Annotated in this window: 59 protein-coding genes (2 of these 59 only partly in view); 42 read left to right on the top strand and 17 right to left on the bottom strand. The window is 26.2% G+C overall.

Annotation, left to right across the window (positions count from 1 at the left end):
- Nucleotides 1-854, bottom strand: the 5' portion of a protein-coding gene (locus tag IGS63_RS01095) for a hypothetical protein (protein ID WP_190615212.1). It extends 724 nt beyond the left edge of the window; the window shows 854 of its 1,578 coding nt (coding positions 1-854); the start codon lies at nucleotides 852-854; its stop codon lies beyond the left edge, outside the window.
- Between the two features lie 176 nt (nucleotides 855-1,030).
- Here IGS63_RS01095 and IGS63_RS11750 point away from each other — a divergent pair, with 176 nt between their 5' ends.
- The 8 genes from IGS63_RS11750 (at nucleotide 1,031) to IGS63_RS01060 (ending at nucleotide 6,880) form a co-directional block, all read left to right on the top strand.
- Nucleotides 1,031-1,153 (top strand): hypothetical protein, encoded by a 123-nt coding sequence (locus IGS63_RS11750; RefSeq protein WP_269777941.1) that lies wholly within the window; start codon nucleotides 1,031-1,033, stop codon nucleotides 1,151-1,153.
- A 31-nt stretch (nucleotides 1,154-1,184) separates the two neighbouring features.
- A complete protein-coding gene (locus tag IGS63_RS01090; RefSeq protein ID WP_190615211.1) occupies nucleotides 1,185-1,451 on the top strand; it encodes a PqqD family protein in 267 nt (88 codons plus the stop codon).
- On the top strand, nucleotides 1,452-2,399 hold the full coding sequence (locus tag IGS63_RS01085; RefSeq protein ID WP_190615210.1) for a radical SAM/SPASM domain-containing protein: 948 nt from the start codon (nucleotides 1,452-1,454) through the stop codon (nucleotides 2,397-2,399).
- On the top strand, nucleotides 2,396-3,415 hold the full coding sequence (locus IGS63_RS01080) for a radical SAM/SPASM domain-containing protein (protein WP_190615209.1): 1,020 nt from the start codon (nucleotides 2,396-2,398) through the stop codon (nucleotides 3,413-3,415). The genes IGS63_RS01085 and IGS63_RS01080 overlap by 4 nt, the downstream gene beginning before the upstream one ends.
- Nucleotides 3,416-3,587: 172 nt before the next feature.
- Nucleotides 3,588-4,127, top strand: a complete 540-nt coding sequence (locus IGS63_RS01075) for a CPBP family intramembrane glutamic endopeptidase (RefSeq protein WP_190615208.1) — start codon at nucleotides 3,588-3,590, stop codon at nucleotides 4,125-4,127.
- Complete coding sequence (locus tag IGS63_RS01070; protein ID WP_190615207.1) at nucleotides 4,120-5,076, top strand: ABC transporter ATP-binding protein; 957 nt, start codon at nucleotides 4,120-4,122, stop codon at nucleotides 5,074-5,076. Before IGS63_RS01075 ends, IGS63_RS01070 begins: the two co-directional genes overlap by 8 nt.
- On the top strand, nucleotides 5,073-5,837 hold the full coding sequence (locus IGS63_RS01065; RefSeq protein WP_190615206.1) for an ABC transporter permease: 765 nt from the start codon (nucleotides 5,073-5,075) through the stop codon (nucleotides 5,835-5,837). Before IGS63_RS01070 ends, IGS63_RS01065 begins: the two co-directional genes overlap by 4 nt.
- A gap of 20 nt (nucleotides 5,838-5,857) precedes the next feature.
- Complete coding sequence (locus IGS63_RS01060; RefSeq protein ID WP_190615205.1) at nucleotides 5,858-6,880, top strand: hypothetical protein; 1,023 nt, start codon at nucleotides 5,858-5,860, stop codon at nucleotides 6,878-6,880.
- A gap of 299 nt (nucleotides 6,881-7,179) precedes the next feature.
- Here the strand turns inward: IGS63_RS01060 and IGS63_RS01055 are convergent, their stop codons facing one another.
- Nucleotides 7,180-7,320: a hypothetical protein gene (locus IGS63_RS01055; protein WP_190615204.1), complete on the bottom strand. Its 141-nt coding sequence runs from the start codon at nucleotides 7,318-7,320 to the stop codon at nucleotides 7,180-7,182.
- A 191-nt stretch (nucleotides 7,321-7,511) separates the two neighbouring features.
- On the opposite strand from IGS63_RS01055, the gene IGS63_RS01050 reads away from it, so the two are divergent.
- Nucleotides 7,512-9,215 carry an ABC transporter ATP-binding protein gene (locus IGS63_RS01050; protein ID WP_190615203.1) on the top strand — a complete coding sequence of 568 codons (1,704 nt, stop codon included), beginning with the start codon at nucleotides 7,512-7,514 and terminating at the stop codon, nucleotides 9,213-9,215.
- An 87-nt stretch (nucleotides 9,216-9,302) separates the two neighbouring features.
- Here the strand turns inward: IGS63_RS01050 and IGS63_RS01045 are convergent, their stop codons facing one another.
- Complete coding sequence (locus IGS63_RS01045; protein ID WP_190615202.1) at nucleotides 9,303-10,835, bottom strand: ATP-binding protein; 1,533 nt, start codon at nucleotides 10,833-10,835, stop codon at nucleotides 9,303-9,305.
- Between the two features lie 224 nt (nucleotides 10,836-11,059).
- On the opposite strand from IGS63_RS01045, the gene IGS63_RS01040 reads away from it, so the two are divergent.
- Nucleotides 11,060-12,400, top strand: coding sequence for an FAD-dependent oxidoreductase (locus IGS63_RS01040; protein ID WP_190615201.1), 1,341 nt, complete (start codon nucleotides 11,060-11,062; stop codon nucleotides 12,398-12,400).
- 126 nt (nucleotides 12,401-12,526) lie between these two features.
- Here the strand turns inward: IGS63_RS01040 and IGS63_RS01035 are convergent, their stop codons facing one another.
- A complete protein-coding gene (locus tag IGS63_RS01035) occupies nucleotides 12,527-14,323 on the bottom strand; it encodes an AAA family ATPase (RefSeq protein ID WP_232521253.1) in 1,797 nt (598 codons plus the stop codon).
- Between the two features lie 272 nt (nucleotides 14,324-14,595).
- Between IGS63_RS01035 and IGS63_RS01030 the strand changes: the two genes are divergently transcribed.
- Together IGS63_RS01030 and IGS63_RS01025 are read left to right on the top strand one after the other, a co-directional pair.
- On the top strand, nucleotides 14,596-16,062 hold the full coding sequence (locus IGS63_RS01030) for a hypothetical protein (protein WP_190615200.1): 1,467 nt from the start codon (nucleotides 14,596-14,598) through the stop codon (nucleotides 16,060-16,062).
- Between the two features lie 14 nt (nucleotides 16,063-16,076).
- The gene (locus IGS63_RS01025) at nucleotides 16,077-17,147 is read left to right on the top strand and encodes a hypothetical protein (protein ID WP_190615199.1); all 1,071 of its coding nucleotides are present in this window, start codon (nucleotides 16,077-16,079) and stop codon (nucleotides 17,145-17,147) included.
- A gap of 17 nt (nucleotides 17,148-17,164) precedes the next feature.
- Here IGS63_RS01025 and IGS63_RS01020 read toward each other — a convergent pair whose 3' ends face one another.
- Nucleotides 17,165-17,941 (bottom strand): hypothetical protein, encoded by a 777-nt coding sequence (locus IGS63_RS01020; protein WP_190615198.1) that lies wholly within the window; start codon nucleotides 17,939-17,941, stop codon nucleotides 17,165-17,167.
- A gap of 96 nt (nucleotides 17,942-18,037) precedes the next feature.
- A complete protein-coding gene (locus IGS63_RS01015) occupies nucleotides 18,038-18,877 on the bottom strand; it encodes a DMT family transporter (protein ID WP_190615197.1) in 840 nt (279 codons plus the stop codon).
- Between the two features lie 115 nt (nucleotides 18,878-18,992).
- On the opposite strand from IGS63_RS01015, the gene IGS63_RS01010 reads away from it, so the two are divergent.
- Both IGS63_RS01010 and IGS63_RS01005 read left to right on the top strand, forming a co-directional pair.
- A complete protein-coding gene (locus IGS63_RS01010) occupies nucleotides 18,993-19,688 on the top strand; it encodes a lysophospholipid acyltransferase family protein (protein ID WP_190615196.1) in 696 nt (231 codons plus the stop codon).
- A 130-nt stretch (nucleotides 19,689-19,818) separates the two neighbouring features.
- Nucleotides 19,819-20,031, top strand: coding sequence for a hypothetical protein (locus IGS63_RS01005; protein ID WP_190615195.1), 213 nt, complete (start codon nucleotides 19,819-19,821; stop codon nucleotides 20,029-20,031).
- A gap of 27 nt (nucleotides 20,032-20,058) precedes the next feature.
- On the opposite strand, the gene IGS63_RS01000 is transcribed toward IGS63_RS01005, so the two are convergent.
- Nucleotides 20,059-20,256 carry a YjfB family protein gene (locus tag IGS63_RS01000; RefSeq protein WP_190615194.1) on the bottom strand — a complete coding sequence of 66 codons (198 nt, stop codon included), beginning with the start codon at nucleotides 20,254-20,256 and terminating at the stop codon, nucleotides 20,059-20,061.
- A gap of 93 nt (nucleotides 20,257-20,349) precedes the next feature.
- Between IGS63_RS01000 and IGS63_RS00995 the strand changes: the two genes are divergently transcribed.
- The gene (locus IGS63_RS00995) at nucleotides 20,350-20,670 is read left to right on the top strand and encodes a YqfO family protein (protein WP_190615193.1); all 321 of its coding nucleotides are present in this window, start codon (nucleotides 20,350-20,352) and stop codon (nucleotides 20,668-20,670) included.
- Nucleotides 20,671-20,702: 32 nt separating this feature from the next.
- Here the strand turns inward: IGS63_RS00995 and IGS63_RS00990 are convergent, their stop codons facing one another.
- Together IGS63_RS00990 and glyA are read right to left on the bottom strand one after the other, a co-directional pair.
- Nucleotides 20,703-21,920 (bottom strand): acetate kinase, encoded by a 1,218-nt coding sequence (locus IGS63_RS00990; protein WP_190615192.1) that lies wholly within the window; start codon nucleotides 21,918-21,920, stop codon nucleotides 20,703-20,705.
- A 206-nt stretch (nucleotides 21,921-22,126) separates the two neighbouring features.
- Nucleotides 22,127-23,386 (bottom strand): serine hydroxymethyltransferase, encoded by a 1,260-nt coding sequence (glyA, locus tag IGS63_RS00985; protein ID WP_190615191.1) that lies wholly within the window; start codon nucleotides 23,384-23,386, stop codon nucleotides 22,127-22,129.
- A 320-nt stretch (nucleotides 23,387-23,706) separates the two neighbouring features.
- Here glyA and IGS63_RS00980 point away from each other — a divergent pair, with 320 nt between their 5' ends.
- The 14 genes from IGS63_RS00980 to IGS63_RS00915 all read left to right on the top strand — a co-directional run bounded on the left by IGS63_RS00980 (nucleotide 23,707) and on the right by IGS63_RS00915 (nucleotide 38,509).
- The gene (locus IGS63_RS00980; protein ID WP_190615190.1) at nucleotides 23,707-24,939 is read left to right on the top strand and encodes an aminotransferase-like domain-containing protein; all 1,233 of its coding nucleotides are present in this window, start codon (nucleotides 23,707-23,709) and stop codon (nucleotides 24,937-24,939) included.
- An 8-nt stretch (nucleotides 24,940-24,947) separates the two neighbouring features.
- Entirely contained in the window at nucleotides 24,948-26,009 is a 1,062-nt protein-coding gene (gene buk / locus IGS63_RS00975; RefSeq protein WP_190615189.1) for a butyrate kinase, read from the top strand.
- Nucleotides 26,006-26,902: a bifunctional enoyl-CoA hydratase/phosphate acetyltransferase gene (locus tag IGS63_RS00970; RefSeq protein WP_420856915.1), complete on the top strand. Its 897-nt coding sequence runs from the start codon at nucleotides 26,006-26,008 to the stop codon at nucleotides 26,900-26,902. The genes buk (IGS63_RS00975) and IGS63_RS00970 overlap by 4 nt, the downstream gene beginning before the upstream one ends.
- 12 nt (nucleotides 26,903-26,914) lie before the next feature.
- Nucleotides 26,915-27,982, top strand: coding sequence for a butyrate kinase (buk, locus tag IGS63_RS00965; protein WP_190615187.1), 1,068 nt, complete (start codon nucleotides 26,915-26,917; stop codon nucleotides 27,980-27,982).
- A gap of 10 nt (nucleotides 27,983-27,992) precedes the next feature.
- Nucleotides 27,993-28,658, top strand: a complete 666-nt coding sequence (locus IGS63_RS00960; protein ID WP_190615186.1) for a cobalamin biosynthesis protein CobQ — start codon at nucleotides 27,993-27,995, stop codon at nucleotides 28,656-28,658.
- A gap of 20 nt (nucleotides 28,659-28,678) precedes the next feature.
- Complete coding sequence (locus tag IGS63_RS00955) at nucleotides 28,679-28,900, top strand: 4Fe-4S dicluster domain-containing protein (RefSeq protein WP_190615185.1); 222 nt, start codon at nucleotides 28,679-28,681, stop codon at nucleotides 28,898-28,900.
- A gap of 18 nt (nucleotides 28,901-28,918) precedes the next feature.
- The gene (locus IGS63_RS00950) at nucleotides 28,919-29,974 is read left to right on the top strand and encodes a 3-methyl-2-oxobutanoate dehydrogenase subunit VorB (RefSeq protein ID WP_190615184.1); all 1,056 of its coding nucleotides are present in this window, start codon (nucleotides 28,919-28,921) and stop codon (nucleotides 29,972-29,974) included.
- Nucleotides 29,975-29,988: 14 nt separating this feature from the next.
- Entirely contained in the window at nucleotides 29,989-30,744 is a 756-nt protein-coding gene (locus tag IGS63_RS00945; protein ID WP_190615183.1) for a thiamine pyrophosphate-dependent enzyme, read from the top strand.
- On the top strand, nucleotides 30,741-31,283 hold the full coding sequence (locus tag IGS63_RS00940; protein ID WP_190615182.1) for a 2-oxoacid:acceptor oxidoreductase family protein: 543 nt from the start codon (nucleotides 30,741-30,743) through the stop codon (nucleotides 31,281-31,283). The genes IGS63_RS00945 and IGS63_RS00940 overlap by 4 nt, the downstream gene beginning before the upstream one ends.
- A 71-nt stretch (nucleotides 31,284-31,354) precedes the next feature.
- The gene (locus tag IGS63_RS00935) at nucleotides 31,355-32,614 is read left to right on the top strand and encodes an amidohydrolase family protein (RefSeq protein WP_190615181.1); all 1,260 of its coding nucleotides are present in this window, start codon (nucleotides 31,355-31,357) and stop codon (nucleotides 32,612-32,614) included.
- Between the two features lie 61 nt (nucleotides 32,615-32,675).
- The gene (locus tag IGS63_RS00930; RefSeq protein ID WP_190615180.1) at nucleotides 32,676-34,646 is read left to right on the top strand and encodes a methyl-accepting chemotaxis protein; all 1,971 of its coding nucleotides are present in this window, start codon (nucleotides 32,676-32,678) and stop codon (nucleotides 34,644-34,646) included.
- A 157-nt stretch (nucleotides 34,647-34,803) separates the two neighbouring features.
- Nucleotides 34,804-35,148, top strand: a complete 345-nt coding sequence (locus tag IGS63_RS00925; RefSeq protein WP_190615179.1) for an STAS domain-containing protein — start codon at nucleotides 34,804-34,806, stop codon at nucleotides 35,146-35,148.
- A 12-nt stretch (nucleotides 35,149-35,160) separates the two neighbouring features.
- Nucleotides 35,161-37,134 carry a methyl-accepting chemotaxis protein gene (locus IGS63_RS00920; RefSeq protein WP_190615178.1) on the top strand — a complete coding sequence of 658 codons (1,974 nt, stop codon included), beginning with the start codon at nucleotides 35,161-35,163 and terminating at the stop codon, nucleotides 37,132-37,134.
- Nucleotides 37,135-37,228: 94 nt separating this feature from the next.
- Nucleotides 37,229-38,509, top strand: coding sequence for a hypothetical protein (locus IGS63_RS00915; protein ID WP_190615177.1), 1,281 nt, complete (start codon nucleotides 37,229-37,231; stop codon nucleotides 38,507-38,509).
- A 31-nt stretch (nucleotides 38,510-38,540) separates the two neighbouring features.
- On the opposite strand, the gene IGS63_RS00910 is transcribed toward IGS63_RS00915, so the two are convergent.
- The gene (locus IGS63_RS00910) at nucleotides 38,541-40,097 is read right to left on the bottom strand and encodes a 5'-nucleotidase C-terminal domain-containing protein (protein ID WP_190615176.1); all 1,557 of its coding nucleotides are present in this window, start codon (nucleotides 40,095-40,097) and stop codon (nucleotides 38,541-38,543) included.
- 29 nt (nucleotides 40,098-40,126) lie between these two features.
- Complete coding sequence (locus IGS63_RS00905) at nucleotides 40,127-41,011, bottom strand: damage-control phosphatase ARMT1 family protein (protein ID WP_190615175.1); 885 nt, start codon at nucleotides 41,009-41,011, stop codon at nucleotides 40,127-40,129.
- Between the two features lie 267 nt (nucleotides 41,012-41,278).
- Here IGS63_RS00905 and rpmH point away from each other — a divergent pair, with 267 nt between their 5' ends.
- From rpmH to IGS63_RS00840, 13 genes are all read left to right on the top strand, one after another.
- Complete coding sequence (gene rpmH / locus IGS63_RS00900) at nucleotides 41,279-41,413, top strand: 50S ribosomal protein L34 (protein WP_190615174.1); 135 nt, start codon at nucleotides 41,279-41,281, stop codon at nucleotides 41,411-41,413.
- On the top strand, nucleotides 41,413-41,751 hold the full coding sequence (rnpA, locus tag IGS63_RS00895) for a ribonuclease P protein component (RefSeq protein WP_190615173.1): 339 nt from the start codon (nucleotides 41,413-41,415) through the stop codon (nucleotides 41,749-41,751). The genes rpmH and rnpA overlap by 1 nt, the downstream gene beginning before the upstream one ends.
- Nucleotides 41,748-42,017: a membrane protein insertion efficiency factor YidD gene (gene yidD / locus IGS63_RS00890; protein ID WP_190615172.1), complete on the top strand. Its 270-nt coding sequence runs from the start codon at nucleotides 41,748-41,750 to the stop codon at nucleotides 42,015-42,017. The genes rnpA and yidD overlap by 4 nt, the downstream gene beginning before the upstream one ends.
- On the top strand, nucleotides 42,014-43,378 hold the full coding sequence (yidC, locus tag IGS63_RS00885) for a membrane protein insertase YidC (protein WP_190615171.1): 1,365 nt from the start codon (nucleotides 42,014-42,016) through the stop codon (nucleotides 43,376-43,378). Before yidD ends, yidC begins: the two co-directional genes overlap by 4 nt.
- Before the next feature lie 6 nt (nucleotides 43,379-43,384).
- Nucleotides 43,385-44,044 carry an RNA-binding cell elongation regulator Jag/EloR gene (jag, locus tag IGS63_RS00880; protein ID WP_232521249.1) on the top strand — a complete coding sequence of 220 codons (660 nt, stop codon included), beginning with the start codon at nucleotides 43,385-43,387 and terminating at the stop codon, nucleotides 44,042-44,044.
- A 2-nt stretch (nucleotides 44,045-44,046) separates the two neighbouring features.
- Nucleotides 44,047-44,406 carry a cupin domain-containing protein gene (locus IGS63_RS00875; protein WP_190615170.1) on the top strand — a complete coding sequence of 120 codons (360 nt, stop codon included), beginning with the start codon at nucleotides 44,047-44,049 and terminating at the stop codon, nucleotides 44,404-44,406.
- Between the two features lie 446 nt (nucleotides 44,407-44,852).
- Nucleotides 44,853-46,562 carry an AAA family ATPase gene (locus IGS63_RS00870; protein WP_190615169.1) on the top strand — a complete coding sequence of 570 codons (1,710 nt, stop codon included), beginning with the start codon at nucleotides 44,853-44,855 and terminating at the stop codon, nucleotides 46,560-46,562.
- Nucleotides 46,563-46,601: 39 nt separating this feature from the next.
- Nucleotides 46,602-47,576 (top strand): DNA-processing protein DprA, encoded by a 975-nt coding sequence (gene dprA, locus IGS63_RS00865; RefSeq protein ID WP_198423060.1) that lies wholly within the window; start codon nucleotides 46,602-46,604, stop codon nucleotides 47,574-47,576.
- On the top strand, nucleotides 47,573-48,706 hold the full coding sequence (locus tag IGS63_RS00860; protein ID WP_190615168.1) for a hypothetical protein: 1,134 nt from the start codon (nucleotides 47,573-47,575) through the stop codon (nucleotides 48,704-48,706). The genes dprA and IGS63_RS00860 overlap by 4 nt, the downstream gene beginning before the upstream one ends.
- An 85-nt stretch (nucleotides 48,707-48,791) precedes the next feature.
- On the top strand, nucleotides 48,792-50,969 hold the full coding sequence (glgB, locus tag IGS63_RS00855) for a 1,4-alpha-glucan branching protein GlgB (RefSeq protein WP_190615167.1): 2,178 nt from the start codon (nucleotides 48,792-48,794) through the stop codon (nucleotides 50,967-50,969).
- Nucleotides 50,970-50,989: 20 nt separating this feature from the next.
- A complete protein-coding gene (locus tag IGS63_RS00850) occupies nucleotides 50,990-51,661 on the top strand; it encodes a tetratricopeptide repeat protein (RefSeq protein ID WP_190615166.1) in 672 nt (223 codons plus the stop codon).
- Entirely contained in the window at nucleotides 51,658-52,698 is a 1,041-nt protein-coding gene (locus IGS63_RS00845; protein ID WP_190615165.1) for a sensor histidine kinase, read from the top strand. Before IGS63_RS00850 ends, IGS63_RS00845 begins: the two co-directional genes overlap by 4 nt.
- Nucleotide 52,699: 1 nt before the next feature.
- Nucleotides 52,700-53,431, top strand: coding sequence for a LytR/AlgR family response regulator transcription factor (locus tag IGS63_RS00840; RefSeq protein ID WP_190615164.1), 732 nt, complete (start codon nucleotides 52,700-52,702; stop codon nucleotides 53,429-53,431).
- Nucleotides 53,432-53,453: 22 nt separating this feature from the next.
- Here the strand turns inward: IGS63_RS00840 and IGS63_RS00835 are convergent, their stop codons facing one another.
- The 6 genes from IGS63_RS00835 to IGS63_RS00810 form a co-directional block, all read right to left on the bottom strand.
- Nucleotides 53,454-54,341 carry a DUF1385 domain-containing protein gene (locus tag IGS63_RS00835; RefSeq protein WP_232521248.1) on the bottom strand — a complete coding sequence of 296 codons (888 nt, stop codon included), beginning with the start codon at nucleotides 54,339-54,341 and terminating at the stop codon, nucleotides 53,454-53,456.
- The gene (locus IGS63_RS00830) at nucleotides 54,328-54,573 is read right to left on the bottom strand and encodes a hypothetical protein (protein ID WP_190615163.1); all 246 of its coding nucleotides are present in this window, start codon (nucleotides 54,571-54,573) and stop codon (nucleotides 54,328-54,330) included. Before IGS63_RS00830 ends, IGS63_RS00835 begins: the two co-directional genes overlap by 14 nt.
- Nucleotides 54,570-54,848 carry a stage V sporulation protein S gene (locus IGS63_RS00825; RefSeq protein ID WP_190615162.1) on the bottom strand — a complete coding sequence of 93 codons (279 nt, stop codon included), beginning with the start codon at nucleotides 54,846-54,848 and terminating at the stop codon, nucleotides 54,570-54,572. Before IGS63_RS00825 ends, IGS63_RS00830 begins: the two co-directional genes overlap by 4 nt.
- A gap of 66 nt (nucleotides 54,849-54,914) precedes the next feature.
- Entirely contained in the window at nucleotides 54,915-56,381 is a 1,467-nt protein-coding gene (locus tag IGS63_RS00820; protein WP_190615161.1) for a GGDEF domain-containing protein, read from the bottom strand.
- Nucleotides 56,382-56,455: 74 nt separating this feature from the next.
- The gene (locus IGS63_RS00815; RefSeq protein WP_190615160.1) at nucleotides 56,456-57,616 is read right to left on the bottom strand and encodes a 2-oxoacid:acceptor oxidoreductase subunit alpha; all 1,161 of its coding nucleotides are present in this window, start codon (nucleotides 57,614-57,616) and stop codon (nucleotides 56,456-56,458) included.
- Nucleotides 57,616-57,671, bottom strand: partial view of a 4Fe-4S dicluster domain-containing protein gene (locus tag IGS63_RS00810; protein WP_190615159.1) — the 3' end only. The gene runs 160 nt beyond the window's last position; only the last 56 of its 216 coding nucleotides appear in the window; its start codon lies beyond the right edge, outside the window — the gene reads right to left on this strand; the stop codon is at nucleotides 57,616-57,618. Before IGS63_RS00810 ends, IGS63_RS00815 begins: the two co-directional genes overlap by 1 nt.

The raw sequence follows: 57,671 nt of genomic DNA, 5'->3' as shown, positions 1-57,671 counted from the left end.
TTTGTATTATTATATTTAGATAATTTTATTTTAAATTTGCCTTCATACAGTTTAAAGTATTTATATTTTTCTTTATCTTCTTTAGATAATAAATTGAATATAAAGCTTAATTCATTAAAATTCCAAAATAAAAAATAAAAATCATTTTTATGAACTTCAAAAAAAGTGTCGTAAACTCCAAACCATGTAGTTAAATCTTCAAAAAAATATGAATAGTAATACATCAATTCAATTGAAAGTTCTTTTGCTTTTCTTTCATCAAAATCTTTTAAAAACCAACTATAATCATTTAAAACAGTTATTAAACCAACAGGATGTCGTATTTTTTTTGCCAACTCATAAGCAGTTTGAAAATTTTTCCATCCTTCATTAAAATTATTATTTATAATATTTTTTCTAGCATTACCAATAGTTACAAATAATTTTGTAGAAAAATCTTCTTCATATTTTTTGGACCAAAGTCTTGTGTTTTTATTTATATTTAAAATAGATTCACAGTTTAATAATGTAGAAAAAACAATATTCCTAGAAAATTCAGGAATATTTCTTAAGTTCTTTTTTAAAATCATATACAATTTTTTAGATTCATTAAATTTATTTAAACGAATTAAACAGGATATTTTTTTAGACAGCAATAAATAATAAAGAGTGTTAGATTTGCAATTTTTAATACCATTATTAATTTCTAAAAGGGAACTTTCAAAATTATTATCCCAACTAAATAAAAAAGATTTAAATAAACTATCCCAACCGTTATTTATTTTATTATAAAAAATAAACCTATTTAAAAAAGGTCTTCCATAAGAACCATATTGAGAAGCTATATTAAAAATCTTGAGACAAAATTCATTCATAAGTTGTTTCCTCCTACTTCAAATGGGACGTTATAAACAAAAAAATGCAATGTTACAATTTTTAAGAAAAATTGTCGTCTAAAATCATCTTATATAAACCATTATAGCACACGCAATAAAGTGAAATCAAATAAATTGAGGTATAATTTAAATAAGCTAAAGAGGAGGTGTTAAAAATGAAAAAGATTATATTCATAGTTATAGCAATTATTGCATTTGGAGGAATGGCATTTTCAGATCCTTTACCATCAACTAATCAAACAGATAGTATTAATAAAATTGTTGATTTAGGAAAATAAAGTATTTGGTCATGAAGAAAGGGGGAATTTTATGTTAAATCAAAAATTTGTTAGAAATAAAGACATAAAATGGAGAAAAGAAGTTGATAGTATTTTATTTATGAAAGAAAATGAATTATATACTCTTAATAATGTTGGCGCTTTTATCTGGGAACTTTGTAATGGTGATTATACAGTTAACGAAATTATTAATATAATAAATCAAGAATATAAAATTGATAAAAATATTATTAAATCTGATGTAATAGAATTTTTAATGAATTTATTAAATGAAAAAATTATTGAGGAAAAAATTTAAATGATTAATAATTTTGCTCCTACAGAAATTAATTGGGGATTAACTTATAGTTGTAATTTAAAATGTAATCATTGTTATTCTAATAGTTCAAGTCAAAATTTAAAAAATCCATTATCTTTTGATAAATTAAAATTAATAATGAATAAAATAATTGATGCAGGGATTTTTAAAATAATCTTTACTGGTGGCGAGCCTTTTTTAAATACAAATTTATTTTCATTAATAGAAATTGCAAAAAAAAATAATATTTTTGTCCACATAAATACAAATGGACTTTTATTAGATGATAAGATCATAGAAAAATTACAAGAATACAAAGTTGATTCTATAAGGATTAGTCTTGATGGAAAGAATAAATTTGAACATGAAAGTCTTAGAGGAAAAAATTCTAATTTTGAGAAAGTTTGCTCTGTAATAGAAAAAATTTCTAAAACTAATATTACAACTTCTATTGCTACTACAATTAATAAAAATAATTATATGAGCTTAGAAGAAATTATAAAATTATCAATTAATTTGGGTGCGAAAAACTGGACAACTTTTAGATATGTAAAGTATAACAAAAATAGTTATAAGTATGCTCTTGATAAATATGAATATTATGAAATTTTAAAAAAACTTTATGAATATAAAATAAAATATGAAAAAAGTATTGAACTCTATATAGAAGATCCATTATTTTTATTTATTAATGAAGGAAAAAATAGACCTTGTCCAGCATCTAACTCTTTTTTTGCAATAAATCCAAAAGGAGATGTATTACTTTGTCCTTCAATACCTTTAAAAGTGGGTTCTTTAATAGAAAACAATGTATTTGATATTTGGAATAGTAAAGTTTTTTTGAATTTAAGAGGTAAAAGAATGGGATGTTTAAGCGCAGCATTTGAAAAATATAATGTATTGAAAAAAGATCCTTTTTTAAAAAACTTTGAGGTGAAAAAATTTTGAATTATTTAAGATTACCTAATTTTAAAAATGTACCAGATAATGTTTTTATAGAATTAACAAGAAATTGCAATTTAAATTGTTTACATTGTGCTAATTCATCAAATAAATCTTTAAAAAATGAATTAACTGATGATGAAATTTTTAGATTAATAGATCATCTTAGCGAAATAAATGTATTTAGTGTAGTTTTGACAGGCGGTGAACCATTTTTAAGGAAATCTATTTTTGAATTAATAGATTATTTAAATCAAAAAAAAATATTGGTAAAAATTGCAACCAATGGATTATTAATAAATGAAAAAATTGCAAAAAAATTATCAGAGTATAAAATATCTGGAGTACAAATTAGTTTGGATTCTTCAAATAAAGAAAAACATGATAGCTTTAGACGAGTAAATGGTAGTTTTAATAAAGCATTAAATGCTATAAAATTTCTTTCAAATAATGGAATTAAAGTTACTACAGGTATGACAGTTACGAATAATAATTATAATGAAATTGAAGATGTTATTAACTTATCTATAAAAAATGGGGCTAAATCTTTTTTAGCTGTAAAATATATCCCAACTGGTCGTGGCTTAGAAAGTAAGTTAAATATGCTTGATTTAAAAAAATCAAAAGAATTTTCTTATAAAATTTTAAATTTGTCTAAAAAATATGAAAAGAAAATATATATTTCTGAAGATGATGGATTTTGTTTTTTATTAAAAAAAGAAAGAAAAGATCTTTTTTGCCCCGCTGGAATTAGTTCGTGTGTAATTGAAGCTGATGGGAATGTACATCCATGCCAATTTATAGGAGATAGAAGCTTAGTTTCAGGAAATATTAGAGAAAAAAATTTTATAGATATTTGGTTATACTCTAAAAATCTTAGAGAATTTAGAAGTATTCAAAATTTGAATAAAAAATGTAATAATTGTGAACATCTTAATATTTGTATGGGGGGATGTAAAGGAATGACCTATGGTTATTATAATTCATATGATTATCCTGACCCATATTGCTGGAATTTATAAAAAAGGAGGTGAGAAAATGTACGAAAAACCAGAAGTAAAAAAAGTAGAAAAAGTTTATGAAAAACCTGTATTTTTAGCTAAAGCATCTTCTGAATGTGGATGTGGTCAAGGATATTAATTTTTTCATGTTCCTCATTTTAATGAGGAACATTTTATAGGTAAGGTGATTTTAGTGAAACAAGAAATTAGTGTTATTTTTATTTTTATTTATCTTATGGTAACAAGAGTAGATTTATTAAATATAAATAATTTTAATTATTCAAAAAAAGATTTTTTTTTATTTTTTATAAATTCATTGATTTTTTTTATAATTAATTATTTACTTGAATTGAAAAATAATAATTATAAATATTTATTTAAAAATATATCAAAAAAATCTATTTATCTTTATTTATTTAAAGGAATTATTTTTATTCCAATATTAGAAGAAATATTATATCGTGGAATTTTAATATCAATTTTAATAAAAATATTTAATTCATACATAGCTGTAATTATTTCTTCTATAATATTTATGTTTCAACATAAATTTTATAACTTTTATCAATATATTTTTTTATTTTTGATAGCAATGATTTTGGGAATATATTTTTTAATTTTTAATAGTATTATTCCTACTATATTGATACATTCAGTTATAAATATGGCAAATTATATTTATTTTATAAAAAATTATAAGAATAATAAGAAAAAAGAGTGGGAAAATGGATAAAATTATAGAAGCGAAAAACATAACAAAAATTTATAAAAATGGAATAGCAGCAAATAAAAATATTTCTTTAGATATAAAAAAAGGGGAAATTTTAGGTATTTTAGGACCAAATGGAGCTGGAAAAACTACTTTGATTAAACAAATAGTTGGTTTTTTAAAACCAACTTCTGGGAAAATATATTTTAATAAAGAAGATATTTCTTTAAATCCTAACTTAATAAGAAAAAATCTATGTTATCAATCTCAATCAAATTTTGTGTTGAGAGGTTTAAAAACAAGAGAAGCATTATACTATACTGGAAAATTGAATAAAATGACTAAAAATAGAATAAAAGAAAAAATTGAATTATTGAAAAAAGAATTAGATTTGAATACAGTTTTTAACAAAGAAATAGAAAATATGTCTGGTGGACAAAAACAAATAGTAAATTTAGCTGTTTCACTTGTTTCTGATTCTAAAATATTAGTTTTAGATGAACCAACAAATAATTTAGATCCAGAAAAAAAGGCTTTATTAATTGATTTTGTTCATAGATTAAAGTTGAAATATGGATATACCATAATACTTGTTTCACATAATATATTTGAAATAGAAAAAATAGCAGATAGAGTTGCCATAATATATGATGGTAGTTTATTAAAATTAGATACTCCAAAAAATTATATAGCACTTATGGGAGGAGATTATAAAATAAAATTTTTTATACACAAAGATAAAATTCCGAAAATAGAAAATTATTTTAAAAATTTTTCTATAAATGAATTTGGCTACACAAGTATTTATATTGAAGAGAAAAAAATATTTGAGTCAATGGATTATTTGAACAAAGAAATAGGAAAAGAAAAATTAAAAGATATAAAAGTATTGAATACAAATTTAGAAGATTCATATTTATTTTTTTTAAAAAATTATAGGAAAAACTTTATAAAAGAGGATTTAAAAAAATGATAAAAAAGATATTTGAAAATTTAAAAGAGTTTTATTATTTATTTATTATTATTTTTTCAGAAGTTAGAGTAATATGGATTTTTCAAATGATATTTGGAATGGTAGCTCCTATTGGTTTAATTCTTTTTATAAAAGTATTTTGGAATAATTATAATAAAATTCAAGCAATACATTTGATATCTGGAAATGTTGTAATAAGTATGGTAATGCCATTGATGCTCATGTTGTGTTCAAGACTTGCTCAAATGAAATATGACGAAAGTATAAATTATTTTATAGGATTACCAATAAAAAAAATAAATTTTATTTTAGCTTTGATTTTTTCATCAGCAATAAGTTATTTGCCAGCATCAATAGCAACTTTAATTTTTACTAAATTAATACTTGGAATAAATATAGAAATTCAAAAAGTATTATTTACAGTTATAATAGCCTTTATAATCTCTTCGTTGTCTTTTGTTGGTTTGGGTGTGTTTATAGGATTGAAAAGTAAAACTCCAATACATTCAAATATAATTGGAAATGCAGTAGTATTTTTTATGGTATTTTTTACGCCAACAATAATTCCAACAGAAAAATTTCCAAAAATTTTTTTATGGATAAGTTATTTATTTCCAACAACATATGCAGTTAATTTATTTGAAAGTATTTTTAATAACATTTTTAATGGAGCATTTTTCATTAATTTATTTGTTTTAAGTTTATTTGTTTTAATATCTTTTGTTTATTTATATAAATTTATAAACTGGTATATTGAATAATAAAAAAGGAGAAAATTAAAATGGAAATATTAACTTTAGATATTGGTGGAGCAAATTTGAAATATTGTATATTTAGTTTTCAATCTAACAAAATAGAAATTAAAGAATATGACGAATTAAATATTTTAAACAATAATTTAAATGTATTTGAGTTGTTTTTGAAAAAAGAGATATTTAAAATAACTTCAAAAAATTCAATTGATAAAATACTATTTACACAAACAGCTTCTTTAATTTATGAAAATAATAAAGAAGGTGTGAAAAAAATAGCTTCAATTTTAAAAGAAGTATTTAAAGGAGAAATTTTTATGTTTACTCCAGATAGATTAATTAATATAGAAATTTTAGATTTTGAACGATATACTGAATGTTATAATTGGGCTATAACAAGAGAATTATGTAAAGATAGAAAAGGTATAATAATTGATATGGGATCTACTTCCACAGATATAATTCCTATTTTAGAAAAAGAAAATAATAAGAATAATATAATGAGATTAATAGATGGTGAAGTTAATTATTTAGGTATGGTAAGAACGATATTACAAAGTGTAATAAAAACTGTTCCATACAAAAATTTTGATGTTCCAATAATAGCTGAACCTATTCTAAAAACTGGAGATATTTTTTATTATCTTGATATGATACCATACAATAAACATTTAAATTATTCTTCTAATATTAAATTTATTAATAAATTAGAGATTGAAAATAAAATATGTCAATTGATTGCTTCAGATAAAAATTTTTTAAGCAAAGAAGAAATAAATATAATAATTAAATATATATACGAAGAAATAAAAAATACAATAAAATTTAAAATAAATAAAATTATGAAAAAAAATAATCTGGATAATAATATAACTTTATTTGCTACAGGGTATGGTATAAATAATATATTAAAAGAAATATATAAAGAAATGAATTTTTCAGAATATATTACACTTGAAAATCTCTTAAATGTAAAAAAGTATACGCCTGCAATAGGTTTGGGATACGTTTATTTTAAAAAAATAATGAGAAGAGATTTTAGTATGATATAAAAAACTTATAATGCAAGTCAAAGTGTTTATAATTTTTTTAAAATATTTAATAAAATAACCCTTTCAGAAGATTTTGAAAAACACCAAAAAGATAATATCGTTGGTGTTTTTTTTAATTTATACTTATTTGTAAAATCTTTTAATTTATCAAAAATTTTTAATTAAATAGAAAAATCAAAATCATATCTTGAATAATTTCTTATAAAAGTGTCTATTACGTATCTTTCTTTACTTTCTAAATTTAAATAATTTTCAAAAAATATATTTCTTTCTAAAAGTAAACTTTCAAAATTATTATTTTAACTAAATAAAAAAGATTTAAATAAACTATTCCAACCATTGTTTATTTTATTATAAAAAATAACCCTATTTAAAAAAGGTTTTCTATAGGAACCATATTGAGAAGCTATATTAAAAATCTTGAGACAAAATTCATTCATAAGTTGTTTCCTCCTACTTCAAATGGGACGTTATAAACAAAAAAATGCAATGTTACAATTTTTAAGAAAAATTGTCGTTTGAAACCATCTTATATAAGCTATTATAGCATGCATAAAAAAGTAAAGTCAAATGGAATGAGTTATAATATAATTGTGCTAAAAAATATATTAAAGTTATAGGGGGATTAATTTTGAAAAATAAATCATTTGCAAATATTTTTAAATATTCAAAAAAATATATAAAAATACAATTTTTTTTACTTATACCTACTGTAATAGCTGTGTTATTTCCATTAATAAGACCCATTGTAATAAAACAATTTATTGATAATATACTTAATAAAGATATTAAAATAATATTATCATATGTATTTTTATTGTTGGGTATAGTTGTTGTAGAAAGATTAATAAATTTTTTCTCAAATAATCTTTTATACAAAACAATTAATAATATTTCATCAAAAGAAAAGGTTTCATTATTTAAAAAAATATTTAAATTATCTCTAAAAGATTTAAAAAAATATACTAGTGGAGATATTTTATCTCGAGTTTTGCAAGATACTGATGAGTTATCTCAGACAATATCTATTGTTTACTTAGTAATATTTGCAAATATTTTACAACTTATATCAGCAGCATTTTTGTTATTTAGTTTTAGTTACAAACTTGCAATTATTGCTTATTCAACATTACCTCTTTTTTATATTACATCGAAACTTTTTGATAAAAAGATAAAAAATTCTTCAATAAACGAAAGAAAGACAAATTCTGTTTTGATAGAAAGTTTTAGAGAAAAACTTAGTGGTTTTAAAACTATAATAGGTTTTTCTAAAAAAGATCATTTTTTGAATCAATTTGAAGATGATAGTATTAAAGATAAAAATGCAAAAAATAAATTAATTTTTTATACAAGAGCTCAAGATGAATTTATTAGTTTTATATATAATTTAATACCAATTTTAATATTAGGTATTGGTGGACTTTTAGTTCAAAGAAAAGAAATTTCATTAGGTACTCTAATAGCTTTTTATTCGTATATTGGATGGCTTAACCATCCAATACAAATGTTAAGCAATATAGTTATTTCAGTAAAGAAAAGCAAAGAAACTTTAAAAAGAATTGAAGAAATATACAACTTACCAGAAGATGAACATAATGGAAATGACTTATTGGAATCAATAAAAAATATTGAATTAAAAAATATATCCTTTTCTTATGAAGATAAAGAAATAATAAAAAATATTAATTTAAATATTGTTTCTAATAACAAATACAGTATTGTTGGTGAAAGTGGAAGTGGTAAGAGTACCTTGCTGAATCTTCTGCCATTGTTCTATAAAGATTTTTCTGGAAACATCTTCATAAATAATAAAAATATAAAAGAATATGATATTAATTCTTTGCATAAGAAAATATTATACGTTTCTCAAAATGAATTCATTTTAAATGATACATTAAAAGAAAATATTTTTTTTGGAGATACTTTTAGTGAAAAAGATATAAAAAAAGCTATTGAATATTCGTGTATAAATGATTTTTTACCAGAGCTTGAAGATGGAATGAAAACAGTTCTTGGTGAAAATGGATCAAATTTATCTGATGGTCAAAAACAAAGAATAACAATAGCAAGAGCTATAATAAGAAAACCCGATTTACTCATTTTAGATGAATCAACCAATGCTATTGATTCAAAAACAGAGGAAAAAATCTTTGATTCTATTTCAAAAATAATTCCTACAATTATTATTATTTCACATAGACTTTCAACAATTAAAAAAGCAGAAAATATAATAATAATTAATGATGGGAAAGTGCTTTCTAAAGGAAGTCATAAAGATTTATTAGAAAATTGTAAGGAGTACAGTAGAAACATAGAAAGTCAATTACTGCATTAAATTTTAAAATAATTATATATTTAGTAAAAAATAATTTAAAAAATTAAAAAATAGGATAGTTTAAAACTATCCTATTTTTTATAGTAGTTAAATCTTTTCAACTTTAAATGATTCAATATTTTTTTTATCAGAGTTGATGTTTATGCCAATTAAATAAATATCATACTTATCAACGTAAGGTTTGTAATAACCTTTTTCTTTAATTTGTTCAAGGGCAAAATCAGGAGACTTATCTTTTTTTAATTCAATGACATAAAGAAAGTTATCAAACTCAACAATTAAATCACTTCTACCATTAAAAGAAAGCTCTTCGGCTCTAACGTTTAAACCGCTTGCTGCCAATATGGTGTATATCAATGAATGATAATAACTCTCTTCTTTTTTGTGCAAATTATAAGGTACACTTGCTATTATTCTTTTTATTTCATCTATTACGTTATCTATGTTGTTTTCAAAAAAAGCATTTTTAAAAATGGCTTCACTATTGTTTAATATATCTTCTCTTATATCATAATTAGCTTCAAGTAAAAGTTTTGAAAAACTATTTTTTACCTCTAAGTTTGGATAGTCGATTATATATTTATTATATTTATCAATACCTTTAAAGGTTAAATAACCAGATTGAATAAAAAAAATTCTAGGACGAGCATTTTCAATCTCTCTTGTAGAAAAGTCAAGTTCACTTACAGTAACCTTCGTTAATTCATCATAAGTAATATCTTTTCCTTTTATATATTCATATAAAAATGTTGGTGATCCACTTTCAAACCAGTAATTGCTGAACTTTTTTTCAGAAAAAAAGTTTAAAACAGAATAAGGATTGTATACGAACTGTTCACCATCGAAAGAAAAACCATTGTAATATTTTTTTATTTTTTTCAAAAGGTCAACTCTTGAAAGATTTAATACATCTTTTGTCATTTCAATGTAGTTATTAAAATGAATTTCTAATTCTTGTTGAGTATATCCAAACATTTGAGAGTATTGTTTAGAGATACTTATATCTCTTAAATTATTTAAAGAAGAAAATACACCCATCTTTGTAAACTTAGTAATTCCTGTCATGAATACAAACTTTATGAATTGACCTTTAGACTTTACAATTACATAAAAGTCTTGAAGAATATCTCTCATCTTTTCAGCAACTCTTTTATTGTTTATATTGTGAAGAACAGGTCTTTCATATTCATCGATTAAAACAACAACCTTATCTCTTTTTGAAAGTTTTAATACCAATTCACTAAAAGCAAACTTATAGTCATCTTCAACAAGATCAATACCATAATTAATGGCATTTTCTCTTATGATATTAGTTAAACTCTTTTTAAATCTATCAATATCATCATAAACGGCATCTAATAAGTTAATCCTAATAATAGGATACTCTTTAAATTCCCATTTATCATAAATGAAGGTATCTTTGAATAACTCTTTTTCACCTTTAAATAGATAATACAAGGTAGATAAAGTCAAACTCTTACCAAATCTTCTTGGCCTTGATAAAAAGGTAGGAACCCCTAAATCAACGAGATCGTATATGTACTTTGTTTTATCTATGTATAAATAATTTTCAGTAATAATCTTTTTAAAGTCATCGATTCCTATTGGTAGTTTTTTCATAAAAACCATCTCCAATTATTATATTGTTAATACAATTATACCATACAAATGAGAAAGAAGGAGTTTAATAAGGGTATTAATAATTATCTTTATACAGAAATTTTTAGTTTGAAATTCACTTTTCTTGATGTATAATATAATGAATTCGATTTGTGAAAAGGTGAAAAATTATAAATTATAAAAAGAGAGGTGAAAAAGGTTACTCATAAGGGTAGCTAAATCAAATGTCTAATTTAAAATATGATGTCGTAGTAATAGGTGGAGTTGCAGCTGGTACCAGTGCAGCAGCTACAATAAAAAGAATTAAGTCTGATATGTCAGTTTGTATCTTTCAAAAAGAACCTTATATTTCATATGGTGGCTGTGGATTACCGTATTCGGTATCTGGTGAAGTAAAAAGTCCTGAATCAGTTATAGGTTTTACACCAGAAATTTTTAAAGAAAAAAAAGGTGCTGATGTATTTATAAATCATGAAGTTTATAAGGTTAATTTTGATAATAAAAAAGTTTATGTAAAAAATGAAAATGATGAATTTGAAGTTGAATATAAAAATTTAGTAATTTCAACTGGAGCAAGTCCGATAATGCCAAAATTTACTTATACTGGAAATGGTGTTTTTAAATTAAGAAATCCAACTGATGCAAGAACTATGCTTGACTTTATAAATGAGAATAATCCTAAAAAAGGTATAGTAATAGGTGGAGGATACATAGGAATTGAAAGTGCAGAAGCTTTAAAAAAACATGGTATAGATGTGACTGTAATAGAAGGAACTGATAAACTTTTAAGAGGTATGGAAGATGAACTTTTAAATGCATTTAAAGATATGACAACAAAAAGTTTAAAGGTTGAATTCAATACAATGGTAGAAGATATAACTTTTGATAATGGAATAAAAGTAATTACAAAAAATAAAAACTATGATGCAGATATAGTTGTTGTTGCAATAGGAGTTAGACCAAATACGGGATTTTTAAAAGGAACAGATCTTGAAATGCTGAAAAATGGTGCAATTGTAGTGAATGAAAAATCTCAGACAAATATAAAAGATGTTTATTCAGCTGGGGACTGTGCAAGTGTTAAAAATTATATTACTAAAAAAGATGTGTATATTCCACTTGGAACAACAGCAAATAAACAAGGAAGAGTTGCAGGTAAAAATATTTGTGATGTGAAAGAAAGTTTTGAAGGTGTAGTTGGTTCTTTGATAACTAAGTATGAAGATGTTGAATTTGCTAAGACTGGATTTTCACTTTCAGAAGCATTAGAAAGTGGATTTGATGCAATTAAAGTTTATGTAAAATCTGGAAGTAAAGCACATTATTACTCTGGATCTAAAAAAATTCATATGACTATGACAGTAGAAAAAAGTACAGGAAGAATATTGGGTGCACAGTATGTTGGTGGAGAAGTTTTTGCAAGATTGAATGCAATAACACCGCTTTTGTATAAAAATGGAACAGTAGACGATTTAAGAAATATGGATTTAGCCTATGCACCACCATTTTCACCAGTTTGGGATATAAATTTAGTTGCTGCAAATTTAGCAAAAAAGAAAATATAAAATAATTTATAAATAAAAAAGAATAGTTGGTAGCACGTAATTTTTTATGTAAAATCCTCTTCTTGATTTTGTCTATCTATTCCAAGAAGAGGATTTTATTTTTTTATTTATATACTAACTTTTAAATTATAATTTATTATGTATACTTTTAAGGTTTTCTATTGAAATGCCTGTTAATTCTGAAATCATATTTACATCTAATCCTTTTTCCAGCATGCTTTTTGCTATTTTTTCTTCAGGCGTTAATTCAATATCTTTATCCAAATTACTAACAATTTCAACCTCTTTTTTATCAAAAGCTATTGAAACTTTTATTATGTCATTTATTCCATAATTTTTTATCTCTTCTTCATACCTCTTTTCATTTATTTGTTTTAATCCATTTTTAGCACTGTCTTTTAAACTTTTATCTTCGTCTTTATTGTACTTTTTGAACTCTATTATTATTCCTTTATCTGTTTTATCTTTTGGAATTAATATAACATCAGCTCTTCCAAGTCCTGTTTCTCTATTACTCTTTATTATGTATTTTTCTTTTAATCCAACACTCATTCCAAGTATCAATCCATGATAGAACCTTTCTGGTTCCTTTCCGCTAACATCAAAATAACTCAATGTATTCATCGTTAAATCTTTAAATTGGTCTGTAAATGTCTTTATTCTTCCTACTTTTAAATTCAAAAGCATATTATCGATACTTATATTTGATTCTCTCAACATATTTCTAACTGTTTGTACAAAAAAATCTTTTACTTCTTCATTTGGTATCTTTACCTTGTATGTTGTTATATTGTTTTGTCTTTTTTTACTCGTCCACTTTAAGTAACCACTAAATAAAAATAATGTCCAAATTGCACTTTCACTATTTAAGTTTAAATCACCATAAACCATTGTTTCTATTATTTCGCACTCTACTTCTTCTCCGTTTATTAATTTTTCTACACTATCTTTTATATTAACAGTTCCTTCTTTTATTAACTTTCTTATTAAATAATTCCCACTAGTATTCATCCAGTATGGCCTTATTTTCCCTCTATTCTTTGCAAGAGTTACTATAGAAAAAGGATTGTAAATTTCAACACCACCAAAGTTATAACCATTGTACCAATCTATAACTTCTTTTTCTTCATATTCAAGTTCATAATACTTAAGTGTTTCTTCAACTTCTTCTTTAGTTAAACCATACTTATCATTGAATAGTTCATTCAATACAGTAGAAACTTCTAAATTATTCACACCAGTAAAGATGCTTTCTTTTGATACTCTTGTTATACCAGTAAGAACTGCTTTTTCAAGGTATACATTATCTTTTAATGCCATGCCAAATAAGTTACCAATTAAAGATATTATTTCATCATAGTAACCATGTAAGTAAGCTTGTTGAATGGGAGTATCGTATTCATCTATTAATATTATTACCTTTTTACCATAGTATCTTTCCATATACTTTGATAAGTTTCTTATAGAATTTTCATAATCTGCATCTAAAGCTTCTCTATCCATTATTTTATTGTATACATCTTTTTCCCTTTCATTTAATACTTCAAAAACATATTCGTGATCAATGTATAAAGTTGAAAGTTCCATAGTTAATAAAGCATGCATCTTTTTTAAGTTATTAGACTTTAAATCTTTAAAGGTGATGTATATAACAGGATGTTTATTTAAATGTTTTTCTATTATGTTCTTTTCTTTATGTATTTTTAAATCTTTAAAGAGGTGTTCGTTGTTTTGAGTAATATCAAAAAAGTACTTCATCATAGATTGACTGAGAGTTTTCCCAAACCTTCTTGGCCTTGTTATTAATAAAACATCGCCACTTTCAATAACTTCTTTGATTAACAAACTTTTATCTACAAAATACATGTTATCTTCAATTAAAGATTTAAAGTCACTTCTTCCTATTGGAAGTCTTTTTTTCATTTTAATCACCTCATTTTATTATATCATACTGAATAGGTAATTTAAGGTATCAACATTTTTTTAATGCCTTTTTACCATGACAAATTATTATTTCATAAAGTAATAAAATTAGTTAATCAAATTTATTGTTTTGTTTTTATAAAAAAAAAATATTTACGAAAATATTAAAATAACTTAAAAAAGTATTTTATTTTTATTAAAAATATGGTATTATTATATTGTAAATTCAAATTTTTTAATTAATAAATAGTATATAAAAAGGAAGTGTGGGTATGAAAAAAATATTTGTAATGATATTTCTTATATTAAGTCTTTCTTTTTTTTCATTACCAAGTGCTTCAGAACATGCTAAAGCAGGATTAGAAGATTTTGGCTTTTATACTGGAAAAAATAAAAATATTAGATTAACATTTACAGAAATAAGTAATTTAATAGATAATATAAATAGTAATCCGTTTAAAGATATAAGTACAAAATTTGGAAAATTTGGGCATAGAAACTTTGGACATTGGGGTTTTTCTGGAAGCATACCCTTTAATAAAAATGAATATTTAAAAGAATTAATTAAAAATGGAGTTTCTAAAGAGAAAATCGTATTAGAATGGAAAAAAATAACAGATAAAATGACAAATATAGTTATGGAAAAAACAGGAGTTACAGATAAAAAACTTGCAAAATCTTTAGCTGGATTAATATATGATCATCACATTTTAAAAGATTATGAAGATAAGATAATAGAACCATTATCTGATATAAATAATTTAAAGAAGGATATTTTAAAAAATTTTGAAACTTTATTTGGTAAAAATTCAAATCTTACTACAGATTTTAGAAAGTATTTAAAGGATATACCAAAAAATTTATCAGAAAAAGAACAGAGTATTTTAATAACTAAATTTATAAAAAAAGTAAACTTAGGAAGTTCTTTAGAAGATATTTTTTCTAAGGAATTTCAAGAAAAAAATATAAAAGTTTATACTAATTTAAAAAAAATGATGAATAGTTCAAATAAAATTAATAAGTATCTTAATATAAAAACTGCAGCTAAGGGAGCTTTGCTTTCTGGAATAATTTCGGGATTATTTCATTCTTATAAAGTTTATAAGAATGAAGAAGAAATTGATGAGGCTTTAAAAAATGTAATTAAAGATAGTTCAAAAACAGGAATTTCTCTATATACTTCTGAGGCCATAATGCAAAAAATTGGTAAAAAATATGCATTAACAGCAGCAACTGGAGCAGCTTTGAATTATGGTATTGCTACATTTGTTTTCAATGAAGTTAATACAGTTTATGATTTTTTTATAGATAAGAGCATAAATTCAGAAGAATTTCTAAAAGAAAATGGTGAAAATATATTAAAATCATCTTTTTCAGGATTATTTTCGTATTGTGCAGTAATATTGGGGGCTACTCCAACAGGATTTACAGTTATTGCTGTTGCAATTGCAGGTGACTTAATTATTAATAAAGCAATAGAAACTTATAAAAGATTGGATAAAAAAAATTATTTTTTTATGGAAGATATAATTGGGAATTTACCTTTGAGTGTTCAAAGAAGACGAACAATATTTGATTTAGAAGATCATTATAAAAATAAAAAGACGATATTTGATTTAGAAGATCATTACAAAGATAAAAAGACGATATTTGATTTAGAAGATCATTACAAAGATAAAAAAACAATATTTGATTTAGAGGAACATTATAAAGATAAAAAGACAATATTTGACTATTAGTTGAGGTGATAATTATGAAGAAGTTTTTTTTAATACTAGTGAGTTTAATGATTTCTATACTGATATTTTCAAATGATCCATGGAAAAATATGGAAGATATACAAAAAGAGATATATGATACTTTTGATAATAATGGCGGTAGTGAAGTTCCATGGTATTATGATGAAAATAAACACTCTGATGTTGATACAGAAATATTTTATCAATATTATTCTGATATAAAAGAATCGAATTCTATAGATGAAATTATAATAATAACAAAGGATGCTTTAAAAAAATTGTATTCAAAAATGATGGAAGAAGATTATGAAGTAACTGAAGAAGATTTTAATACATATATACTCTTGAATTATACTTGGGCAGCACTTTATGAAGGAATATTTGGATGGGATTTACCTTGGAAAAAAACATTAAATAATATATCAACATGGATACCATCTGTTTTAAAAAAAGATGGAAGTGTTATTGGTAATTTTTTTAAACTAAATAATAGTTTATATAAACTCAATCAACATAAGTATATTAAAGTAACAGAACATAAAATAATAGATAATTTTTTTGAAAATCCATATTCAGATACATGGTTTTTGATGATAAAAGAATATAAAAAGATAAAAAAATTTTATTTTTTTATGAAAGAAGAATTAGAAAAATATAAAGAATTTTTATCTTCAGATTATTCTAAAAATAAAGAAAAAATACAGAAAACATTAAAATATATTGATTTGAGTAGTTTGTATTTTAAAAAGTTAGACAGTATAGCAAGATATGAAGTTTTTGATAGACTAGTTGTTCCAATAATAAATTATGAATATGAATTGTATTTAAAATATTATGATAATAATATTATATTTTTTAAAGATAAAGAAAAAAAAGAAAAAGAAAAAGAAGTTGCTTTGCAATTTAATAAGGTTACGAATTTAATAGATTATTGTGTAGCTGATGATACAAAAGAATGGTTTATTGATTTTCAAAAAATGTTGAAGAAATATTTAGGAGAAAAAGAATGGAATGAATTAAAACTATATGGGAAACTAAGTCAAGAGTGGTTGAGATTACTTCCTGAAGTAAAAGTTGATTATTAAACATAATAAATGTCTTGTTAGAAATTTTCTAACAAGACATTTATACTTTTTTTGATTTCTGGAAGTATTTCTTTTGTGATGATTTTATTTTTATAAGAGTCTTTTAGCATTTTATTTTTTAAGATGTCTTTGATTTTTTTTGAGTTTAAATTCAAGAGTATTTTATAAGATGTTTTTATGTGTCCAACTATTTCTTCTTTATTTAATAGGTTTATTGTGCATGAAAAAGTTATTTTATTTGAAGTTAGTGTTGATTTTGATTTTTCAAAGGTATAAGAATCAAAATGATTTTTTAGCTTAAATTCAAATTTTTCTTTAATTATTGAGTCTATAGTGCAGTTTTTTAAAAGATATAAATAATCTTTTACGTCTTCTCTTTTTATATGAGTATCTACTAATAGAGTATCTTCTAAACTTTCAAAGACATTTTTATATACTTCATAATTTTCTTTTAAAGCCTCTTTTAAACTTTTTCCCCTTTGAATGAAAAATAATCCTTTTAACATATTTTTTGCTATTTCATCATAGGATTCATTTGTTTTTTTTGAAATGCTTTCAAACCAATTTACTACTTCATTGGAAAATGAAATTGTATTTTTGTCGTCAAATAAAATTTTTAAGTTTCCCCCCATAATTTTAGTTAATGTTGATAAAAATTTATATGATGGATTGTAGTTTCCTTTTTCAAATCTGTGTATGTTTTTTATTCCTGTACTCAATTTTTTTGCTATTTCATGATCTTTTAGACCATACAAATCTTTTCTTCTTTTATATTCTTTTATAAAATCATCCATGCTTTGCTCCTTAAGTTTATTTTAAGTTTTAGAGGATATAATATAATCAATTAAACAAAAACCTCATCCTTTTTTTGGCGGCTTATGCCGCCCTTTTTATTTATATATAACAAATGCTCCAAGTATTAGAATTAAAATTCCTGCTAGTCTTACAGAGATTTTTTCTTTAAATACAACTTTTGCAATTATAGCAGTTACCAATGTGGAAAGCATTGAAACAGGTTCTGCTATACTTACGTCAATATATTTGAAAGCATTTAAAAGTGCTATATAAGAATAAGAATTGCTAATTCCTCCTGAAATTAAATCTTTATATTTGTTTTTAATTAAATTTATGTGAGGTTTTAAACTTTTAAATTTAATTAAACTAAAAACAAATAATTCTAAACTTACAACTGTATATATTCCAACAGAATATCCAGTAGTGTTCATGTTTTTTGCAAAAAATCCATCAAGTGTTCTTCCTATTGCCATTAAAAATGAAGATACAATCATTGCAATAGCACCTTTGCTTTTAAATAGGTTTTTATAAGATTCAATTATATTTATGTCTTTTTTTAAGAAAGATACTCCATAAATCATTAATAAGCTTCCTAAAATTTTTGAAAGAGTTATTGATTCAGATAAAAATAAAAAAGTAGTTAAAATTAAAAATACAACATTCATATTATAAAGTGGAGCTATAATTGAAGCATCTTCGATAGATAGAGCATATACATAAAGAAAAAATGAAATTGTATAGATACTACCACTAATTAATGAAATTGTAAAAATATTTAAGTTTAAATCTTTAAAAAATGGAAACATAACTAAAAGAGAAAAAGTAAAAAACCCCCAAGAAGATATTAGCGCGTGCTCATTGGTTGCAATTTTTTTTCCAGCAATTCTTTCATATCCAAGTAGTATAATTCTTATTGAAATCCAAATTAATGCCATATACTTCCTCCAAGATTAATAAAATTAATTCCTATTAAATTATAACAGAAATATTTTAACAATTTTATAGTATAATGTATTGAAAAAATTTTAATTTTAAAATGGAGGAATTTAGATGAGAACTTTTTTTACGGCTTTAGGAATTGTTTTGTATCTTATTTATTCTCTTATACTCATATTGATATCTAAGTTTTTAAGAGGAGAAACAAAACAAAAGTTTATAACAAAACAAGTTACTATGTTTGCAAAAACTGCTTTTAAATTAACTGGAAGTAAGATTGAAGTTAAGGGGCTTGAAAATATTCCAGATGGTCCTGTGTTGTTTGTTTCTAATCATCAGAGTAATTTTGATATTCCTATTTTTTTGGGGTATTTGAATAAACCTTTGGGTTTTATTGCAAAAAAAGAAATGGAAAAGATTCCTATTTTGAGTACTTGGATGAGATACATTCATTGTGTTTTTATGGATAGATCGAATGTTAGAAATGCGGTGAAGTCTATAAATGATGGAATAAAAATTTTAAAGAATGGACATTCATTGATGGTCTTTCCAGAAGGAACGAGAAGTCATGATGGTAAAATTGGAGAGTTTAAACCAGGAAGTTTTAAACTTGCAACTAATTCTGGAGTTCCAATTGTTCCAGTTACTATATCTGGAAGTATAGATATTATGCCTAAAAATAAAGTTGAAGTTAGAAAAGCAAATGTAAAGGTTGTTGTTGGAAAACCAATAGAAGTTTCATCTGAAGATAAAAAGAAAACACCAGAACTTGCAGAAAAGGTTAGAGAAATAATAAAAGAAAATTTATAAAAGTATAAAAAAATAAAAATGCAACAAATTTTAATTTGTTGCATTTTTATTTTTTTTATGATATAATTTTTATGTAAAATCTTTTTTTGGTACTTTTAGTTCTTAAAAAAGAACAAAAAGGGGGGATAGTATGAAAAGTAAACGTAATGCTATTGCTGAAATGAGTTTTATTCTTTTTTTAAATGCCTATGGAACTTATGAAAATGTTAGAAAGGTTTATTTTATGAAAAAAAGAGGGATTAGTGTAAAAAAAATAATAAAAGAAAACCCATTTATTGAATCAGAAAAAGATTTGGAAAATTATTTAAAAAGAATGGAAAAAATATATAAATCTTACATATAAAAAAATGAGGCTTAAAGCCTCATTTTTTTATACTCGGAGATCTATATAGTTTCCGAGATTTGGATCTTTTGCCATAGATACATCAACTGTTGATTTTTGAATATTTTCAAGTATCATATCACCAACAAGATTTGTTGTATCCATAGCTTTTTTTGTTACAGAGGTGCTTATTTTCATTCCAGTATCCATCATTTTTAAGTTACTTGCTAAAGCTGCTACATCCATAAGGTCACCTCCTATGATATAATTTTATCGACTAAAAATTAAAAAATATTAGATAAAAATTATTATAAATAATAAAAAGTTGAGGTGTTTTTTATGGATAATATTTATAAAATTGAAGTTTTTATTCCAGAAAAATTTTTAAATGAATTGAGAATTGCAATGAATAATACAGGTGCTTGTAAGTATGGGAACTATGATAATTGTATTTCTTATTCAAAGGTAAAAAGTATGTGGAGGCCTCTTGAAGGAACAAACCCTTATTTAGGTGAAATTGGTAAACTTTGTTTTGCAGATGAAATAAAAGTTGAGGCTATTTGTAAAGGAGAGTTTTTAAAAGATACAGTAAAGGCAATAAAGCAGGTTCATCCATATGAAGAACCAGTTATAAACATAATTCCATTGTATGAAATATAAAAAAAGCTGTTCATTTGAACAGCTTTTTACTATTATAGTTTTAATTCATCTAAATTCTTTTCTACTATTTCTTTTGTATCTCTTGCAATCATTAATTCTTCATTTGTTGGAACAACCATTAATTTAATCTTAGAATCTTCTGTTGAAACAATAGTTTCTTTTCCACGTACATTGTTCTTTTCTTTGTTTATATTTATACCAAGATAACCTAAATAATTTTCTGCAATTTCTTCTCTCATAATTGGTGAATTTTCACCAACTCCAGCAGTAAATACTATTGCATCTACTCCATTCATTGATGCAGCATAAGATCCAATGTATTTTGCGATTTTGTATTCATAAATGTCAAATGCTGTTCTACAAACTTTATCACCAGCAATAGCATTGTCTTCAATATCTCTCATATCAGAATATTTTTTAGTTAGACCAAGCATACCTGATTTTTTATTCAATATAGTAATTACTTCTTTTGAGGTTAATCCTTCTTCTTTTATTAAAAAATCAACTATTGCAGGATCAATATCACCAGATCTTGTTCCCATTGCAAGTCCTTCAAGTGGTGTGAATCCCATAGAAGTATCAACTGATTTTCCACCATCTATTGCTGCAATTGAAGCTCCATTACCTATATGGCATGAAATTATTTTTAAATCTTTTACATCTTTTCCAAGAATTTCTGCAGTTCTTTGTGCAACATATCTATGACTTGTTCCGTGGAAGCCATATCTTCTAACTTTATATTTTTCATAGTATTCGTATGGTATAGCATATAAGTATGATTTTTCTGGCATACTTTGATGGAATGCTGTATCAAAAACTCCAATGTGTGGAACATTTGGTAATAATTCTGTTGCAGCTTTAATTCCCATTATATTTGCTGGATTGTGTAGTGGTGCAAGGAAAGATAACATTTCCATTGTATTTAAAACATCGTCATTTATTCTAACTGATGAAGCAAATTTTTCTCCACCATGAACGACTCTATGTCCAACAGCATCTATTTCTTCTAAAGATTTTAAAACTCCATATTTACTATCAGTGAATAGTGATAAAACATATTTTAATCCAACTTCATGATCTTGAATTTCTTTTTCAATTATGTGTTTTTCTCCATTTACTCTATGAACAATTCTTGATCCTTCTATTCCAATTCTTTCTACAAGTCCCATTGATAATACTTCTTCTGTGTCCATGTTTAAAAGTTGATACTTAATAGAAGAACTACCAGCGTTGATAACAAGTATTTTCATTTATGCTACCTCCCATTTTTTTATTTAGCCACAACAATATTACCACTTTTATTTAAAAGAAATTTACCACAAATATTACAAAATGAAAAAGAGTATAAGATGTTTGATATATTTGTTATAAATATTTTTATTATAAATATTTATTTTAAGACCATAAAAAAAGGGCTATTAGGCCCTTTTTTTGAAATACATTTTATAAGTAAAGATTATAAGTAAAGAGGAAACTGTTTACAAAGTTCTTTTACATCTGCTATTACTTCATTTTTTATTGTTTCATCTATGGTTCCTTCTTCATCTTTTACATTTTTAGCTACTTTAGCAATTAATTCAGCAACTTTAACCATTTCGTTTTCTTTCATTCCTCTTGTTGTTAATGCAGGTGTTCCAACTCTTATACCAGAAGTTACAAATGGAGATCTTGTTTCTTTTGGTATTGTATTTTTATTTACTGTTATATGGCATTGAACAAGTGCTTTTTCTAATGCTTTACCTGTCACATCAATATCTGTCAAATCAACGAGCATTAAATGTGAATCTGTTCCACCAGAAACTATTCTTAAACCATTTTTTTCTAATTCTTCTGCTAATTTTTTTGCATTTTTTACAACTTGTTTTTGATAAGTTTTAAAATCATCTGAAAGCGCTTCTTTAAAAGCAACTGCTTTTGCTGCTATTACATGCATTAAAGGTCCGCCTTGAATACCAGGGAATATTGCTTTATTTATTTTTTTATAAAGTTCTTTATCATTTGTTAAAATCATTCCGCCTCTTGGACCTCTTAATGTTTTATGTGTTGTTGTTGTAACAACATCAGCGTATTCAAGAGGATTAGGATAAATTCCTGCAGCAACAAGGCCTGCAAAATGAGCCATGTCAACCATTAAATAAGCTCCAACTGAATCTGCAATTTCTCTAAATCTTTTAAAGTCTATTATTCTTGCATAAGCACTTCCACCAGCAACTATTACTTTTGGATTGTTTTCCTTTGCAATTCTTTCAACTTCATCGTAATCTATTACTTCTGTATCAGGATTTACACCGTATGATACTACTTTGTATATTTGACCAGAAAAATTAACTGAAGCGCCATGAGTTAAATGTCCACCATGAGATAATGACATACCCATTATTGTATCACCAGGTTCTATTAAGGCAAAGTAAGCTCCCATATTAGCTTGTGATCCAGAATGAGGTTGTACGTTAACCCATTTTGCATTAAATAGTTCTTTTGCCCTATTTCTTGCAAGAGTTTCAGCTTCATCAACTATTTCACATCCACCATAGTATCTTTTTTTTGGATATCCTTCAGCATATTTATTTGTGAGCATACTTCCCATAGCTTCAATAACTGCTTTTGAAGCAAAATTTTCAGAAGCTATTAATTCTAAACCATACTCTTGTCTGTCTAATTCACGATTAACTATGTCATAAATTTCAGGGTCTGTTGTTTTTATATCTTCCCACATGTTTTAAACCTCCTTGTTGTTTTTTTTGATTATATAATATTATTTTTTATTAGCAAAATCTTATGTTATAAAAAAAACAAAGGATTTTAAAAAAAATCGTCTTTATTTAGCTATATTCAATAATATCTGAATTTTAATAATTATTTGGTATAATATATTAGATATTGAAAATAATTTCATGAAATTTTTTTCATATATACTATAATTACTCTTAATTATTCATAATTGTGTATATACTTCTCAAACACCTTTTGGAAAAAAAAAATAAAAAGTATAGAATATAATTGATATATACAAAAAATATATAAGGAGGTTACATTATGGAACTTGAAAAAAAATTATCAAAGGTTTCTAAAAGGATAAAATCTAGTTTAATTAGAGAGCTTTTAGATTTAAAAGATCCTGAAATGATTTCATTTGGTGGTGGAGTTCCTGATCCAGATACCTTTCCTAGACATGAAATAGCAAAGATAGCTTCAGAAGTTATAGAAAATGAACACAGAGTTACTTTACAGTATGGTTCAACTGGTGGAGATAACATATTAAAAGAACAGTACATAAAGTTATTGAAAAAACATGAAAACATAGATAATTTAGATGTAGACAACTTATTGATAACTGTTGGATCACAACAAGCACTTTATTTATTGGGAATAACTTTTTTAGATGAAGAAAGTTATTGTGGGGTTAGCAGACCTATTTATCTTGGTGCAGCTAGTGCCTTTCAACAAAGAGATCCTAAGTTTATAAATGTTCCTCTTTTAGAAGATGGAATGGATTTAGATTACTTAGAAAAAGAACTTGAAAAATTAAATAAAGAAGGAAATATAGAGAAGTTTAAATTTTTATATGTAATAAGTAATTTCCATAATCCTGCTGGAGTAACAATGGGAATTGAAAAAAGAAAAAAGGTTGTAGAACTTGCAAATAAATATGATTTTATAATAGTTGAAGATGATCCTTATGGTGCATTAAGGTTTGAGGGTGAAAAATTACCAAGTATATATTCAATGGCACCAGAAAGAACTATTTTGTTAAATACATTTTCAAAAGTTTTATCTCCTGGTTTAAGATTAGGTCTTGTTGTTGGACCAAAAGATATGGTTAAAAGAATTTCAATGGCAAAACAAGCTGCCGATTTGTGTACTCCTGCTTTAACTCAAAGAATAGGTGCAAGATACCTTGAAAGATTTGATTTAATAGAAGGTATACAACCAACAATTGAAATATATAGAGAAAAGAAAAACTTAATGATGAAGTTAGTAGAAGAAAAACTTGGAGATATAAAAGGAATAAAATGGATAAATCCTGAAGGGGGATTGTTTACATGGATAACTCTTCCAGAAGGTTTTGATACACTTGAAATGTTTGAAATAGCAAAAGAAGAAAAAATTCTCTATATACCAGGTACAGCATTTTATGTTGATGAACCAGACAATAATACAATGAGACTTTCATTTTGTTTGCCAACAAAAGAAAAAATAAAAGAAGGTATGGATAGACTTAGAAAAACAATAGATAGATATGCTAAAGAAAAAGGCTTAGAAATATAGGAGGGATGATGATGAAAATATTGGTAATAAATCCCGGTTCTACTTCGACAAAGGTAGCAATCTTTGAAGATAAAGAATTAAAAATTACAAAAACTCTTGAACATAGTTCAGAGGAAATTTCAAAATATGATCATATAATGGAACAAATTGATATGAGAAAAAAAGCAATTGTTGAATTTGCAGAAGAAAATGGATACAAAATAAAAGATTTTGATACAATTGCAGCAAGAGGTGGAATACTTCCTCCTTTGAGTAGTGGAACTTATAAAGTTACAGAAGAAATGGTAAATTATTTAAAGAATGAAACTCCAGTTGAACATGCATCAAATCTTGCTGCTGTTATTGCCTATGAAGTAGCTGATGGTATACCAGTTTATATAACTGATCCAGTTTCTGTTGACGAATTTGTACCGGAAGCAAGAATATCTGGTATTCCTCAACTCGAAAGAAAGAGTTTATTTCATGCTTTAAATATGAAAATGGTTGCAAGAAGAGCATCAGAGGAATTAAACAAAAAGTATGAAGATTGTAATTTTGTAATAGTACATCTTGGTGGAGGAATTTCAGTTGGTGCACAAGAAAAGGGAAAAATGATAGATGTAAATAATGCAAATGATGAAGGTCCATTTAGTCCAGAAAGAAGTGGAGAGCTTCCAGTTGGAGATATAGCTAAGGTAGCTTTTTCAAGAAAATATGAAAAAAGAGAAATGAGAAAAAGATATGTAGGGAAAGGTGGACTCGTTGGATATTTGAAGACAAATGATTTAAGAGAAGCTTTAAAACTTACAGAAAACGATGAAAATGCAAAAAAAGTAATAGAAGGTATGACTTATCAGATTTCAAAGGAAATAGGTGCAATGGCTACTGTTTTAAAAGGAAAAATTGATGCCATAATAATAACAGGTGGATTAGCTAACAGTGAAATTTTTATTAATAAGATAAAAGAAAGAATTTCAAAGATAGGTTTAATAATGGTTTATCCAGGTTCATTTGAAATGGAAGCTTTAGCAGAAGGTGCTTATAGAGCAGAAAAAAACATTGAATCCCCAATAGAATGGAGGAAAAGATGATGGAATTACAAGATATATTTGAAATGGCAAAGAAGATAGAACCAAAAAAGAAAATTGCTGTAGCTGTTGCTCAAGATGAAGTTGTTTTAAAAGCAGTAAACAATGCAGTTGAAAATGGAATATGTAATGCGGTATTATTTGGAGATAAAGAAGAAATAGAAAAAATAGCAAAAAAGGAAAATATAAATCTTTCAAACTTTGAAATAAGAGATTATAAAAATAAAAAAGAAGCAATAAAAAATGCAGTTGAATCTGTATCTAAAGGTGAAACTGATTTGCCTATGAAGGGTAAGTGTACTACTGGAGAATTATTATCTGTATTTTTAAAAGAAGAGTATGGTTTAAGAACAAAAAATACAATGAATCTTGTTAGTGTTTTTGAAATTCCAACTTATCATAAATTATTGATTGTTAGTGATGCAGGTATGCTAATAGCTCCAACGTTACAACAAAAAATAGATGAAGTAAATAATGCTGTAGCAGTTGCACATAAGATAGGTATCGAAACTCCAAAAGTAGCAATAGTTGGAGCAGTTGAACAAGTAAATACTAAAATGGTAGCAACAACTGATGCTGCAATAATAACTCAAATGAACAGAAGAAATCAAATAAAAGGTTGTATTGTAGATGGACCATTTGCAATGGATAACGCGATTTCAAAGGAAGCAGCAGAACACAAAGGGATAGTTAGTGATGTTGCTGGAGATGCAGACATAATAATAATGCCACAAATAGAAGCTGGAAATATTTTCTATAAATCAATGGTATTTTTAGGAAATTCTAAAGTAGCAAGTACAATTCTTGGAGGTAAAAAGCCAGTTGTTTTAACTTCAAGAGCTGATTCTGATGAAGCAAAATTAAATTCAATAGCCATTTCTGTTTTGATGGCGTAAGGAGGAAGTTAAATGTTCAGAATTCTTGTTATAAATCCAGGTTCTACTTCAACAAAGTTGGCAATATTTGAAGATGAAAACGAAGTTTTAAATGAAACAGTTAGACATACATCTGCTGAAATAGAACCTTTTGAAAAAATAACTGATCAATATGAGTTTAGAAAAAAAGTAATAGAAAATTTTTTAAATAAAGCTGGTTATCCACTATCAAGTTTTTCTGCTATAATAGGAAGAGGAGGGCTTTTAAAGCCAATTCCTGGTGGAATATATTCAGTAAATGAAGATATGTTAAAAGATTTAAAATCTGGTAAGTATGGTGAACATGCATCTAATCTTGGTGGTTTAATTGCTTATGAACTTGCAAAAGAAGTTGAAATACAATCTTTTATAGCTGATCCTGTGGTTGTTGATGAAATGATGGATATAGCAAGATTTTCAGGGCATCCAGATTTTCCAAGAAAATCTATTTTCCATGCATTAAATCAAAAAGAAATTGGAAGACAATTGGCAGAAAAATTAGGAAAAGATTATGAAGATTCAAACTTAATTATAGTACATATGGGTGGAGGAATTTCAGTTGGAGCTCATAAAAAAGGTAAGGTTGTAGATGTAAACAATGCACTTGATGGAGATGGTCCATTTACTCCAGAAAGAGCAGGAACATTACCTTTAACTGGCTTAATTGATTTATGCTATTCAGGTAAGTATACGTTAGATGAAGTAAAAAAATTAATAAAAGGTAAAGGTGGTTTTGTAGCTTATTTGAATACAAATGATGGAAGAGAAGTACAAGAAAAAATTGTAAAAGGTGATGAAAAAGCAAAATTAATTTATTCTGCTATGGCATTTCAAGTTGCAAAATGGATAGGAAAATTTGCAGCAGCAATGAACTTTGAAGTAGATGGAATTGCCTTAACGGGTGGATTAGCTTATGATAAAGATATGATGGTTCCATGGATAAGTGAAAGAGTAGAGTTTATAGCTCCTGTTTATACTTTCCCAGGTGGAGATGAAGAAAGAGCTCTTGCAATGTCTGCTTTTAGAGCATTAAAAGGAGTTCAAAAAATAAATACATATTGAAGGTGTTAAAATGTTTGAAAAACATAAAGTACATGTTTTTATTGGAATGTTTGGTTCTGGTAAAACAGAGATAGCTTTGAATACAGCTTTAAAATTAAAAGAACATAATGAAAAGGTTGCAATAGCTGATGTTGATACTATAAGTCCATACTTTAGAACTCGTGATGAAAAAGATAATTTAGAGAGTAAAGGAATAGAGGTTATTACTCCACCAGTAAAATATATGTATGCTGACGTTCCAATAATTTCTCCAAGAATTGGTGGATATATAAATAATCCAGAATTTAAAACTGTTTTAGATGTTGGCGGAAATGATGATGGAGCAATTGTTCTTGGATCTTTGAATAATTTTATAAAAAAAGCTGATGTTGCAACATACTTTGTAGTGAATACAAAAAGACCTTTTACAGATACTAAAGAAAAAATAATTGGACACATAAAAAGGTTATCTGCAAAGGCTAGAGTTGAAGTTAATTATATAGTTGCAAATCCTAATGTTATGAATGATACAACACAAGAGATTGTAGATGAAGGTGAAAAGATTTTAAGTGAAGTATCAGAAGAAATAGGAATACCAGTAGTTTTTACATCAGTAGATGAAAGAATATCAGAAAAAATAAATACTAAATACCCAAAATTTTTAATTAACAGATTCATGAATAAAATCTGGGATTAAATTAAAAGGAGGTAAGGTCAATGGAGTTTAAAAACCTCGTTGAAATTGATCAAGAAAGATGTAAAGGTTGTGGACTTTGTATAAATGCATGTCCAAAACAAGTTCTTGGATTTTCAGAAAGTTATAATTCAAAAAGTTATCATCCAGCAGAAGTTAAAAATCAAGAAGCATGTATAGGATGTGGTTTCTGCTACAGTATGTGTCCTGATGTTTGTATTACAGTAAAAACTTTAGCAAAATAATAAGGAGGCTGGAACAATATGGCTGAAAAAGTAATGGTTAAAGGAACAGAAGCAATTGGTGAAGCTGCTATAAGAGCTGGTTGTAGACTTTACTATGGTTATCCAATAACACCACAAAGTGAATTAACAGAATATATGGCAAGAAGATTACCAGAAGTAGAAGGAACTTTTTTACAAGCTGAATCAGAAGTAGCAGCAGTAAATATGATTTATGGTGCAGCATGTACAGGAAGAAGAGTATTTACTTCTACATCATCACCAGGTTTTTCTTTGATGCAAGAAGGAGTTTCATATATAGCTGGAGCTGAATTACCAGCAGTTTTTGTAAATGTTGTTAGAGGTGGACCAGGTCTTGGAGATATACAACCAGGTCAATGTGATTACTTCCAAGCAACAAAAGGTGGAGGACACGGAGACTATAGAATGGTAGTTTATGGTCCAGAATCTTTACAAGAAGCTGTTGAATTAACTTCAAAAGCTTTTGACGTTGCTGATAAGTATAGAGTTGTATCAATGCTTTTAGCTGATGGTCTTTTAGGTCAAATGATGGAACCAGTAGAATTTCCTGATTTTGTTGATTTAAATACACTTCCAGATCACAGTAGTTGGGCAATGACAGGAAATGAAGGAAGAGAAGCTCATAAAGTAACTTCTTTTAACATAGATCCATATGGTCTTGAAGAAATGAATGAAAGATATCAAGCAACTTATAAAAAAATAATTGAAAATGAACAAATGCATGAAGAATATATGCTTGAAGATGCAGATGTTGTAATTGTAGCTTATGGAACAATAGGTAGAATTGCAAAATCAGTTGCAAAAATGGCAAGAGAACAAGGTATTAAAGCTGGAGTATTTAGACCAATAACATTATGGCCATATCCATATGAAGCACTTTCAAAATTTACTGATCAAGCAAAGTTATTCTTTACAGTAGAAATGAGTGCAGGACAAATGGTTGAAGATGTAAAACTTTCTGTAAATGGTAAAAAACCAGTTGAATTTTATGGAAGAATGGGTGGAGTTGTTCCAACACCAACCGAAATTTTAAACAAACTCAAGGAACTCGTTTAAGGGAGGTAAAAATAATGCCTTACGTAGAAAAATTTAAAGGGCCTAAAGCACTTAATGGTAAAGAGTTTACATATTGTCCAGGCTGTCATCATGGTATAATTCATAGACTCGTTGCAGAAGTTATAGATGAACTTGGAATACAAGGTAAAACATTAATGGTTTCACCAGTTGGATGTTCAGTTTTTGGATATGAATTTTTTGAATTAGATGGAACTGTTGCTGCACATGGTAGAGCACCTGCAGTTGCAACAGGAATGAAAAGAGCAACTCCTGATAAAGTAGTATTTACATATCAAGGAGATGGAGATTTGGCTGCTATTGGTACAGCTGAAATAATTCATGCTGCAAATAGAGGCGAAAAGATAACAACAATCTTTGTAAATAATGCCATTTATGGAATGACTGGTGGACAAATGGCACCAACAACATTACTTGGTATGAAAACAACAACTTCTCCATATGGAAGAAGAGCAGAAGTAGAAGGACATCCAATTCATATGTCTGAAGTAATAAAGGAATTAGATGGTGTAGCATATCTTGCAAGAACAAAGGTGAATACACCTATGGATGTTAAAAAAACAAAAGCTGCAATAAAAAAGGCATTTGAAGCACAATTAAATGGTGATGGTTTCGGTATGGTTGAAATACTTTCAACATGTCCTACAAACTGGGGCGTTTCACCTGTTGAAGCAAATAAATGGCTTGAAGAAAACTTAGTAAAAGAATATCCTCTTGGAACTTTTATAGACAAGGTAGGTGAAGCTAAATGAGTTACCATGGCGTAATAGCAGCTGGTTTTGGTGGACAGGGAGTTATGCTTTTCGGACAACTTTTAGCTTTTTCAGGAATGATGGATAATAAATTTTCAACTTTTTTACCATCTTATGGTCCTGAAATGAGAGGTGGAACTGCAAACTGTACAGTAGTTGTTTCAGATGAATATATTGCTTCACCTGTTATTGATACACCAAATGAAGTAATTGCATTTAATATACCTTCAATGTATAAGTTTGAAAAAGATTTAGTAAAAGATGGTATATTGATCTTAAATTCTTCAGTTATAGATAGAGAACCAACAAGAAAAGATATTAAAGTAATAAAAGTTCCAGCAAATGAAATAGCAGAAAAATTAGGATTTTTAAAGGTACAAAATATGGTTATGTTTGGTGCATATTTAGAAGCTACAAAGGCAGTTTCTCTTGATTCAATAAAACATGCACTTGAACATAAACTAACAGGAAAGAAAGCAAAGTTCATAGATTTAAATATGCAAGCTATAAAAGCTGGTATGGAAGCAGCAAAACAATAAAAAATAGTAATATAATTAATATTCTCTGTAGATAAAAATATTTACAGAGAATATTTTTTGGTGGTGGAATAATGTATAAATTAAAAAACGATGGAATTTTTCATTATATAAATACTAAAGTAAATTCTAATAAATATATTACCCCTCTTATAACAGATACTCATATGCATCTTTTGGGACTTGGGGAAAAATTAAGAAATCCAAACTTAGAAGGTAAATCATTAAAAGAAATAAAAAATATTATCTTAAACAAAAAAGATGAAAAGAAAATAATATTAAGAGGTTGGTCAGAAGAATTTGCTAATCCAACAAAGGAATATTTAGATGAAATAAGCAATGTTCCAGTATTTTTAATTAGAAGATGTGGGCATGTTGCAGTAATTAATTCTAAGGTTTTTGAATTAATTGATTTTTCTAATTATGAAGAGTATATTGATTATAAAACAGGAAGAATAACAGAACAATCTTTAGAACTTGTTTATCAAAAACTTGGATATTATACTGATATAAATGAAGATTTAAAAGTTGCTGAAGAGTATCTTTTAAAAAAGGGATATGGTTATATTCATTCTGATGATTTACATGGTATAAAGAATATGATTGATGGTGATAAAATAAAGATTTTTGAAAAAGTTGCAGTAAATAATTATAATGAATTAATAGATTACTACAACAGTGGGTACTTTAATAAGTATAAAAGTGTAAAAGTATATACAGATGGTTCATTAGGGGGAAGAACGGCATATTTAATTAATGAATATAATGATTTTAATACAAAAGGAGAGTTTGTATGGGATTTAGAAGAATTAAAAAAAGTTTTAATTTTTTGTGAAAATAATAATTTACATTTAGCTTTACATGCAATAGGAGATGAAGCTATTGAAAATATATTAAATGTTTTTTCTGATGTTAAACCAAAAAATATACACAGAATAATACATGCCTCTATTTTACACGATGAGCAATTAAAAAAAATTAAAAAATTAAATATAATTTTAGATATGCAACCAGCATTTATTGAATCAGATAAATCAATATTGAATAAAAGATTGGGAAAAAGGGAAAATTTAACTTATAGATTTTTTGATATATACAATAAAAGTATTCCTTTATTTTTTTCATCAGATTCACCAATAGAAGTTCCAGATTGGTATAGGGATATAATAACTTTGAATAAACTTGGATTACCTTTAAAGTATATATTGAATACTATGATTTACTTTCCTAAAGTTATTGATAACTTTGAACGAAATTTTAAAATTGGATATTTAGAATTTGATAATAATCCATTTGAAAAAATTAATAAACCTAAAGTAAATATTGATTTATAAAAGAATATGTGATATACTAATTATTAAAAAAAACAAATAGTTATTATAGGAGGCAGATATTATGAAGTTAAAAGGAAAGTTGATAAGTTTTATAGTTGGTACTATAACTGTATTTTTTATATTAATAATGTACAATAATGTGGCATCATATCAAACTGCTTTTAAAAAAGCAAAACATGACATTATGTTATCAAATACAAATATAGTTAATAGTTTTGAAGCATTTTTTAATAATGTAGGAAATATAGCAAATTTTTTAAATGGAGATGCAAATGTACTAGGGGCATATGAAAATAAGTATGAAGAAAGAAAATGGATGTTAAAAACCTTTCAAAATATTGTAGATAATTATGCTGAAATAGAATTTGTATATATGGGATTACCAGATGGAACAATGATAACAACTCCACCACCAGTAAGTAGTGATTATGATCCAAGAGTGAGACCATGGTATAAAGATGCATTAGAAAAGAACGGAGAAATAGTAATAACAGATCCATATGCAGATTCAAGTTCTGGAGAAATGTTAATAACAGTAACAAAAGCAATAATAAAAAATGGAGAAGTAGTTGGAGTAATTGGACTTGATTTGAATATGAATGAACTTGTAACAAAATTAAATGAATCACGTATATATAAAAGCCAATATTCATATGTTTTAAATGAAAAAGGAATAACGCTTTTACACAAAGATGCAACAAAGATAGGTAAAGACATGTCTACGACTGAATTATATAAAAAAGCAACATCAAATAGTGGGGTTATAAGTTATGTATACAATAAAGTAAAAAAGACAGCATATTATCAAAAGATGAATGGAACAAATTGGATATTTTATACAGTAGTAGATGATAAGGATGTAGCGGCAACTCCAGTAAGAAGATTAATAATAAACTTTACAATAGCAGTAACATTATCAATAATAGTATTAGTAATGGTATTATACTTTTTATCAAAGATGATAACAAAACCATTAAAAGAAATGAGTGAGAAGATAGAAAGGTTTGGAAATGGAGAAATAAATGAAAAGTTTGAATATGAATCAAAAGATGAAATAGGACAGATGTCAAAAGCGCTAAAAAGGATGACAGAAAAATTAAGAGAAATAATAATGAGTATAGATAAATCAGGAAGTAATACAGAAAGGGCATCATCAGAATTATCAAGTGTATCAGAAGAATTGAGTGCAACAGCCGAAGAATTAACAGCACAAATGAGTTCAGTAAAAGACAATGCAGAAAATGTAGCAGCAAATGTAGAAGAGGTAAGTTCAGGAGTACAAGAAGTAGCAGCAAGTGCACAAGCAATATCGCGTTCAGCACAAGAGTTGAGTGAAGCAGCGGAAGAATCATCAATAGCAGCAAATGAAGGATCAGGATTAATAAGTGATGTACAAAGGATAATAAATGAAGCATTAACGCAATCAGATCAAACGAACAAAGAAGTAAATAAGCTCTCGGAAAATGCAGCAAATGTAGAGAACATAGTAGATACAATAAACAGTATAACAGAACAAACAAACTTATTGGCATTAAATGCAGCAATAGAAGCAGCAAGAGCAGGAGAAGCAGGCAAAGGGTTTGCAGTAGTAGCCGAAGAAATAAGAAAGTTAGCCGAAGAATCAAAGAATGCAACAGAAAAGATAGCAGTAATTTTAGGAGAAATAAAAACAGGAACAGAAACAACAGCAGGAGCAACAGAAAAGATAGTAAATATAACTAAAAAAATAAATGGATCAATGAAAGAACTAACAGAAAAGTTCGAAGTAATAAAAGAAAGAGTAGATGGAATGAACAGTGGAATACAAAACTTAACAGCAAGCTCAGAACAGCAAAGTGCATCAGCTGAAGAGATGAGTTCAGCAATGGACAATGTGGCAAGAATAGTATCAGAGATAAGTGATCAAGTATCAGATGCAAGCGAAGCAATAAACAATGTATCAGAAGGAACACAAAACATAACGGCAAATGCAGGAGAACTGCTTGAAATGTCAAAGCTTCTTATTTCTCAAATAAAGTTTTTTAAATTATAAATTAAATATAAGGCACATAAGAATTTTCTTATGTGCCTTATATTTTTATAATAAAAAGAATTAATTTTAAATAAAAAGTTATATGTATATGAATAATGTGGTATAATTTGTATATACATTATAAAATTTTTTTATAAAAGTAGAAAGGGGGAATTTTATGTACTTTAAATTAGAATTTGAAGAAAAAGGAAATTTTTTAATAATTAAGGGTCATGGAGAACTTGATGTTTATCATAGCTTAAACTTTAAAGAAGAAGCAAGAGAAAAAATAAATGAATTAAAAGAAAAAATAATTATTTTTGATACTACAGATGTTCCATATATAGATAGTTCTGGTTTGGGATCAATAATAGCATTGTTTAAAGATATTCATAAAAATCACAAAGAGCTTGTAATAACTGGTATGAGAAAAGAAGTTGAAAATTTATTTAAAATGACAAGAACAGATAGAATTGTTTCTATTTATCCTACCATTGAAGATGCAATAAAACAGTTATCATAGGAGGCAGATATTATGAAGTTAAAAGGAAAGTTGATAAGTTTTATAGTTGGTACTATAACTGTATTTTTTATATTAATAATGTACAATAATGTGGCATCATATCAAACTGCTTTTAAAAAAGCAAAACATGACATTATGTTATCAAATACAAATATAGTTAATAGTTTTGAAGCATTTTTTAATAATGTAGGGAATATAGCAAATTTTTTAAATGGAGATACAAATGTATTAGGAGCATATGAAAATAAATATGGAGAAAGAAAATGGATGTTAAAAACCTTTCAAAATGTTGTAGATAATTACAGTGAAATACAAAGTGTATATATGGGATTACCAGATGGAACAATGTTGATTAAACCAGATCAAGAATTACCAGCAACATATGATCCAAGAGTGAGACCATGGTATAAAGCAGCATTAGAAAAGAACGGAGAAATAGTAATAACAGATCCATATGCAGATGCTAGTTCTGGAGAAATGTTAATAACAGTAGCAAAGGCAATAATAAAAAATGGAGAAGTAGTTGGAGTAGTTGGTCTTGATTTAACTATGAATGAACTTGTAACAAAATTAAATGAATCACATATGTATAAAAGTCAATATTCATATGTTTTAAATGAAAAAGGAATAACGCTTTTACACAAAGATGCAACAAAAATAGGTGTTGATATATCCTCGAATGAACTATATAAAAAAGCAACATCAAATAGTGGGGTTATAAGTTATGTATACAATAAAGTAAAAAAGACAGCATATTATCAAAAGATGAATGGAACAAATTGGATATTTTATACAGTAGTAGATGATAAGGATGTAGCGACAACTCCAGTAAGAAGATTAATAATAAACTTTACAATAGCAGTAACATTATCAATAATAGTATTAGTAATGGTATTATACTTCTTATCAAAGATGATAACAAAACCACTAAAAGAAATGAGTGAAAAGATAGAAAAGTTTGGAAATGGAGAAATAAATGAAAAGTTTGAATATGAATCAAAAGATGAAATAGGACAGATGTCAAAAGCGCTAAAAAGGATGACAGAAAAATTAAGAGAAATAATAATGAGTATAGATAAATCAGGAAGTAATACAGAAAGGGCATCATCAGAATTATCAAGTGTATCAGAAGAATTGAGTGCAACAGCCGAAGAATTAACAGCACAAATGAGTTCAGTAAAAGACAATGCAGAAAATGTAGCAGCAAATGTAGAAGAGGTAAGTTCAGGAGTACAAGAAGTAGCAGCAAGTGCACAAGCAATATCGCGTTCAGCACAAGAGTTGAGTGAAGCAGCGGAAGAATCATCAATAGCAGCAAATGAAGGATCTGGATTAATAAGTGATGTACAAAGGATAATAAATGAAGCATTAACGCAATCAGATCAAACGAACAAAGAAGTAAATAAGCTCTCGGAAAATGCAGCAAACGTAGAGAACATAGTAGATACAATAAACAGTATAACAGAACAAACAAACTTATTGGCATTAAATGCAGCAATAGAAGCAGCAAGAGCAGGAGAAGCAGGCAAAGGGTTTGCAGTAGTAGCCGAAGAAATAAGAAAGTTAGCCGAAGAATCAAAGAATGCAACAGAAAAGATAGCAGTAATTTTAGGAGAAATAAAAACAGGAACAGAAACAACAGCAGGAGCAACAGAAAAGATAGTAAATATAACTAAAAAAATAAATGGATCAATGAAAGAACTAACAGAAAAGTTCGAAGTAATAAAAGAAAGAGTAGATGGAATGAACAGTGGAATACAAAATCTAACAGCAAGTTCAGAACAGCAAAGTGCATCAGCTGAAGAGATGAGTTCAGCAATGGACAATGTGGCAAGAATAGTATCAGAGATAAGTGATCAAGTATCAGATGCAAGCGAAGCAATAAACAATGTATCAGAAGGAACACAAAACATAACGGCAAATGCAGGAGAACTGCTTGAAATGTCAAAGCTTCTTATTTCTCAAATAAAGTTTTTTAAATTATAAATGATAACAAAAATAAGCCTTCGGGCTTATTTTTGTTATTTTTAAGATAAGTATGATAAAATATAAATGAAATCAAAATAATAGGAGGTAAGATATGAAAAAAATAACGATAGTACTTTTAGTAGCATTATTTTCAATAGTATCTTTTTCAAATGTTTTACAGTATGTTCCATCTAATTCAAAAGCATTTTTTTACGTTAAAAATCTTACAAAATCTTATGAAAGTTTAAAAACAATTCCATCATTAAAGAGTATTTTTTTAGATCCAATAAATCTTGAAATTATGCTTTCGAGTTATGCAGAAATGTATATGACTTCTTCTGAAGTTGAATCATCAGCTTTTTATGATTTATTACAAAATGTAGATTTAGCAGGATTTATTGTTGAACCATCTAATGAAACTTATCATTTTGGAGTTGTTATGGGTCCATTTAAAGATTCAAAAAAATTTATAGATTATATAAATAAAATTTTAATAAGTTCACTTAAAGAAAGTGGAGTTTCCATTGATATTGTAGAAAAAGAAAATTATGTTGTTTTTGTTATGGATAAAGATCTTTATAAAGAAGCTAAAAAAGGTGTTTCTATTAATCAACAAAATATTGAAAATGGATTTTATTATGTGCTTAACTCTTCAAAAATGAAAGGTAATGGTTATGCATACGTTAAAGACGGATATTTAATAGGAAAATCTAATGGTGCAGTTTCTTCTGGAATTACAAATACTAATTTTATAAAGCCTTTAGATAATTATAAATTTCCAGGTACTTATATGATAGTTTCAGGATATATACCTACAGATTTAAGCTCTTTAAAAAGTATTATAAAAAATTTTGGAGATTTTGATTTAGTACAAAAACTATTAAGTTCTTCAAATGGAATAGAACTTGGAGGTAATGTGGAACTTAATTCTGATAGTATGGAATTTAATGGAAAAGAATATATAAAGATTAATACTAAAAACACTATAAAAGATATTATACCTTTACTTGAAGATAATTCTATTAAGTATAAAAAAGTAAATGACAATGAAATAACTATGTCAATAGAAACTATGATTGATGATCCTGAAAATATAGGTGAAAAGAAAAAAGTAACAACTGATTTGAATCTCTGGAAAGATAATGAGGAATTATATATTTATCAAGGTACTCCAAAAGAATACAAAGATTTAATTAAAGGTTATAAAAAATTATCTGAAAATACTTTATTTAACATGTTGTCAGAAAAAATAGGAAGTGCTAATTTAGCTTTTGCTTTTTTTGATTTATCTAAATTATTTTCAGGATATGGAATTGAAGGAAATTTTGGTGGATTAATAAATATTAATTACAAAGAAAACGACAAATTAGAAATTAGTTTTATAATAAAATAAAAAATGGCGAACTTTAGTTCGCCATTTTTTATTATTTTACATTGATTCTATTTTTACTATCATAGTTTTTGATTGTTCCAAGTTCTTTTATATAATCTTTTACAACATCAGCAAGAACAAATCCTGTATCGTAACCATTTTTACCTTTTAACATTTTATAACCGTCTCCACCAGCTGCAACATAATTATTTGTAACTACATTATATGTTTTATTCATATCTAATGGTTTACCTTTTATCATAACATTAGTAGGTTTTCCATTTACAACATCGTAGGTTATTCCTGAAACGTGCATGTGAGCTCCTTGACCAGCAGGAATGGTGACTGCGTAATTTAAAACATCCATAACATCTTTTCCTGTTAATTTAACTACATAAACTGTATTTCCAAAAGGAAGAACTGTTAATATATCTCTATAAGTTATTTTACCAGGTTTTATAGAAGCTCTTATTCCTCCACCATTTGTAAATGCAAAGTCTGCATTTGTTTTTTCAAGTGTTGCATCTGTTATTAAATGTGCTAAATTTGTTTCTTTACTTCTTACATCTTGTCTTTCACCATCAAGATTTATCTTGGTTTCACCAATAACTTCATTTAATTTTTCTGATCCCATATTGTAATAAGAATCAGCAATCATTTTTATGAATGGATCTTCTTCTACAGGGTTTAAGTTTGTATAAAGTGCTTTACCATTTTCATCTTTACCATTATATTTTTTTAAGTTAACAGGAATTAATTTGCCTTCCCATTTTGTAACTCTTCCTTTATCAATCCAAAGGTCTATTCTTCCAACGTATTTACCCCATTCACCAGCTTGTGCTACTATTGTATTATTTATATATTTTGGTGGTTCAATAACTGTGTGTGAATGACCATCTATTATAACGCTTATTCCTTCAACTTTTTTTGCAAGTTCGTCAGAAGTTGTATAACCAACAGGAAGATTAGGTCTAACACCGTATCCTAAATGACCAAGTACAATAACTATATCTGATTTAGATTTTACTTCGGGCAAATAATCTTTGACAGCTTCTTCTGCACTTTCAAATCTATTTGTTCCAAGATGAAGTGGTTCTAAAACGTTTGTTTGTTCTGTTGTTACACCAATTATTCCAACCTTTAAATCACCAAAGTTTTTAATTAAATAAGGTTTAAATATTGGAAATAAATTTTTATCAACAAAGTTAGAGCTCAAAAATGGAAAATGAGCAACTCTTTGTTGCATTTCAAGTGTTTGTAAATCATTATCAAATTCATGGTTTCCAAGTGCCATAGCATCTACACCCATGTAATGCAACATTGCAAAATCAGGTACGGCTTTTAACTGATCTGATTCAGGAACACCTGTGTTTGCATCTCCTGCGTGTAAGAACAATACATGTCCGCCTTCTTTTTCGATTTCTGCTCTTTGTTCATTAACTATAGTTGCAATTCTTGCAAAACCACCTATATCAGGATTGTGATACTCAGAATAAGGCCATGCATGTCCGTGAGTGTCATTAATATGGAAAATAACGAGATGAACTGGTGCAGCAAATATTGCACTAATCATCATTAAAACAGTAATTAAACTAAGTAGCTTTTTCAATACTACCCCCTCCTTTGATTTGGTTGAATTTATATAACTACATCTCTTTTAAATACAAATTCTCCAACTTTTACATTTAATTCTTGAGATACAACAGAACACTTTGCTGTTAATATAAAATATATTTTTTCGCAAGTCTTATTTAATCCTTCAAAATTCCCTTGTCCCTTTGATATAATTATATCAGATTTTTCAAAAATATTTTTAAAAGTTTCATTTGTTTTTTCAAATATTGTTCCAGGATAAACACTTCCAGATTCAATTGGTATAGAAAGTTCTTTTAAATTAATTTCATCAGTATCCTTTAAAGTTGCATCATTTATTATTGGAGCGCTTCTAACTGCAGAATATATAATTATGTCTGGATAAAATTTTTTAATTGTTTTAATAAATAGTTTATCTAAAACTATTTCTCCTGCATTATCATGAATAAAGAGTATTTTTTTTGCAGTTTTTAATTTTTCATTGAAACTTTTAAAATCATCTATTGCAAACTTTCTTTTTTTTGCCATAGTTTCTATTTCGAATTCTAATTCCCCAAAGGAATTTTTAACTCCATAATCTATAATGTTTGAAATTGCGGAAAGTTTGGCGGCTGTTTTCAATGGATTTTCTGAATTCATTATGAAATAAAATAAATCATCATACATTTCTAAAAAAATTTGATTGGCATTAGTTTTTTCATTTATAAAAAAATCTTGTTTCCCATATAATTCATATATAGAATCGTACTGTGAAACAGAAAGTTCAATAGGTCTTTTTCCATATTCAAGATTTTTAATTAAATCAGAAATAACTTTTTTATAATCTTCAAATTTTTTTTCGCTTGAAATTTTATTTGTTTTGTCAGCTTTTTCTATTAAAGATTGTGTATGTTTTATAATACAACCAATACATTCATATTCTGCTTTCATATATTCACCTCATCAAAATATCAAATAATAAAGAATTTCTTTTATATTATACTCTTTAACTTTAAACAGTACTTTTTAAAAAAAAATTTTATGTTAAAGTATAATTGCAATTGATATTTAAGGTATAAAAGATAAGTATAAAAGGATATAAAAGATTAATTTTTGTTATTTTGAACAATTTTGTAACGTATTTTTATTGACATATCAATACCTTTATGTGTATAATTAAGAATAGATTTGATAAAAATATGGATAGGAGGTCGCATTATGAAAAGAACATATCAACCATCAAGAATTAAGAGAGCAAGAACACATGGTTTTAGAGCAAGAAAGGCTACATCAGGAGGAAGAAACGTTCTTAGAAGAAGAAGAGCAAAGGGAAGAAAGAGTTTAACTGTTTAATGCAAACTTTTAAAAAACGCGAGCGTCTGAAACTCAGAAAAGATTTTGAAGAATTATTTAATGATGGAGAAAGAGCTGTTAGCAGATATTTTGTTGTTGTGTATAAAAAGAGTTCTACTCCTAAAATTGCCATATCTGTTAAAAGAAAGTTTGGAAAAGCATATGTTAGAAATAGATTAAAACGTTATGTAAGAGAACTTTATAGAACAAATAAAGATACTTTTAATAGTAATATTATGCTTTTTATTCCAAGAAAGAGTTTATCTAAAAAATTTAAAGATATGACATTTGAAGAGTTCAAAGAAATCTTTTTTGATATAATGAGCAAAATAAAATGAAGAAAATAATTCTTTTATTAATAACTTTTTATAGAAAGTTTATTTCACCTTTAAAGCCACCATCTTGTAGATTTTCACCAACATGTTCCGCTTATACTTATGAAGCGGTTTCTCGTTTTGGTTCATTAAAAGGTCTTTATTTGGGTTTCAGACGAATACTCCGTTGTCATCCGTTTAATCCTGGAGGAAATGATCCTGTACCAGAAAAATTTGAATTTTTTATTAAAAATAATACTCAAAAGAATAAAGGGAGTGCAAAAAATTGAAAAAACAACTCATAATAATAGGATTAATTATCCTATCTGTTTTTGTATATGCTTTACCTGAAATAAAAATTACTGAAAATGCTTCAAAAATTACAAATGTAGAGTTAAAACTTTATAACTTTAATATGGACGAATTTGGGCACATAAAAAATTATTCAATTGTGGAATCAAGAACAAAAAAGGTTGTTGAATTATTTGAATATGCAAATGATAGTTTTGACTTAATAAATCCAGAAACAAAAATGGAAATTTTACCTGTAAGAAGTGAATACAATATTTCTGAAGATAAAAAATATGTTGAATTTACTTTTTTCTTTAAAAACGGTGGATATAAAAAATATAAATTTTACAATGATACATACTTTCACTTTGATATTGAATTTGATAATGTTAAAGGTTTAGTAAAAATTCCAACTATTTCATATGCTGATAAAATAAGAACATCTAAAAATCAACTCGTATCTTACTTACCAAAACCATATTCAGCAAAGGTTAGTTTGAAATCTGTTTTGGTATTTAGTACAAATAAAAAAATAGAAGATGGACTTTTATATAACGTTTCTGGTAACTCTATTTCAAAGGTTTATATGGGACCAATGAAACTTACTTTTATTAAAAGTGTTTTCGATGATGAAACCAATAAAAGTATTAAAGCATTATTACAAGATGTAGGTGCACTAAATTGGTCTTCTAATATATATTACTTTTTTGTAGACTTTTTATACATGCTTAAACAATGGACAGGAAACTTTGGATGGGCAATAATAATCTTTACTTTAATTATAAGAGTTATTCTTTATCCTTTGTATCATAAACAAATGAAGTCCATGATAATGATGAAACAATTACAACCTGAAATAGAAAAGTTAAAGAAAAAATATTCAAATCCACAAAAACAACAAGAAGCAATGATGAATTTATATAAAGAAAAAGGATATAATCCAGCAAGCGGTTGTTTACCTTTATTAGTACAAATGCCAGTATTTTTCTTGTTGTACAGCGTTATATATTATTTTGGGGAAAGTTTTGCATACAATCCTAAGTTTTTATTTTGGTCTGATCTTTCACAAGGAGGATTTTCTCAAAATATAATTTTAGTATTGGTAACTTCTCTTGCATACATTGTAACTGGTTTATGGAGTGCTAATGATGCTAAAATGGCTTGGCAACAAATAATAATGAGTGTTGTATTCCAATTTATGTTTATTGGATTTCCAACAGGATTGTTTATTTATTATACAACTACAGCTTTAATACAAGTTGTTCTTACTTATATAACTCATAAAAGATATGGAATTAAAGGTATTACTTTAAGAGAGCTTTTTGGACTTGGACCAAAACCTATAAAAAGAAAGGCATAAGGGGGCATGAAACGAGTGATAAAGATACAGTCAAAGCAAATAACATCTAAAAATCTTGAAACGGCGCTAAAAGAAGCTAAAGAAATTTTTAAAGTTAAAGAAGAAGAAATTTCTTATACTTTAATACAAAAAGAAGTTAAAGGATTTTTAAGAATAGGTAGTAAACCTGCAATAATAGAAGCATATTTAAATGAAACTTATTTATTAAATCAAATAAGTGAGTTTTTAAAAGAAATAACAAAAAGTTTTGATGAAGGTATAACTTCTTCAATAAAAATTTATGGTAAAACTATTATTATATTTTTAAATGGCGAAGGTCTTGGGAATTTAATCGGTAAGCATGGAAGAACCCTTGGTGCATTACAGCATTTAATAATGATATATGTAAATAGAATGACTAGTACTAAGGTAGATATTAAATTAGATATAGGAGATTATAGAAAAAAGAGAAGAAAGAAGATAGAAGAAATAACAGAAAATTCAATAAAAAAACTTTTATCTGGTGAAGAAGAAATAGAACTTGCTCCAATGTTTTCTTTTGAAAGAAAAATGGTTCATGAATATGTAAAAAGACATTATCCTAATTTAATTACTAAATCTGTTGGATTTGAACCTTATAGAAAAGTAGTAATATGTAGAGAAGAGTATACTCCAAAGGGGGCTTAATTATGAAAAAAGCAACTGTAGGAAAAGCGTATGATATTGAACCTTTATTTATTAACAATGATACAGTAAAAAATGTAAAAAAAAGAGTTTTAATAGGAAGTAAATTGGGTGCACCAAACTTTGTAATGAGATTGTTTACGGTTGCTCCTAATGGTAATTCTCCAAAACATTCTCACCATTGGGAACATGAAATTTTTATTTTAAAAGGTAAAGCTAATGTTTTTAATGGCGAAGAATATCAAGTAGTTGAAGCTGGTAATTATATTTTTGTTCCTGGAAATGTTGAACATCAACTTATAAATATTGGAGAAGATGATTTAGAATTTATATGTGTAATTCCAAATTCAGCAGATGAAGAATAACTAACAATAAAACAAAACGGCCTTTAGGCCGTTTTGTTTTATTGTTTAATATTATGTAATTACTCATAAAATGCGTGAACGTAACGATAGAAAATAGTGAAAAAATAAAAGAGATAAAGAATGGTAAAAAATATTTTCTCAGAAGAAATTTTCTAAACGCAAATTAGCAAGAAAAAGAAGGCACGTTCAGAGTTCACGTCCATGTGAACCAGAACTTTCCAAAACGTCGTGTTTTTCCAACCTTCTTTTTCAAATGCAAATTTCCTAAAAATTTCAAGTCTTCGAAAACATTTACTTACCATTTTAGGATGAGGGAAAAAAATAAGAAAAATAAAGAATGGTAAAAAATATTTTCTCAGAAAAATTTGAAGTTTTTTCTTAGTATTTTGTATTTTTTTAATCTATAAAACTTTTGTATGTTATAATATTAAGAAGAGGTGATTGAAATGAAAAAAGTGCCATATGGACTTCAAAACTTTGAAAAAATACGAACTGAAAATTTTTACTATGTAGATAAAACTAAGTATATAGAAATAATTGAAGATATGCCAGAATCATACATCTTCTTTTTAAGGCCAAGAAAGTTTGGTAAGAGTTTGTGGCTTGACACTATGAGTAAATACTACGATATTAAGTATTCAGATAAGTTTGATACTATCTTTAAAGACCTGTACATACAAAAACATCCAACACCTAAAAAGAATAGTTATCATATTTTAGAGTTTAATTTTTCTGGTTTGAATACAGACAGTAAAGAAGAGTTGAAATTTGGATTTAAAGATGAAATTTATGAAAAGTTAGATACTTTTATATATAAGTACAACTTAAATATTACATTAGACAAAAGTAAAAATGAACCTTCAGAACTTTTTAAAGAATTTATAAACAAATATAATAAACAAAATTTAAAAACAAAAATATACTTATTAATAGACGAATACGACCACTTTGCAAATGAACTTTTGAGTTTTAAACTCGATGAATTTAAAAATATCGTCAGTAAAACAGGTTTTGTTAGAAAATTTTATGAAGTAATAAAAGAAGGAACACGATCTGTTATAGACAGACTATTCATAACAGGAGTAGCACCAATAACCTTAGATAGTTTAACGAGTGGATTCAACATCTCAAAAAACATGTCAACAACCTTAGAGTTAAATGAAATGATGGGATTCACTGAAAGTGAAGTCAAAGATATTCTCAAAGAGTATCAAATAAATGATGATATTTTACAAGACATGAAGTTTAGCTACAATGGATACATGTTCAATAAACGTGCAAGTGAAAAGGTTTACAACAGCGATATGGTCTTATACTTCATTTCTGAATACAATAGAGAAAAAAGAAAACCAGAAGATGTAATAGATATGAACATAGCAAGTGATTATAAAAAGATTCAAAATTTATTTAAACTTGGTGAAGTTGTTGGAATAAATAATATAGATAATGAAAAAGAAGCAATAGGAAACCTTTTAAATGAAATATTAATGACAGACAAAACAGAAATAGAAGAGTTAACAAGAGCATTTAACCTTGAAAGAAAGATGGAAATAGACGATGTTAAAACCTTACTCTTTTATTTAGGCTTTTTAACAATAGAATCAAAAGGATTTGTGATGAACTTAAAAATACCAAACTATTCAATAAAAAAGATATACTCAGAATACTTCTTAGAAATGATAAAAACAAGAGCAAAAAACTATATAGATACAGGAAAGATAAAGATAGCAATAAGAAAGTTATTAGTAGATGGAAATATAAACTCGTTGGCAAATGAAATAGAAGATGTATTAAAAAAACTATCAGACAGAGACTTTCAAAGCTTTAGTGAAAAGCACATAAAGATGCTACTGTTTAGTTATTTAATCTTAACACCATGGGCATACGTTAAAAGCGAGTATCCAGTAGAAGGTGGATACATAGACTTAGCAATGTTTAAAAGATACGAAGAAGTGCCATACAATGCAATAATAGAGTTAAAATACATAAAAAAGAAAGACTATACAGAAAAAATATATCAAGTAAAGATAAAAGAAGCAGTAAATCAAATAAAGAGGTATGAAAAAACTATAAACAAAGAGTTCAATGGGCCATTAAAAAAAGTAGTGATGGTCTTTGTTGGAAGAGAGTTGAAGTATCTTGATGAAATTGAATAGATATAATTAAATTATTTAATTATTTTGGGGGAGAAAATTTTGAACACAATTGATTTAATAACTTTAAGAGAAGTATATAAATTGAGTAATGAAGAACTTATAGAGGCTTTTGAAAAGAATTTATTGCCTTTTAAAGAAGATTTTAATGAAAAAAAGAAATATTTATATGATATTTTGTCAAAAAAAAATATAGGTATAATAACTTATTTTGATGATGAATATCCAGAACTTTTAAAAGAAATACCAGATCCACCTGTAATCCTTTATTATATTGGAGATATTTCTTTGTTAAAAACAAATACTGTATCAGTAGTTGGAACAAGAAAACCTACTGAATATGGTAAAAAAATGTGTTCTTTAATAACAAATGAAATAAATAATTATACTATAGTTAGTGGTATGGCTTTTGGTATTGATTCTATAGCTCATATGAATTCTAAAAAGACTATTGCAGTTTTAGGTTGTGGAGTTGATATTATATATCCAAAAGCTAATATGCATTTATACAATAAAATTTCTAATCAAGGATTAATTATTTCTGAATATTTTCCAGGAACAAAACCTGCAAAGTATACATTTCCTTATAGAAATAGAATAATAGCAGGACTTTCAAAATCAACAATAGTTATTGAAGCAGCAAAAAAAAGTGGTTCTTTAATAACTGCAAATTATGCAATGGATTTTGGCAGAGAAGTTTATGCACTTCCAGGAGATATCAATAGAATTAATTCATATGGAACAAATTATCTTATATATATGGGAGCAAAGCCAATATATTCTCTTGAAGAAATACAGAAAACCTTTAATATTGAACAACTTGTCAAAATAAATAATTTTTCTGTTGAAGAATGTAGTATAATTAATTTAATAAATGATGGTAAAAATACTGTAGAACTTTTATATGAAAATAGTAATTTTGAAATATCAAAAATTTTATCAATATTAATGAAACTTGAAATATCTGGTCATTTACAAAATGTAGATGGTGTGTATTCGATGGGAGGGAAAGTATGAAAAAATTATATTTGTTGATAACTTTAATAGCATTATTATTTTTTGTATCATGTAGTCCACAACAATCTGAAATACCTTATTATCAATCTTTTTCAACACCACAATCAAAAGTTGATGATACAATAAAAATAACTGTTGAGGGAATAGGATATGATTACAATTCTGCAGAAACAGATGCAAGATTAAAAGCTTTACAACAATCAGTTGGTTTTAAACTTTATGGTGAAAAAAAAGTTTCAAACTTTACTCTTGTTGATAAGTCAATATTTACTAAAACTCTTGGTTATATAAAAAGTGAAAATATTTTAAGTAAAGGACCTTATCAAAGCGATTATTATAAGGTTGAAATTGAGTTTACAGTTAGTAAAAATATACCAGATGATGACTTTTTTTATATAATTAGAAAAATGAACAAACCTAAAGTTGGAGTATGGCTTCCAAGTAAAGCATATAAAGGTTCTTTATCTTTTGAGGATAGAAGTGCAGAAATTGCTCTTTTATCAAAATTAAAAGAATATGGATTTGATGTTTATGATACGGAAAGATTAAATGAAATTATAAAAACGAAACAAAAGGATATACCACAATTGGCAAAATCTTTAAAAAAATATGGAGTTGATGTTCTTTTAACAGGTGAGCTTTATGGAGAATCTACAGGTGAGGTTTATGGATTGCTTGGCGCTAGAGCAAAGGTTAATTTTAAAGTTTATTGGACTCAAACAGGAAAAATAATATCTTCATATAGTGATGAAAGAGGTGCTTCAGATATTTCTTCAATGATAGCAGTAAAAAAAGCAGTTGAAGATGCATCATTGGTATCAGGTGATGAAATATCAAAGTTAATAATAAAAGATTGGATGAATCAATTAGCAAATGGATTACCTATGGAATTATTTATTAATAAAATGAACTATGATCAATATGCTGATTTTATTTCTTACTTAAAAAAATCAGCAGGAATAATAGATATTGGATCTAAATCATTTGAAGATGGATATGTTGATGTAGTTACCAATACTTTTTTACAACCAGAAGATTTTTATATTAGAATATTAAAACCTTATTTCAAAAATAAAATCAATATAATAAATCAGTCATTTACGCAGATGACAGTTGAAATAAAACAATGATAGCCGATTATAATCGGCTATTTGTTTTTTTCTTTAATTTGTTATATAATTTATTAGTAGAATAAATTTTTGGGAGGGGTTTTTAATGAGTTTGTTAACAGATGATGAAATAAAAAAAATAATAAATGCTGATTGTCATGATCCATTTAAATATTTAGGTATGCATAAATTAAATAAAAATGAAATGGTTGTAAGAGTTTTTAAACCAGACGCAGAAAAAGTAAGATTGGTTTCAAAAGATAAGAGATTTTATCTTGAAAAAATAAATGAAAATGGTTTATTTGAAAAGGTATTTCAAGCAAAAGAATTTTTTAAGTATAAATTTGAATTTACAGGAATAAATAAAAATAAATGGACATTAAGAGATCCATATTCTTTTTTACCTCAAATAACAGAATATGATTTATATTTATTTAATGAAGGAAATCATCATAAAATTTATGAAAAACTTGGAGCTCATAAATTAACTATAAATAGAATTTCAGGTGTATTATTTTCAGTATGGGCTCCTTCTGCTAAAAGGGTTAGTGTGATTGGTAATTTTAATAATTGGGATGGAAGGGTTCATCAAATGAGAGTTTTAGGAAGTTCTGGTGTTTGGGAGATATTTATACCTGGAATAAAAGAAGGCGATTTATATAAATTTGAAATAAAAGCTCAAAATAATGAAATTCTTTTAAAAACAGATCCTTATGCATTTTATAATGAAGTAAGACCATCAAATGCTTCTATTGTTTATACGACTAAATATAAATGGAATGATAAAAAATGGATTAAACTTAGAAAAGAAAATAATTGGGAAGCAAAACCAATTTCGACTTATGAGGTTCATTTAGGATCTTGGGTTAGAAATGAAGAAAATAAATTTTTATCTTATTTAGAATTATCAGAAAAATTAGTTAATTATGTAAAAGAGCAAGGATTTACACATGTAGAGTTTATGTCAATAGAAGAACATCCTTTAGATGAATCTTGGGGATATCAAGTAACAGGATATTATGCTCCAACAAGTAGATTTGGAAGACCAGAACATCTTAAATATTTAATAGATAAGTTTCATGAAAATAATATAGGGGTGATTTTAGATTGGGTTCCAGGACATTTTCCAAAGGATGCTCATGCACTTGGTAGATTTGATGGAACAGGATTGTATGAACATATCGATCCAAGATTGGGTGAACATATAGATTGGGGAACTTATATATTTAATTATGGAAGAAATGAAGTAAAAAATTTTTTAATTTCTAATGCATTGTATTGGGTTGAAAAATTTCATTTTGATGGATTACGAGTTGATGCAGTAGCTTCTATGTTATATTTAGATTATAGTAGAAAAGATGGAGAATGGATACCAAATAAATATGGTGGAAGAGAAAATCTTGAAGCAATTGAGTTTATGAAGTATTTAAACTCTATTATGAAAAAGTATCATCCAGGAGTATTAATGATAGCAGAAGAATCAACTTCCTTTGATGGTGTAACAAGAGATGTTGAAAATAATGGACTTGGTTATACATTTAAATGGAATATGGGATGGATGCACGATACTTTAGAATATTTTAAAAAAGATCCCATATACAGAAAGTATGCTCAAAATGAAATAACATTTTCAATGGTTTATGCTTTTTCTGAAAAATTTATTTTGTCTTTATCTCATGATGAAGTAGTTTATGGAAAGAAAAGTTTATTAGAAAAAATGCCTGGAGATGATTGGCAAAAATTTGCAAATTTAAGGCTTTTATATGCTTATATGTATTCTCATCCTGGTAAAAAATTAATTTTTATGGGATCAGAGTTTGCTCAAAGAAATGAATGGGATTGTAAAAAACAATTAGATTGGAATCTTTTACAATATGAATCACATAGAAAAATGCAAAATTTTGTAAAAGATTTAAATAAAATTTATAAAGAAAATAAAGAATTATACGAATTAGATAGTTTTAATGAAGGGTTTGAATGGATAGACTTTAATGATAGTGAAAACAGTGTTTTAAGTTTTATTAGAAAGTCAAGAGATGAAAACGAATTTACTGTTTGTATATTTAATTTTACACCAGTTCCAAGATATAACTATAGAATAGGTGTACCTAAAAAAGGTACATATGTTGAAATAATGAATACAGATTGGGAAGGATATTGGGGAAGTAATGTAGATAATATTCATGAAATAAAAACAGAAAATGTTAAATTTCATGGAAGAGATCAATCAATAAATATAACTTTACCGCCACTTGCAGCATTATATATTAAATTTAAAAAATGAGTTTCATATGGAGAACTAATATGAAAAAAATTATTTTTATTTTTTTGTTAATCATTCCAGTTTTTTTGTATTCATATACGGATATTATTGTTATAAAAGAACAAATAAAAAAGTATGAAGATTACTTAGAAAAATATCCAAATGATACTCAAAAAATGTTTGATTTAGCAAGATTGTATGAATATCTTGGAGAAAATGGGAGTTTTGAATCTTTTTCAAGAGCAAAAAATATATATAAGAATATTCTTAATATTTCGTATATTCCAAAGGCACAACTTTTATATGGACGTGTTTTATTAAAAATTGGAAAAGAACAATGGTTTATTCCAATAAAGTTATGGTATGTTTATTCTGGATATTCTGAAATGTCTGATGCTGTAAAAAATGATCCTTACAGCATTAGTTTTCATTATATAAGAGCAAATGCTCTTTATGAGTTGAAAGATTTTCCATTTTGTGTTGATACTTCAATATCAGACTATGAATATATTTTAAATAATTCTAATTATGATTCTCAGCTTTTAATTGATAATAACGCAGAAATTTTATTTAAATTAGCAGATTTAAAAGAATTAAAAAAAGATTATAAAAGAGCATATGAACTATATGAAAAAATAGTTAAAAAATATAAAGAATCGTTTTATTCACAACTTTCAAAGGAACGTATGAAAAGTTTGGTGAATAAAAAATGAAGTTAATAAAAAATCAATTTTTAAAAATATTTATTATTACTCAAATAATTGGAGTTTTATTTTCTGTTTTTATAGCGATATTAGTTTCTTCATATGAACATTTTATTATAACTTTGGGAATTTCGTTGATTTTAAGTAATTCTTTGAGTTTTTCATTTTTTATGCTCTATTACTTATATAAAAAATTTTTAAAAAAGAGCATAGATTCTAAAATAATAAATAATTTGATTTTATTTTCCATTTTTATGTTGAGTATATATATTGGATTTCAAACATTTTCTGTTTTAACTAGTATAATTTTTCCAGGCATGTTTTTAAAAGTAGGTTTTTTTCAAGGGATACTTTTGTTGATAAATGGTGTTTTAATACTTGGAACTATATTTTTATATTTATTTTACTATAAATTGAAAAAAGAAATAACTAAAAAAATTATAGAAAATAATAAACTAAAAGAAAATATGCTGAAATCAGAATTAGCAGCTTTACAATCTAAAATAAATCCACATTTTTTATTCAATACTTTAAATTCTATACTTGATTTAGCTTATTCTTCTCCAAAAAAAGTTGAAGAAGTTGTTATAAATCTTTCTGGTATATATAGGAAAATATTATATTCATCAGATAAAAAATTCCAAACTTTAGAAGAAGAATTTGAATTAATAAAAAAATATCTTGATATTGAAAAAATAAGAATGGGAGATAGATTAGAATATGAAATTATAATTGATGAAAGTATAAAAAATAATTTGATTCCTCCATTAATAATTGAACCAATTGTTGAAAATTCAGTTATTCATGGAATATCAAAGAAAAAAAATGGTGGTAAAATATTTATAGAAGCTATGAATATAGAAAATAAAATTAATATTGTTGTCAAAGATAATGGTGTTGGATTTGAAGGAGAATTAAATGGATTTGGTATAAAAAGCGTAAAAGAACGATTAAAATTACTATTTAAAGATAAAAGTAATGTAAAAATTAATTCTACTTCAAATGGTACAACTGTAAAAATTACTTTTCCAAAAGAGGTGATTTAATGTGAGATGTATAATAGTTGAAGATGAGTTACCAGCAATTTCAAGGCTTGAAATGCTTTTAAAAAAATTTAATGATATAGAAATTATTGATAAAGTCATGGATGGAAAAAGTGCAGTTCATAGTATAAAAAAAAATAAACCTGATTTGGTATTTTTAGATATAAATTTACCAGAATTAAATGGATTTGAAGTTATAAAAAAACTAACATATTCTCCAATGATAATATTTTTAACAGCTTATGATGAATATGCTGTTAAAGCATTTGAAGAAAATGCAATTGATTATTTATTGAAACCTACAAATTATGAAAGATTAAAAAAATCAATTGATAGAGCAAAAGAAAGAGATAAAAATAATATATTAGAAAAAATAAAGAATATGATAAAAGAAGAAAATATAAAAGAAAGATTTTCAGTTAAAGATGGAGATGAAATATTGATAATTCCACACGAAGAAGTGTATTATTTTAAAGCACAAGACAAGTATACTTTTTTGTGTACTTATGATAGAGAATTTTATTTTGATCAAAGTTTAAAAAATTTAGAAAAAATACTTGATTCTAGTAAATTTTTGAGAATACATAAGAGTTATATAGTTTCTGTTGATAAAGTAAAAAAATTAAAAAAATGGTTTTTAAGAGATTATACCCTTGAATTATGTGATAAGAATAAAACATCATTAAAAATAGGAAGAAGTTATTTGTCTAGAATAAAAGAAAAATTAGATTTTTAAGAAAAAAACGACTAGCTAAAAGCTAGTCGTTTATATCAACTTCTATTTCTCCATCAAAATCTTCTTTAAGCGCATATTTTAAAGATATTAAACCTATTTTTAATTGTTGTTCATCTGGTTCGGATGTTGTTATTTTTTGTAGCATTAATCCAGGATAAGCCAATATTTTACCTAATGGAGTTGTTATTATATTTGCTGTAAATCTTTGAAACTCATAAGCTAAACTTGCAACTAAAGGTAATAATAATATTCTTGATAAAACTTTTATTAATAACGAATTATATCCCAAAGCTCCAAATGCAGCAAATACTATTATTGAAGCAAAAACAGTAATTATCATAAAGCTTGTACCACATCTTGGATGCAATGTTGTATATTTTTTTGCATATTTAACTTCAAGTGGTTCGTTTTGTTCATAAGTAAAAACACTCTTATGTTCTGCACCGTGATATTCAAAAACTCTTTTAACATCTTTCATTAATGAAATTGCCCATATATATCCTATTACTAAAAATGCTCTTATTATGCCTTCAATTAATGCAAACCAAAATTCAGATTCTATTTTAAATGGTTTTGTTAAGAGTACTGGAAGCGCTCCAAATCCAAGTCCAGCAACCAAAAATGCAAATAATATTGATAGTATCATATCTTTTTTTGTGAATTCCTCATCTTCTTCGCCAGAGACTGATGCAGAATAAGATAATGCATTCATTCCTATTATCATTGCATGCAATAATATAAAAAATCCTCTTATAAAAGGAATTTTTTCTATTAACCCCCAAGATTTATCCTTTAATTTTTTTACAGCTACTTTTCCATTTTCTTTTTTTACGGCGACAACTGTATGAATTCCTTTCATCATAACTCCTTCAATTACAGCTTGTCCTCCAACTGTTTTAGGTTTTTCCACGTTTTAACCTCCTAAGTATTTCTTCAATAACCCCATCTTCCGTAATGATATAATAAAATTTTAAAGCTTCTTTTTCAATTCCATTAACCTTTGATAGAATTATAGAAGCTTTTTTTCTAATAACAAATCTTTCTTCTTTAGTTTTAGTTTTTAAATCTTCAATAATAGAAAAAAGCCGCGCATCGCTTGTGCACGCGGCAATTATTTCTTGTATAGTTTTTTCATCAATCATTCAGATTTTTCTTCGCTTTCTATATATACTTTAAACTTTATCCCGGTTCTTTCTTCTTCACCAACTTTAACTTCTACAAATCCAGGAATAACATAAAGTTCTTTTCCATCATTTTCAATAAATCTTTTTGCAATTGCTATTGCCTTAACAGCTTGATTGACTGCTCCAGCACCTATGGATTGTATTTCAACTTCTCCTGTTTTACTTAAAACTCCAGCAATTGCTCCAGCTACTTTATTTGGTGCTGATTTATGACTGACTTTTAAGATTTCCATATCCGGGACATTCCTCCTTTTTTTGTTAAGACTTCAATGTATATTTTACCATATTTTAATAAAAAATCAAAATCGCATAGATATTTTGCCTTTACCTGAATTTTTTGATTTATATAAAAGTTCGTCTACATTTTTTATTTCATCATAAATATCATATTTCATTATTAATCCACCAGCAGAAAAAGTTTTTTTAGTTTTTTCATAATAAATTTTTTCAATGTTTTGTAATTTTAATTTAAGCATTTCACTGTCTATATCTTTAAAAAATAGGGTAAATTCATCTCCACCATATCTGAATGCATAATCGGTTTTTCTAAGTTCTTCTTTTATTATTTTTGAAAATTTTATTAATAGTTCATCTCCAGCTTTATGACCAAAAGTATCATTAACTATTTTAAAATTATCTAAATCAATCATTGCAATACCAATATGTTTTTCTCCAGAAATAGATAATCTTTGAATATACTTTTCATAACTGTTTCTATTACCAAGTCCTGTTAAACTATCTGTTTCTGCTTCGAATTTTAAAGCTTCATGAGAAATTTTAGTTTCTAAAATTATAGACCCTTGTTTTCCTAAATAATCAAGTGCATATAATTGTTCGTCTGATATAGGCGTATTATTATATCTATTATCACATAAAATAAATCCATATTGACTATTTTCAAAGTTTAATGGAATCATTGCTATTTCACCCATTAAATCTAAATTATTTATTAAGTTTTTACTCAAAGAACTTATTGGTAATTTAACAGCATTATTTTGTTTTAGTGAATCTTCAAATAAATATTTATACTTTATATCTTCTTCTTTTAAAGTAAAATTTTTTAATATAACTTCTAAAGATCCAAAAGGCTTGGCTTTATCAAAATTATTTAAAAATTGTTTTAATGTTTGATTTAAATTCAAATAATTTTCTTTTATTTTTTTATTTTCTTCAAAAGATTTTTGACCACATGCTCTATACACTTTGTATTCGCTTCCATATTTTTTAAATAAAATAGCTCTATCAAATCCAGCACCAAATTCAGTTGTTATACCTGTAAGTATTGCGTATATTATTTTTTCTTTACCTACACCATGTTTTAATGATTCTTCAATTATTACTCTTGAATTCAATAATATATGTGAAATTCTACTACTTTTTAAAAATATGTTTATTAATAAAGAAGAAAAAGTATTACTTGAATTTTTAATTATATGCAATAAAATATTATTAAAGTTAGTATTCATTAAAGTATAGTTCAAAGTTATTAAATTTCCATTATTTCTTATTATACTTATAGATTGTTTTTCTTTTTCTTTGACAATATTTATATTATGTATTTTAAAAAGGTTATAGTGTTCAGCAAGTTTTAAGATTTTATATATATTTAAAGGTACTTGTTCAGTATTTTCATGAATATAAATATCTGTATTGAACTCATAATATATATTTTTATCCATTTCAGAAAATATATAATTTAACTCAGGTTCAATAAAAATTTTTCTAATTTTATCTTCATATTTTTTTAAATTTTTCTCTAAAAACATAACTCACCTCATTAAAATAAAAAAATCCCCTGGGTATATTATACCCTAAGGGATTGATTTTTCAAAATATAATTTTACATTTCTGTTATTTGTATCCAAACTTTTATTATAGAGTTTAAAATTTCTTCTGGAGTTATTAATTCACCATTTACTTTTGTTAATGACTCTATATACTTGTTTCCTTTATTTAATTTGGAAAGTTCTTGAACATACTGTCCCATATTTAGTTCTGGAACTATCAATGCTTGAGCATTTTTAAATAAATTTTTAATTCTTGAAGAAGGTAATGGCCATATTGTAATTGGTTTAAACAATCCAACAGGTATTTTATCTCCTCTTGCCATTTTAACAGCTCTTAAAGCGGCTCTTGCTGTGGATCCATAAGCAACAACAACTATTTCAGCATCGGTCAACATATATTCATCGTATATAGCTATTTCTTCAGCATACAATCTTATTTTTGAATCTAAGTGTCTTATAGCTTTATCAGCAATTTCAGGAGATGTTCCAACAGGGAATCCTGTTTCATCGTGTACTAAACCAGATACGTGGAATCTTGATTTTCCCATTTCCATTAAAGGTGAAATTTCACTGTTTTCATCAACATCAAATGGATGAAAAACATCTTCTTCTTCTAATTCTACATCTTTAATTCTTTCTATAACTTCAGGATACTCATCTTCATAATCTATATAAAAACTTTCACGCATATGACCAAGAGTTTCATCCATTAATAATATTACAGGTGTTCTATATTTTTCAGCATAATTGAAAGCAGTAATTGTATATTTGTATACTTCTTCAACTGTTGAAGGATAAAGGACAATTATTTGATGATCTCCATGTGTTCCCCATCTAACTTGCATAATATCTCCTTGAGATGGTTTTGTTGGAAGTCCTGTTGAAGGACCACCTCTCATTACATCTACAAAGACACAAGGCGTTTCAGTCATAACTGCGTATCCAAATGCTTCTTGCATTAAGGAAAAACCTGGACCACTAGTTGCTGTCATAGATTTTGCTCCAGCAAGAGAAGCTCCAATTATTGAAGCGGCACTTGCAATTTCATCTTCCATTTGAATAAATGTTCCTCCAACTTTTGGGAGTTCTCTAGCTAGTGTTTCTGCCACTTCTGTTGATGGTGTAATAGGATAACCTCCAAAAAATCTACATCCTGCTTTTATGGCAGCATGAGCACAAGCTTCATTTCCAGACATAAAGTGTACTTTACCCATTATTTTTCACCATCCTCAATAACATTTATTGCAAAATCAGGACATATTTTTTCAC

The organism is Tepiditoga spiralis, from assembly GCF_014701195.1.
Classification (GTDB): Bacteria; Thermotogota; Thermotogae; order Petrotogales; family Petrotogaceae; genus Tepiditoga; species Tepiditoga spiralis.
Note: the sequence above shows the minus strand (reverse complement) of the source record. Positions and strands in the feature narration are given on the sequence as shown.

Coding starts and splice junctions, on each gene's coding strand:
- IGS63_RS01025 (WP_190615199.1), top strand. CDS start 16,077: ATGAAGAAGTTTTTTTTAATACTAGTGAGTTTAATGATTTCTATACTG.
- IGS63_RS00980 (WP_190615190.1), top strand. CDS start 23,707: ATGGAACTTGAAAAAAAATTATCAAAGGTTTCTAAAAGGATAAAATCT.
- buk (WP_190615189.1), top strand. CDS start 24,948: ATGATGAAAATATTGGTAATAAATCCCGGTTCTACTTCGACAAAGGTA.
- jag (WP_232521249.1), top strand. CDS start 43,385: ATGAAACGAGTGATAAAGATACAGTCAAAGCAAATAACATCTAAAAAT.
- IGS63_RS00860 (WP_190615168.1), top strand. CDS start 47,573: ATGAAAAAATTATATTTGTTGATAACTTTAATAGCATTATTATTTTTT.
- IGS63_RS01045 (WP_190615202.1), bottom strand. CDS start 10,835: ATGAAAAAACTACCAATAGGAATCGATGACTTTAAAAAGATTATTACT.
- IGS63_RS01010 (WP_190615196.1), top strand. CDS start 18,993: ATGAGAACTTTTTTTACGGCTTTAGGAATTGTTTTGTATCTTATTTAT.
- IGS63_RS00945 (WP_190615183.1), top strand. CDS start 29,989: ATGCCTTACGTAGAAAAATTTAAAGGGCCTAAAGCACTTAATGGTAAA.
- IGS63_RS01030 (WP_190615200.1), top strand. CDS start 14,596: ATGAAAAAAATATTTGTAATGATATTTCTTATATTAAGTCTTTCTTTT.
- IGS63_RS01060 (WP_190615205.1), top strand. CDS start 5,858: ATGGAAATATTAACTTTAGATATTGGTGGAGCAAATTTGAAATATTGT.
- IGS63_RS01070 (WP_190615207.1), top strand. CDS start 4,120: ATGGATAAAATTATAGAAGCGAAAAACATAACAAAAATTTATAAAAAT.
- IGS63_RS01090 (WP_190615211.1), top strand. CDS start 1,185: ATGTTAAATCAAAAATTTGTTAGAAATAAAGACATAAAATGGAGAAAA.
- IGS63_RS00905 (WP_190615175.1), bottom strand. CDS start 41,011: ATGAAAGCAGAATATGAATGTATTGGTTGTATTATAAAACATACACAA.
- IGS63_RS00845 (WP_190615165.1), top strand. CDS start 51,658: ATGAAGTTAATAAAAAATCAATTTTTAAAAATATTTATTATTACTCAA.
- IGS63_RS01085 (WP_190615210.1), top strand. CDS start 1,452: ATGATTAATAATTTTGCTCCTACAGAAATTAATTGGGGATTAACTTAT.
- yidD (WP_190615172.1), top strand. CDS start 41,748: ATGAAGAAAATAATTCTTTTATTAATAACTTTTTATAGAAAGTTTATT.
- rnpA (WP_190615173.1), top strand. CDS start 41,413: ATGCAAACTTTTAAAAAACGCGAGCGTCTGAAACTCAGAAAAGATTTT.
- IGS63_RS00955 (WP_190615185.1), top strand. CDS start 28,679: ATGGAGTTTAAAAACCTCGTTGAAATTGATCAAGAAAGATGTAAAGGT.
- IGS63_RS00990 (WP_190615192.1), bottom strand. CDS start 21,920: ATGAAAATACTTGTTATCAACGCTGGTAGTTCTTCTATTAAGTATCAA.
- IGS63_RS00970 (WP_420856915.1), top strand. CDS start 26,006: ATGATGGAATTACAAGATATATTTGAAATGGCAAAGAAGATAGAACCA.
- IGS63_RS00935 (WP_190615181.1), top strand. CDS start 31,355: ATGTATAAATTAAAAAACGATGGAATTTTTCATTATATAAATACTAAA.
- glyA (WP_190615191.1), bottom strand. CDS start 23,386: ATGTGGGAAGATATAAAAACAACAGACCCTGAAATTTATGACATAGTT.
- rpmH (WP_190615174.1), top strand. CDS start 41,279: ATGAAAAGAACATATCAACCATCAAGAATTAAGAGAGCAAGAACACAT.
- IGS63_RS01040 (WP_190615201.1), top strand. CDS start 11,060: ATGTCTAATTTAAAATATGATGTCGTAGTAATAGGTGGAGTTGCAGCT.
- IGS63_RS00960 (WP_190615186.1), top strand. CDS start 27,993: ATGTTTGAAAAACATAAAGTACATGTTTTTATTGGAATGTTTGGTTCT.
- IGS63_RS01035 (WP_232521253.1), bottom strand. CDS start 14,323: ATGAAAAAAAGACTTCCAATAGGAAGAAGTGACTTTAAATCTTTAATT.
- IGS63_RS00825 (WP_190615162.1), bottom strand. CDS start 54,848: ATGGAAATCTTAAAAGTCAGTCATAAATCAGCACCAAATAAAGTAGCT.
- IGS63_RS00850 (WP_190615166.1), top strand. CDS start 50,990: ATGAAAAAAATTATTTTTATTTTTTTGTTAATCATTCCAGTTTTTTTG.
- IGS63_RS00915 (WP_190615177.1), top strand. CDS start 37,229: ATGAAAAAAATAACGATAGTACTTTTAGTAGCATTATTTTCAATAGTA.
- IGS63_RS00925 (WP_190615179.1), top strand. CDS start 34,804: ATGTACTTTAAATTAGAATTTGAAGAAAAAGGAAATTTTTTAATAATT.
- IGS63_RS01020 (WP_190615198.1), bottom strand. CDS start 17,941: ATGGATGATTTTATAAAAGAATATAAAAGAAGAAAAGATTTGTATGGT.
- IGS63_RS01005 (WP_190615195.1), top strand. CDS start 19,819: ATGAAAAGTAAACGTAATGCTATTGCTGAAATGAGTTTTATTCTTTTT.
- IGS63_RS00815 (WP_190615160.1), bottom strand. CDS start 57,616: ATGGGTAAAGTACACTTTATGTCTGGAAATGAAGCTTGTGCTCATGCT.
- IGS63_RS01055 (WP_190615204.1), bottom strand. CDS start 7,320: ATGAATGAATTTTGTCTCAAGATTTTTAATATAGCTTCTCAATATGGT.
- IGS63_RS00875 (WP_190615170.1), top strand. CDS start 44,047: ATGAAAAAAGCAACTGTAGGAAAAGCGTATGATATTGAACCTTTATTT.
- IGS63_RS01015 (WP_190615197.1), bottom strand. CDS start 18,877: ATGGCATTAATTTGGATTTCAATAAGAATTATACTACTTGGATATGAA.
- IGS63_RS01000 (WP_190615194.1), bottom strand. CDS start 20,256: ATGGATGTAGCAGCTTTAGCAAGTAACTTAAAAATGATGGATACTGGA.
- IGS63_RS00930 (WP_190615180.1), top strand. CDS start 32,676: ATGAAGTTAAAAGGAAAGTTGATAAGTTTTATAGTTGGTACTATAACT.
- buk (WP_190615187.1), top strand. CDS start 26,915: ATGTTCAGAATTCTTGTTATAAATCCAGGTTCTACTTCAACAAAGTTG.
- IGS63_RS00820 (WP_190615161.1), bottom strand. CDS start 56,381: ATGTTTTTAGAGAAAAATTTAAAAAAATATGAAGATAAAATTAGAAAA.
- IGS63_RS00920 (WP_190615178.1), top strand. CDS start 35,161: ATGAAGTTAAAAGGAAAGTTGATAAGTTTTATAGTTGGTACTATAACT.
- IGS63_RS11750 (WP_269777941.1), top strand. CDS start 1,031: ATGAAAAAGATTATATTCATAGTTATAGCAATTATTGCATTTGGAGGA.
- IGS63_RS00995 (WP_190615193.1), top strand. CDS start 20,350: ATGGATAATATTTATAAAATTGAAGTTTTTATTCCAGAAAAATTTTTA.
- IGS63_RS01065 (WP_190615206.1), top strand. CDS start 5,073: ATGATAAAAAAGATATTTGAAAATTTAAAAGAGTTTTATTATTTATTT.
- glgB (WP_190615167.1), top strand. CDS start 48,792: ATGAGTTTGTTAACAGATGATGAAATAAAAAAAATAATAAATGCTGAT.
- IGS63_RS00940 (WP_190615182.1), top strand. CDS start 30,741: ATGAGTTACCATGGCGTAATAGCAGCTGGTTTTGGTGGACAGGGAGTT.
- IGS63_RS00950 (WP_190615184.1), top strand. CDS start 28,919: ATGGCTGAAAAAGTAATGGTTAAAGGAACAGAAGCAATTGGTGAAGCT.
- IGS63_RS00830 (WP_190615163.1), bottom strand. CDS start 54,573: ATGATTGATGAAAAAACTATACAAGAAATAATTGCCGCGTGCACAAGC.
- IGS63_RS00870 (WP_190615169.1), top strand. CDS start 44,853: ATGAAAAAAGTGCCATATGGACTTCAAAACTTTGAAAAAATACGAACT.